A 56419-nucleotide genomic window follows, 5' to 3' on the forward strand; every position below is an offset into this window, starting at 1 on the left:
TCCAACGTCGAGGCCAACCTGCACGCCGACGACGTGCACATCGGACCCTCCGACTACGTCTCCTGGCTCGACGACCGCAAGTGGGCCTTCGTGCGCCTGGAGGGCCGCAACTTCGGCGACGCCCCCGTGTCCCTGGAATACAAGCTCGAGGTCTGGGACTCCCCCAACTCCGCCGGCGTGATCATCGACGCCGTCCGCGCGGCCAAGATCGCCCTGGACCGCGGCATCGGCGGACCCATCCTCTCCGCCTCCTCCTACTTCATGAAATCCCCGCCCGAGCAATACAACGACGACATCGCCAAGGAGAAGGTCGAAGCCTTCATCCGCGGCGACGACGGACCGTTTGAGGACGTGGGGGAACTGAGCACCTGGCACCGGTGGCCGGCCACCGTCTAGGAAAGGCCGGCTGCGCCTACCCGATCGTGGCCAAGGCCCGGGGAACGCTCCGGATGCGGACGGCGGTATTGGCGGAGACCGACTTCACCTCGCCGTCGATCTGGTACGGCATCGGGTCGAGGGTGGTGAATTCGTAGCGGCTGACGCTGGGCTGGTCTCCCAGGCCCTTCGTTGCGGCCCGCGCCGCGAGCAGCAGGATCCGCCACTTGGACATGTGCGGGAAGAGGATGACCTCGAACTTCCCGTCGCGGGGCTGCTCGTCGGCCTCACTGAGCGTGGCGTACTTCGCCATCTCGGGGATGTTCGCGAAGATCAGGCTGTCGAGCTTGCGGCGCTTCCCGCCTTCATGCTTGATTTCAAAGGGCTCGAACTTGGAGAAGGTCCGCACCACGGTGAGCATTTCCTTCATCGAGCCCTTGCTGCCCTTTTCCAGGTCGACCGCGACCACGGGGGTCAGGCCGAAGCCGATGTACGAGTGCGCATAAGCGCCGCCGGATTCTTCCCCGGCACCCGTATCGATCCGCAACAGGTCGATATGGCGTACACGGCCCTCGGCGATGGCCTCCTCCAGGGGCTTGGTGCCCACCGTGCGCCGGTGGTCGTTGGCGTTCCCGGCGGCCATGACGGCGCAGACGGCGTCGCTATTGCCGCTCTGCATGACCCCGTTGACCACCTCGTTGTACCCGCCGTCGCCACTGACCGACACGACCAGGACGCGGCCGCCGCCCGACGCCGCCTCCCGGGCCAAGTCGACGGCGTGCCCCGCATGTTCGGTGGGCTGCAGCCTGATCTCCACCGGATAGGAAAGGAGTTCGGCCAGCCGGCCCTTCAGTTGCTCCGCGAGTTCGGGCGCGTCGCCCGTGCTGTTCGGGTTGAAAATGATGACGATCGATTCGAACCTGCGTGCAGCTTCCATGTCGTGATCCTACGGTCTCTCGGGCGCGGGCGGGTCCACCACGCGTCGGGGCGCAGGGGATTGAGGGAAAGCCCCGGGACGTCGGGCTAGGAGTTTTGGTCGTACTCTTCGCGCAGCCTGCGCCCTTCCTCGATATCCTGCTGCTCCTTGTCGTTTTTCTTGTCGCTGGCCTTGGTGTCGCGGGGAGGCAGCTGCAGGTTTTCCTCGGCCTCGATCCCGCCCTGGAGCTGCCGCCCCCGTTCCATTTCGGCGTCGAACTCGGCGCCGAAGAGGAGCGAGATGTTCGCGATCCAGATCCACAGCAGCAACACGATCATGCCGCCGATGGTTCCGTAGGTCTTGTTGTAGTTACCGAAGTTGGAGACGTAGAAGAAGAACCCCAGGGTGGCCACCGCCAGCACGACGATGGCGATGACGGCCCCGAGGCTTATCCACCTGAATTTCGGCTGCCGCACGTTGGGAGTGGCGTAGTACAGCACGGCGATCAGGAGGATGGCGAGGACCAGCAGGAGGGGCCACTTGGCGATGTTCCACACCACCAAGGCGGTTTCACCCAAGCCCACCACATCTCCGATGGCCTGGGCCAGCGGGCCGGAAACGACCAGCAGGACTGCCATGACCAGCGCAACCAGGAGCAGGGTGATGGTGACCGCGAGCATGATGGGGCGCAGTTTGTAGAAGGGCCTGCCCTCCTCGATCTCGTAGATCCGGTTCATGGCCCGGCCAAACGCTCCCACGTATCCCGAGGCGGACCAGATGGCGCCCGCGAGGCCGATGACGAACGTGAAGCCGGCCGCGGGAGACGAGGCCAGCTGCTGGATCGGCGGCCGCAGCGTCTCGACGACTTCCGTACTGGCGATGCGTTCGATGACCTGCAGCAGGAGCTGCGTGGTCTGCTCGGCCTGGCCAATGATGCCGAGCAAGGACATCAGGGCCAGAAGCGCCGGGAACAGCGAGAGGACGCCAAAGAAGGTCAGCGCGGCCGCCAGGTCCGTGCAGTAGTCGTTGGAGAATTCGCGGAAGGTCCGCCTAAAAATGTACTTCCACGACGGTTTGTCGATCTGGGTGGGCGCCTCGGGTTTCTGGGCGTCGTCGGGTTCGGGGGTGGTTTGTGTGTCTCGGGAAAAAGAATCACTGCTGGGCATCGGAGCCTCCCAGGGTCGCTCTTGATGGTTCGCGGGGCAACCGACGGTCGTCCCGCGCTTGCTGCCACGATTCTCGGCCCAGCCTAGCCGGGCGAGGGGCCCGCGGCGAGCGCCGTCCTGTTCGGCCTTTGCGCGCGTTGGGCAGGCCCGCCCGCGCCCTGCCCAACGCCCGGAGCCGTGCATAGTGTGGATGGGGGTGCAGATCGATGGCGGGGCCGTGAGGAGGCCCGGGAGGAGGAAAGACGTGGTCGAGGACGATGGCCCGCGTGCCCTGCTCGTGGGCATCCTGGCCGATCCGGGGCTGCCCGAGGCGACCGCCAGGTCGATCGCCGGCGGATTGGCCGGCGAATTGCGGCGCCTGGTCGATCCCGACTGCCGCTGGGACGTCGAGGCGGTGCAGGGAGCCCTGCCCCTGACGGAGGAGGGGTACATCCCCTTGCTCGAGCAGGCCGCGAAACTGAGGACGGAGAACCGGTGGGACTACGTGGTGTACCTGACGGATCTGCCCCGCTCGCATAACGGCAAGGTCATGGTCTCCGAGTCCAGCCTGGAAGGGCAGGCGGTCCTGGTTTCCATGCCGGCGCTCGGGGCGTGGCGGGTGGCCGCCGCAACCCAAGAGCTCTTGCTGGCCGCGCTCGGGTCCCTGCACGCGGGCACCAGGCACTCCCCGCCACCGGGCAAGACGCCCCTGCGCGCGCCGAAGGTCCAACACCAGCAAGAGCCGGGGAACGTTTCCTACGTGGTCCTCTCCGGTGGGCTGGGCCGGTTCCGCCTGCTGGCGGGAATGGTCCGCAACAACAGGCCGGGCAGGCTGCTTTCCGCCCTGTCCACGTGCATGGCCACGGCGGCCGCGACCGGCGCCTTCGGCATCTTCTACACCACCATGTGGAACATGGCCGACGTGCTGCCCCTGTGGCGGCTGGCTTTGATCAGCCTCGTGGCGGTCGGCGCGCTCGGTGCGTGGCTCATCGTGCACAACGGATTGTGGAGCCGAAGCCAAGGGCCGGAAGCCTCGGCCCGGGCGAGCCTGGACAACTCCGCCACGGTCGTGACCGTGGTACTAAGCGTTGGGCTGATGTACGTAGTCCTGTTCCTGGTGTTGCTGCTCGGGTCGCTGGCGGTCATCGACGCCGGCTACCTGGAAGCGGAGGTCGGGCACCCGGTGGATCTGCTGCTCTATGCGCGCCTGTCCTGGCTGGCGGCCTCGCTGGGGACCGTGGCAGGGGCCCTGGGCTCCAACTTCGACAGCGACGAAGCCATCCGCGAGGCGACCTACAGCAGGCGGGACCGCCAGCGCCGCCGCTTGAGCGATTCCATGGACGACTGAACCCCGAACGGCTGGACCCGGCGGACGAAACCGGGGAAGGCTGCGCTCCTGGCCGGGGCATTGATTCGCCAATGTCTCTGCTTGCACCGCATGTGCCGCACGTGATCATCTTGAGGGGCGCGCCGGAGTCACGGACTTCGGCAGCGCGTCCGTCCCCGCGGTCCGTAAAGGACGGGGCGGGTTATCTGGGGTTGTAAAAGAGCTATCTCGGGTTGTAATAGAGGAACCAGCTGGACACGGCAAGAGGGGAATCCACCATGACCGACCTGACCGGATCCGAGAATCTGGACGAGCAGCCAGAGGATGCCGCCGAGTCGCCGGACTCCGAGCCAGCTCCCTCGCATGCCCTGGACATCACCTTCGACGAGCAGTTCTACCCGGCCCGGCCGCGGCCCCTTCGGCCAACGGCCCGCCGCAGGGAACACATCGCGGGTCAGCCGCCGTTCCAGGCGGATGGACGCAACAAGGTCTACATCGAATGGCTGCGCAACCAATCGATGCTCGGCGATGCCGATGTCCTGGCCCGCCAACTCTCCGGCCAGGCCAGCATGTGGCAGAACCCGTACGCCTTCCCGAACCCGCGGGCGGCGGTGGAAAAAGCGTCGGTCTGGTTCACCGCCTACCCCTTGTCCTTCATCACGAAGCCCGAACAGTCCTTCCTGGCGGCGCTGGGGGATCGGGGCATGTGGGAAGCGTTCCAGCGCATCGGAATCAAGGCCATCCACACGGGCCCCGTGAAGCGGGCCGGCGGGCTGGACGGATGGAAGCACACGCCCAGCATCGACGGCCACTTCGACCGCATCAGCATGGCAATCGACCCCTCCTTCGGCACCGTCGAGGAGTTCAGGGCGATGTGCGAGGCCGCGCAGGCGCACGGCGGCACCATCATCGACGACATCGTCCCGGGCCACACCGGCAAGGGCGCGGATTTCCGGCTAGCGGAAATGAACTACCGCGACTATCCGGGGATCTACCACATGATCGACATCCCCGAAGCCGACTGGCACCTCCTGCCCGACGTCCCCGAAGGCGAAGACTCGGTCAACATCGACGCCCGGACCGAAAGCGCCTTGCAGGAGGCCGGATACATCATCGGACAGCTGCAGCGGGTCATCTTCTACGAGCCCGGCGTCAAGGAAACCAACTGGAGCGCGACCCGGCCCGTCTATGACACCACCGGCATGCTGCGCAGGTGGGTCTACCTGCACTATTTCAAGTCCGGCCAGCCCTCGATCAACTGGCTCGACCCGACCTTCGCCGGAATACGCCTTGTCATGGGCGACGCCCTGCACTCCCTGGTCGACCTGGGGACCGGTGCCCTCCGACTGGACGCCAATGGTTTCCTGGGCGTGGAGAAGAGCGCCGAGGAAAGCCCCGCGTGGTCCGAAGGCCACCCCCTCTCTGAGGCGGCCAATCAGCTGTTGGGCGGCATGGTCCGAAAGGTCGGCGGCTTCACGTTCCAGGAACTGAATCTGAGCATCGACGACATCAGGGCCACCTCGGAAAGAGGTCCGGACCTGTCCTACGACTTCGTGACCCGGCCCGCCTACCACCATGCGCTGGTGACGGCGGACACCCACTTCCTCCGGCTGACCCTGCGCCTGGCCATGGATGCCGGAGTGGACCAAGCATCGCTCGTCCACGCCCTGCAGAATCACGATGAACTCACCTATGAGCTCGTCCACTTCACGACGAAGCACAGGGACGATGTCTTCGAGCTGGGCGGGCTTTCCATGACCGGGCTGGAGGTCGCGGACAAGATCCAGAACGACCTGAGGAAGGGCATCACCGGGCAGGCGGCGCCTTACAACCTCCTGTTCACCACCAACGGCATCGCCTGCACCACGGCGAGCGTGATCACCGCCGTCCTCGGCATCAAGGACCTGCCGGCGATCACCGCCGAGCAGAAGCGGCAGGTTCGCGACGTCCATCTGCTGCTGGCCATGTACAACGCCCTGCAGCCCGGAGTCTTTGCCCTTTCCGGATGGGATCTCTGCGGAGTGCTGCCGCTTGAACGGGACCAGGTTTCGGAACTGGTCGGGAAGGGCGACACGCGCTGGATCAACCGCGGCCGCCACGACCTTATGGGAAATGCGACCGCGGGAGAGTCGGCGGACGCGGCGCTTCCCAAGGGCCAGAACCTCTATGCAACGCTGCCCGAGCAGCTGATGGACGAGCATTCCTTCGCCTCCCAGCTTGCCCGCATCCTCAAGGTGAGGGAGGATCTGGGCATCGCCAGAAGCGAGCTCATCGACGTCCCTGACGTTTCCCACCGCGGACTGCTTGTTATGGTCCATCGCCTTCCCTCGGGGCAGCTGCAAATCACCGTCCTCAACTTCTCGCCGGAAGACGTCGCCGGCTCCGTCAACTCGCCCCTGATTCCCAACGACGAGGCCATCACGGATGCCTTCAGCGGCGAAAAGATCGGCACCGTTGACGACCTGCACAGCTTTTACATCTCCCTGCCGCCCTTCACCGGAACGGCCCTGCTGGTGGGCTCCGTCGAAGGCGGCTGAGTGGACCGTCCGGCGTGCCGCCCTAGATGAAGCCGAAGACCGGCGGGAAGACCACGACGACGGCGGCGGCCCAGGCGCCGTAGACCGGCAGGTAGCGTGTCTGCCAGCGCTCGACGGCGGCGAAGGGGCGGCGCCCGCGCACGAACCCCACGGTCAGCCAGGCGGCCCGGACGAGGTGCACCAGCAGCAGCAGGTTCAGGCCCAGCGCCGCGATCTTGTTGGGGCTGAAGCCGAACTCGGCGATCCGGGTCAGCATGGCGGTCAGCATCACCGCGTCGACCGCGAGGGCCGCGCCGACGAGGACCAGCTGCAGCACGTCGAACAGCCCGGGAGGCGCGAGCGAGTCGCGGGCTGAAATCGAGTAGAGCAGCAGGCACAGGACCAGCACCAGGATGGCGTCCATGAGGATCAGCAGGCCCCGGTCGACGTCGATCAGGCCGCCCGAGGCCGCCAGCACGGCCAGAAGGGAGACGAGCATCAGGATCGTCAGGGGCGTGAAGACGCGCGTGAGAACGGGGGCGATGTTTTCGACGACGTTCTGCTTGGCCTCGACGAGCCAGGCGGCGACGACGAGCGCCCCGGGGACGGCAAAGGGCAGGATCCAGTCCTCCAGCACCGGTTCCAGGTCGATTCCGACGGCCTGGAGCGCCCCGAACGTCAGCCCGACCAGGACGGCCCCGCCCAGGGCCAGGAGCGTGTAGTAGATCGCGAGCTCGCCGGTGAACCGGACGAAGTCCATGCGGCGGCTGTCGGAGCGCCACCTGCCTCCGGCGTAGGCCACCCCGACCACCAGCCACAGGACAACCGGTGCGTGCAGGGCGGCGAGCAGCTCGGTGGAGCCGCCGGGGACGAACGGGTAGGCGTTGAGCACCACCGCCAGCGCGGCGAAGGGGACGAGCAGCGCAGCCCCCACGCGCGCGGTGAGCCTGCGCTTCCAGGCGAAGTACGCGGCAAGGAACGGGAAAACGAGCAGGCCGGCGTTGCGCGCCAGCGCCCCGTCCCCGCCCATCCAGGCCAGGCCGGCCTTGACCGCCACGCCCGCCCCCACGGCGAGCGCGAGGACCACCGCGAGTTCGCGCCAGGACGGCGCGCCGCCGCCGTCGGGCTCCTCCGGCACGAGCACGAGCTGCTTCCACAGCCGGTCGGAGTGCTCGCGGGCGAACTCGCGCGAGACGGCGTCGAGGTTGCCGATGCGCTTGATTGCGACGAGGAAGGCCTCCTCCTCGTCGAGCCCGGTCGCCCGGCGGTCGGCGATCTGTTCGCGCAGGTGGTCCTCCAGCTCGTCCAAATCGGCGGGGGAGATCGCCTGGTGCCGCTGGAGGTATCCGCGCCACCGGCCGATCTGGGTCTCCAGCTCCGTGGACAGCTCCATCACGCCCACCCCTCGGCCGCGGCGGCAGGGCGGGGCACGGCCTGCCACACCTGCTTCAGCGCATCGGCAACGACGGTCCACTGTTCCTGCCGGTCGGCGAGGGCCTTCCGGCCCGCCGGCGTGATCGCGTAGTGCTTGCGCCGGCGTCCGGCCTCGGACGTGCCCCACGAGGAGGACACGTAGCCGAGCCGCTCCAGCCGGTGCAGCAGCGGGTAGAGCATTCCGTCGGTCCATTGCATGCCGCCGCCGGACAGTTCGCTCACGCGCTTGATGATCGCGTAGCCGTACAGGTCGCCCTCCACCAGGATCCCCAGCACCAGGGGGGTGGCCGAAGCGGCGACCAGGTCCTTGTCGATGCGCATCGCGCCTCCCATACCTAGATCTCCAAGGCATCGAACCATAGCGGTTCTAGGTATGGCAAGACGGCGCGCGGCCAGCCGGGGCCGGAGCGCATTTCGGAAGGGGAGTGGGGCCTACCGGGGAAGCGGGAGTTTGACGGTCCTGCCGCCGTCCACCACCAGCGTTTCGCCGGTCATGAACCGGGACTGGTCGCTGGCGAGGAACACTGCCACGTCCCCGATATCCGCGCCCTGGCCCACGCGGCCGACGGGGTGCAGGCGGTTCAGGGAGCGCCGGGCCTCCCCCGGATCCCCGAAGGATTCCAGGTACGCCTCGCTCAAGTCGGAGGCGATCCATCCCGGAGCGATCGCGTTGCAGCGGATGCCGTCCGCCCCCAGGTCGACCGCCAAGGCGCGGGTCATGCCGTGCAGGCCGGCCTTGGTGGCGCTGTAGGCGGTGTGGTCGGGGTTGGCCCCGATGCCTTCGATGGAACCGATGTTGATGATGCTGGCGCCTGGCCGTTGGCGCAGGTGGGGGAGGGCGGCCTGGCACAGGAAAAGCGGCGCCCGCAGGTTGGTGGCGGTCATCAGGTTCCATTCGGCCTCGGTGATCTCCGAGACGCTGCGTTCGAACATGATGCCCGCGTTGTTCACGAGGATGTCCAGCCCGCCCCAGTGGCGCGCGACCCGCTCAACGATCCGGGCGAAGTTCGAAACGTTCGCCAGGTCGGCGGGCACGCCCATCACGCGGGGGTCCTCCCGCAAATCCTGGTCCACTGCGCTGCGCTGCACGATCGCAACGCGGGCTCCCTCTTCCAGGAAGCGCTCGACGATTCCGCGCCCGATCCCACGCCCGCCGCCGGTAACGAGGGCAATCTTGTTCTCCAGATTCATAAGTCCGCACCGTAGATAAGTCGTATTGGGAAAAGGAACCGCCGGTGGTTCCCCTTTCCCGGGGAACCGCCGGCGGGGCCATGGCTACGCGTTCACGCCTGCCCGCTCGAAGTCGGCCAGGACGCCCCGGGTGGCCGTGGAGAGCAGAGAGTAGTCCGAGGTGATGGGCATGAAGCTGTAGCCCCAGCCGATCGGCCCCAGGGAAAGGTCGATGGAACCGGTGTAGATGCCGGCGGCAACTCCGGCGTCGGCGCACCTTTGGGCGACATCCCGGAGGATCCCGTCCGGATCGCTGACGAGAAGGGCATCGAAGTCGACGCCGAGGCTCAGGGAGAGGTCGTAGGGTCCGATGAAAATGCCATCGGGCTCGGCGGCCAGGATGGCGTCGAGGTTCTCGTAGCCGGTCCGCGTCTCCACCATCAGGATGGCCAGCGGATCGTCCGCCCGCACGCCGGGGACCGTCTTCGCGTACCGGGGGGAGCGCCGGGTGGGCCCGTAGCTGCGGTTGCCGCGGGGTGCGAAGCGGCAGGCCGAAACGAGCCGGGCCGCCGTCTCCCCGTCCTCGACCGTGGGGAAGATGATCCCCTGGGCGCCGGAATCGATCACCCGTCCCGCCCAGCCGGCGTCGTGCCCGGGGACGCGAACGATGGCCGGGACGCCGAAGACGTTGGCCGCGTCAACCATTCCGAGCAGGTCGGACAGTTCGGCCTGCCCGTGCTGTCCGTCGATGCCGATCCAGTCGGGTCCCTCGGCGCAGATGAGCTCAATGGAGGCCGCTTCCGGCAGGCCGATCCATACTCCCCGGCGCCCGCGTTCCACAAGGTCGAGGGACGGCGCCTTGAGCGGGCTGGGCCTGCTCGTCTCTCCATGAATCTTCACGGTTATCTTCCTTTCTTGCGGGATGTAGCCGCCGCCGAACCCCCGAGCATCTTGGCCAGGCGAATCACGACTGGTCAGCTACCCCTCCGAGCGGGGTCCTTGACGATGTGGCGTGTACCACCCTAACCTAGTGACCACTAGATAGATATACCGTTCACCTAGTGAACACGGGGCAAGGAAGTGGCATGACGAAGCAAATGAAGGTGTTCGCGTTCGATTTCAGTGGACCGGCGCACCTTTCCGCCGGCCTGTGGAGGCACGAGAACGACGGCTCGGCGCAGTACAAGGACCTGCGCCGGTGGGTTGAGTACGCGCAGCTGCTGGAGCGTGCGGGCTTCGACGGCATCTTTTTTGCCGACAACGACGGATACCACGACAAGTACCACGGCAGCGTCGACGGAGCCCTGCGCGATGCGGCGCAGATCCCGGCGAACGATCCGGCCTACCTGATTCCCGCCATGGCCGCCGCCACCCGCCACCTCGGCTTCGGCGTCACTTCCTCGACCGCGTACGACCTCCCGTATTCGCTGGCCCGGAAGTTCGCGACCCTTGACCACCTCACCGAGGGCCGCATCGGGTGGAACGTCGTCACCTCCTACTCCGACAGCGCCGCCCGCAACCGGGGGAAGTCGCTGACCGCACACGACGACCGCTACGAGATCGCCGAGGAGTTCATCGACGTCGCCCTCAAGCTTTGGGAAGCCTCTTGGGACGACGACGCCGTCGTCCGCGACAAGGAAACCTGCACCTACGTCGATCCGGCCCGCGTCCACGAGATCCACCACGAGGGCAAGCACTTTTCCGTCCCGGGCATCTTCCTCTGCGAGCCGTCCCCCCAGCGCACCCCGGTGATCTTCCAGGCCGGCGGATCCCCCCGCGGGGTCGAGCTGGCAGCAAAGACCGCCGAGGCGGTTTTCATGAACTCCGCCACCAAGGCCGGGCTCAAGAAGCAGATCGACGCGCTGCGCGCCAAGGCCGTCGAGGTCGGACGCGACCCGTCCCACATCGCCGTGCTGCAGATGATCACGGTCATCAGCGCTCCCACCGACGAGGAGGCGCAGGCGAAGTACCAGGAGTACCTGGGGCACGTGAACTACGACGGCGCCATGGCCCGCTACAGCGGCTGGACCGGCCTCGACATGGCCCAGTTCGACCCCGACCAGCCCTTCGAGGACGTGGAGACCAACGCCGGCCAGACCATGGTCAACTTCTTCACCAAGATCGACCCCCAAAAGCGCTGGACCCCGCGCGACATCGCCGAGTTCAACGGCGTCGGCGGAACCTCGCCGGTGATCGTCGGGGGACCGGAGACCGTGGCCAACGAGCTCGTCTCCTGGATCGAGGAGACCGGCGTCGACGGCTTCAACATCGCGCACGCACTGAAGTTCCGCGACATCGAGGACTTCGCCCGCTACGTCGCTCCCGAGCTGCAGGCCCGTGGTGTCATGCGCAGCAGCTACGAGGGCAACACCTTGCGTGAAAACCTGTTCGGCGCCGGCCAGCCGCGACTGGCCGCCGACCACCCGGGCGCTGCCTACCACCAGTCCCTCGCTTCTCAGGCAAAGTAAGGAAACCCAATGTCCGTCATCGTTACCTCGGATTCCCAGGACATCGATCCGGCGCTGCAGCGCCAGGTCTTTGGTGCCCTGCCCACGGGAGTCACCGCGATCACCGGCCTGACCTCCGAGGGCACCCCGCGTGGCTTCGTGGTCGGAACGTTCCAGTCCCTGTCCCTCGACCCGCCGCTGGTGACCTTCTGCGTCGACAAGTCCTCCAGCACGTGGCCGACGCTGCGTTCCCTCGGCCGGTTCACCGCCAACATCCTCTCCACCGAACAGCTGCCGGTCTGCCGGGCCCTGTCCCGTAAGGGCGACGAGAAGTTCCAGGGAGTGGAGTACGAGGAGAGCCCCATCGGCACGCCCCGCATTGCCGGCGCCACCGCGTGGATCGACTGCGAGGTCCTCTCCGAGGTCGTCGCAGGCGACCACTACATGATCGTGGGCGCCATCGAGGAACTCGTCCCCGGCGAAGGGGAAGCGCTGATGTTCCGCGGCGGCAAGTTCGGTGAGTTCACCCTCTGGCCGACGCCCGCTCCGACCGGAGAGGCCAAGTGAAATGACGAACATGCTTGAGCGCGTCACGGACGCGTGGACCAAGGCCTGGGGCGAGGGCGACACCGCTGCCTTTGAGCAGCTGGTGGCCCCCGACTACGTGCGGGAGTCCAAGTCGGGCCAGGAAGGACTGACCGAGGTCGTGCGGCAGATCGAGGAGTCCCACCGGGCCTTCAGCGACTTCGACGTCCGCGTGCTGCGGGCCATCGAGAATGACGACCTCGTGGCGATCCACTGGGAGAGCACGGGCCGGCACACGGGCGACTTCATGGGGGTTCCCCCCACCGGCCGGGAGGTCACGGTGAGCGGCGCGTCGTTCATCAGCCACCACGACGGCGTCATCACCGCTGAAGCCGTTGTCTGGGACCCCCGCGAAATGCTTTCATCCATCAGCATCTGGCACCTCGGTGACCAGCGCTCCAAGCGCCGAAAGGCCGACTGACATGCCCATCAACATCATTGAAACCGCCTCCCGGATCCTGGACGCGAAGTCGACGCGAAACCCGGTCGACGTCCTGATCAGGGACGAGGACGCCCCCACCGTCGCCGACGCCTTCCGCGTCCAGCAGGAGGTCGTTCGCCGCCAGGTGGCCGCGGGCGACAGCATCGCGGGGTTCAAGCTGGGAAACATCGCCAAGGCGATGCAGGCGAAGTTCGGCGTCGACGAGCCCGATTACGGGTACCTCCTCGCCAGCCAGTTCTATCCCGAGAACCTCCCCATCTCCGCGGACGAGTTCATCGAACCGTACGTGGAACTCGAGCCGGCGTTTGTGCTCAAGCGCGAGGTCGGCGGCCCGCACGTCACGGCCACGGACATCATCGCCGCCACGGACTTCGTGGTGCCGGCGCTGGAGATCATCGACTCCCGCGTGCGCGACTGGAAGATCGGCATCTTCGACACCCTGGCCGACAGCGGATCCACCGGCGGCGTCATCCTCGGCGGCCAGCCGCGGCGTCTGAGCGAGGTGAACCTCTCCGACACTCCCGGGGTCATCACCTTCGACGACGAGGTGGTCGCCGAGGGGAACACCTCGGCCATCTATGGCAGCCCGGTCTCCGCCCTTGCGTGGCTGTGCAGGCGCATCGCCGAATACGACATCACGTTGCCGGCGGGACAGCTCATCCTTCCCGGCAGCTGCCTGGCGGCGGCCAAGATGCTCCCCGGCACGCGCATCACCGGCCGCTTCGAAGGGTGGGGAGAAGTCAGCTTCGACTACAACGCTGGGCACTAGGCTGAGTAGACCACTACTCGAAAGGCCTTGAGCGGAACATGAGCAGCAGGCAGGAACCACCCCAGAAGGGAACAGCAGCCAATCGATCGGTGACGCGAGCGGTCCAGGTACTGCGCGCGCTGGCGGCCTCGGGAACCCCCCTGACGGTCACCGACATCGCCAGGAAGATCGACCTTCCCCGAGCCACGACTTTCCGCCTCCTGATGACCCTGGAGGAGGAAGGGATCGTCGATCGCCAGGACACGCTGTACTCCCTGGGATGGGACCTCGCCCGCATCGCCCAGTCCGTCAACCCGGCGGTCGGCCTGGTCCCGCGCATCAAGGATGAGCTGGATGCGCTTGCCGACGACCTCGGCGAGACCGTGACCTTCAGTCTCAGGCACGGGCTCTACGAATTGGACCTGGTGCTGCAGTCCTCGCCCCGCCTGCTCGGGATGACCATGTCGGAGATGCACGGCATGCGGTGGCCCCACCACGCCTCCGCCACCGGGAAGATCCTGCTCGCCGAGCTCACCCCGGACCAGGTTCGGCTCGCGACCAGGGAACGCCTCGAGGCCCTGACCGAGTTCACGATCACGGACTACGAGGATCTGGCTCGCGAGCTGAAGGCCGTGCGCGAGCGGGGCTGGGCCAGCACGGTGGAGGAGCTTGAGGAAGGCATCCTCGCCTTCGCTGCCCCGGTGCGGGACTCCGTGGGCGCGCTGGTCGGCGCCGTGTCCGTGGTGGGTCCCCGGCGCCGCCTGGAAACCAAAGAACAGCAGGGCGAGCTGCCGGCTCGCCTGATCGCCGCTGCAGAACGAGTGCAGCAACGCATGAACCCTTCGGGCTAGGAGCATCGCCTGGCCCATCCGGTGAGGCTTCCTCGGGGTTCATGTCCGTGAATCATTCTGAAGGGAAAATTACCGAGATGACGACCACTCCCATCGACGTGCAGGAAACGTCGGCCGAGCGCACCGAGGAAATCCTCGCCGCGGCCGCCGCGGCCCATGCCACGTGGTCAAACACCTCGCCGGCAGCTCGCGCCGGCATCCTGGACCGCGTCGCCGACGCGCTGGAAGAAGCGGCGGACCGCCTCGTGGCGGTCGCGGCCGAGGAGACGCACCTGCCCGAGGGGCGGCTGCGCGGCGAACTCAAGCGCACCTCCTTCCAGCTGCGGCTGTTCGGCGACGTCCTGCGCGAGGGCGGATACCTCGACGCGCGCATCGACCACGCCGATCCCGAGTGGCCCATGGGCGCCCCGCGTCCGGACCTCCGCCGGTCCCTGCGGCCGATCGGCCCCGTCGCGGTGTTCGCGGCGAGCAACTTCCCGTTCGCCTTCTCCGTGCTCGGCGGCGACACCGCCTCCGCGCTCGCCGCCGGAAACGCCGTCGTCGTCAAGGCCCACGAGGGGCACCTCCGCCTGTCCGCGCTGACGGCGCAGGTGGCGCAGGAAGCGCTCGAATCCGCGGGAATGGACGCGAACCTGATCAACGTCGTGTTCGGCCGCGCCGCCGGAACGGCGGTCCTGCAGGACGGCAGGATCAAGGCCGCCGGATTCACCGGATCCATTCCGGGTGGCCGGGCACTCATGGACCTGGCGAACAGCCGTCCGGACCCCATCCCGTTCTACGGGGAGCTGGGAAGCAACAACCCGGTGTTTGTCACCCGCGACGCCGCCCAGGCGCGCGGGGAGGAAATCGTCACAGGCTTCCTTGAGTCCATCACCCTCGGCTCGGGACAGTTCTGCACCAAGCCGGGCATGATCTTCGTTCCCCAGGGGTCCGGCATGCTCAAGGCCCTTCAGCACGCAACGCTGCCCTCCGTGGGACCCATGCTGAACGCCAGGATCCAGGCAGGATTCGACCACGTCCTGGGCTCCCTGAGCGCGGCGGACGGGGTTCGCGTCCTCAACACCGTCCCGGCCGAAGCGGGTTCCCCCGCCCCCGTCCTTCTGTCCGCGAGCGTGGAGCAGCTGCTGGCCGACCCGCGGACGCTGGAGGAGGAGTGCTTCGGTCCGGCGGCCTTCGTCATCGAGTACCAGGGCGAAGAGCAGCTCGTCGAGGTGGCGAAGACGTTCGAAGGCCAGCTCACGGCGACCCTGCAGGCCGAGCGGGGAAGCCAGGTGCAGGACCTCGTTGCGGTGCTGGTGGAGAAGGCCGGACGGCTGCTGTGGAACCAGTGGCCCACCGGAGTTTCGGTCACCTTTGCCCAGCAGCACGGCGGGCCGTACCCGGCCACGACGGTGCCCGGATCGACCTCCGTGGGAACGGCCGCAATCGCGCGGTTCCTCCGTCCCGTGGCGTTCCAGAACTTCCCGCAGCATTTGCTCCCCGCCGAGCTGCAGGACGGCAACCCGCTCGATGCTCCGCGCCGGGTCAACGGCGTTCTCGCTCCCTGAGACGAAGCGCCACGAGCATGAGGAAGACCAATGATTGACATCCTTCACGGCATCGTCGAGCACGGCGATGCCCGGGGGCGCGAGCCGGGTTTCCCGACGACGAACCTGCCGATCCGCGGGAAGTTTGGCCTCGACGGAATCTGGACGGCCTGCGCCGGGGTCGAAGGCCTGGGCGGGTATGCGGCGACCGATGCCTGAGGCTTCCCCGGCTGGGCCTTGTGCCGGCATGACTGTCGCAGCGGAACAAAGGCGGCACGTTCCGCCCATCTGGGCCCTGCAACGGGTTTCCACGGCGGTCGATCACGAAGGGGTCGAGGCGAACCCTCGGCACTCGCCACTCATCGCACGCCGCACCGGCCTGAACCCTAGGCTCGTGCGCCAGTGCATCATCCATCTCCAAAACGCGCGTCGCGCGGCTTCGCTCTAGCAAGAACGGACGCCTCGAGCGTCCCGCTGGCGGTGTGCCCCCACCGGCCACGCTTGCCGTGAACAGGAAAGAGGGACAGCGATGTCCGAACAACCCAGAAAAGAACGCCCAGCGCTTCCCAAGACCACCCGCCGCCTGCGGATGGACGACTGCATCATCGTGGACCAGCGGGAACTGCGCAAGGCACAGATCGGTGCTGGTGTCGGCAACTTCATCGAGTGGTACGACATCGGCATCTACGGCTATCTGGCCCTCACCATGACTTCCGTCTTCACGGAAGGCATGGACCAGCGCACGGGCCTGCTGGTCACGCTGCTCGGCTTTGCCGTCTCCTTCATCGTTCGGCCCCTCGGCGGCATGATCCTGGGCCCCCTGGGGGACAGGATCGGCCGCCGCAAGGTGCTCTTCTTCACCATGGCGCTTATGGCCACGGCCACGACCATCATCGGGCTGCTCCCGACGGCCTCCCAGGTGGGCCTGTGGGTGATCGTGCCTTTGTATCTGCTGAAGATGCTCCAGGGGTTCTCCACGGGTGGCGAGTACTCGGGGGCGGCAACGTACGTCGCCGAGTTCTCTCCCGACCGTCATCGAGGGTTCTGGACGGCGCTGCTGAACACCGGTTCGCAGCTGGGATTCGCGGCGGGCGCCGCCGTGGTTGCCGTGACCACCATGGTCACGACCTCCCTGTGGGGCGAGTCGGCGATGCTCGACGGCGGCTGGCGGATCCCGTTCCTGCTGGCCCTTCCGCTGGGCCTCCTCGCGATCTCGCTCCGCAGCCGCATCCCGGAGTCCCCGAGTTTCGAACTGGCGCAGGAGAAGGCGGAGGGCGACGACGTCAATCCCCTCTTCGTCCGGCAAAACCTGCCGAACATCCTCCGGCTGTACTGGCCGCAGATCCTCGTCGGCATCGCGCTGATTGCCGCCGACGGGACGTCGTCCTACACGCTGACCAGCTACATGCCCACCTATCTGGAAACCCAGTTGAGCGTGGCCACGGTGCACACGGCGGTGGCCACGGTCGTGATCCTCCTCCTCCAGGCGCTTCTGGTGCCGCTCGTGGCGCGGTGGTCGGACCGGATCGGACGCCGCCCCATCTACGCCATTGCCGCGGTCGGCAACCTCATCCTGCTTCTGCCGGCCTTCGCGCTGATGCACGTGGGCACCCTGTGGGCGCTGTACCTGGCCCTGTTCATGGTCTCGCTCCCCAGCGCCTTCTTCCTTGCGCTGACGGGTTGTGCCATGTCGGAGCTGTTCCCCACGGCCTCGCGCTACGGCGGCGTCGGCTTCACCCACAACATCGCCATCTCGATCTTCGGTGGAACCACGCCCCTGGTGAGCCAGCTGCTGGTCGAGTACACCGGCAACTCCTATGCGCCGGCCATCTACGTCATGTTCTTCTCCGCGGTGGCCGTCTTCGCCACGATCAAGATGCGCGAATCCGGCGGACGTCCCCTGCTGGGGTCCGTGCCGGTGGTGAGCAGCCGGGAAGAAGCGGCCGAGCTTGTCTACGGCCAAGACACGAATGAGCGCATCGATACATCAACGATGCTCCTGGTGGCCCGACCGTCGGTGGAAGAGGACGCCAAGGTCTGAGGCAGGCCCGCCACCCAATAAAAACTACGCCTCCAGGGACCCGCTTGCGGGGCACTGAGGCAACTGCCGTCGTCGCAGGTGGCCGGAAACCGCCTCCCCCAATGAGCCTGCGACCCGCAGCACGCCACCCGGCGGGCTGCGGGCCGCAGGCGCGGCGCATGAGAGAAGGAGAATTCCCCATGGATCAATTGGCCGAAATCTGCGGCTGGGTTGGAGCAGTGTCGGTACTTGCCGGCTACGCCCTCTTCTCCCTGGGATGGATCCCGAACGGGTACCTCTTCCAAATGGCCAACTGGGTCGGGTCCACCGCCCTGGGCTTCCACGCGTACCACATCGAATCCTGGCCCTCCGTGACCATCAACATCTGCTGGTCGATCATCTCCGCGGTAGCCATGCTCCGCCTGTACCTGCGCCGCCGCTCGGCGGAGACGGAAGACTCGGCTGATTCGAAGGACGTAGCGGGGGAGCCCTCCGCTGAACGCCTTACCCGTTAGCGCGTCCAGGGGTCCTTCCGGACAGACTCGGGGTGGCGGAGGTGTCCGTGGGCCTGCTGGTGCGGTGGCTCCGCAGCACCGCCGGCAGCGCCGCGGCGGCCAGCACGGCGAGCAGGACCAGCGGCACCCATGGGGTGCCGGGCCACCAGTGGTGCCGATCGGTCAGGTCCAGCAGCCAGCCCAGCAGGGCGTTGCCCACCAGCACGGCGATGCCGCCGCAGGTGGCCGCCAATCCGAAGTAGGCGCCCCGCCCCGGGGCCGGCCCTTCAGTCGGGACGAATGCCGGGATCAGGGACAGGATGGTGGGCGTGAGGAGCATGCGGCCCAGGATCAATACCGCCACGGTGACCGCCAGCGGCACCAGTGAAGTGCCCGAAGAACCGGCGTGCACTGAGGTCGTGGCGGCAACGGCAAACGCGGCGGCGAGCAGCACGAAGCCGGCAGACAGGGTACGCCCGGGACCCAGGCGCTGGGCCACCGCCGCGGCCGGCAGTTGCAAGAGCAGGGTCAGGGCCGAAGCCAGCAGGAAGAGGGCGCCCAGCCAGGCGCCGTCCAGGCCCCGCCGGCCCAATTCGACCGGGACCGCGAAGTAGAGCTGGTTGTAGGCCAGCATGTTCACGCCGGCGAGCACGCAGAACATCACGAAGCGCCGGTCACCCAGGCATGCGAGGGCGGGGCGGGCGCCGGTGCGCCCGGGGTTCTCCGCCTCCGCCTGCGGGGCCTTTCCGCGGGCCGCCGCGGCGGGGAGGCGGTACCAGAGCAGGATCGTGACGGCGGTGAAGACCGCGATTCCCGCCGCCAGCGCGGCGTCGAAGCCCCACCCCAGCAGGGCCGAACCCAGCACCGGGCCCAGCACGGCGCCGATCTCTCCGGTGATCGCCAGCCAGACGAACACCGAGCGTTTGCCCTTCTTTCCGCAGGCCGGTTCGCCGTCGTCGACCGGCCGGTCGGCCTGGGAGAGCTGGGACTCCAGGGCGGGCGAGAACAGGGCGCCTCCGGCGCCGGTGAGGACCGCGCCGAGGAGGAACAGGGTGAAGTCGGAGGCCGCCGCCAAGGTGGCGTAGCCGAGGATGCGGACCAGGCACCCGGTGAGGATCGCCCGGCGGGAACCCCACCGGTCGGCCAGCAGGCCGCCGGCCAGGAACATCCCCTGTTGGCTGAAGGTACGTGCCCCGAGCACCAGGCCGATCGCGGCGGCATCCATCCCGTAGTCCGTGCCCATGGCCCCGGCCAGGAAGGGGACCACGGCGTAGAAGCCGAGGTTGAAAACCAGTTGGGCACCCAGGAGGGTGCGCGTTTCAGGCCGGTAGTGGCGGAACGGCATCGATGAGCTCCTGGGTCCCGGAGGCGGACGGATCACTGGCCGGGCGGTGGCCCGCCGTCGCGCCCCGCCGGTGGGGGAGCGATGCTGCCGCCAGTTCCTTGCTGTGCTGGTGCTGCGGATTCGTGAAGAACTCCTCGGTTTCCGCCAGTTCCACCAGCGCGCCTTCAAAGAGGACGGCGACCCGGTGGCTCATGTAGCGGATGACGTTCATGTCGTGGGAGATCATGACCAGGGACATCCGGTGCTCGTTCTGCAGGCGCAGCAGCAGGTCCAGGACCTTGCGTTGGGTGACCGCGTCCAGGGCGGAGGTGGCCTCGTCGCAGATCAGCACCGCGGGTTCCAGCAGGAGCGCGCGGGCAATCGTGAGCCTTTGCAGCTGGCCTCCGGAGCATTGGCCGGGGTACCTGTCCAGCAGCCCCGGGCCCAGTTCCACTTCCTGCAGGACGTGGCGGATGCGGCTTTCGCGGTCCTCCGGCGTGAGATCACGCCGCCGCAGCAGGGGGGCTTCCAGGCTGGTGCGCAGCTTCATGCGCGGGTCGAAGGCGTCGTGCGGCTCCTGGAAGACCAGCTGCACGTCGGTGCCCGCCGTGCCGGCGGAACCGTCCCCCGTGTACCGGGTGACGCTGCCGCTGTCCGGGGACTCGAGGCCGACGGCGAGCCGGGCCAGGGTGCTCTTCCCGGAGCCCGATTGGCCCAGGACGCCGAGGATCTCGCCTTCCCGGACGGTGAGCGAGACCTGCTCCAGGGCCGGACGCCGGCCACGCTTGGCCGGGGCGAAGCGTTTCGTGGCGCCCCCGAAGGCCAGGACGGTGCGCTCCCGGCCGGCGGGGACGGACTTCGGCCCGGGAACCAGGGCGGATGCCGCCAGGAGCTGCCGGGTGCAGTCGCTTTGTGGAGAGCCCAGGACGGTCGCGGCCGGTCCGGACTCCTTGACCTGTCCTGCCTCCATGACCACGACGCGGTCGGCGAACGCGGCGACGGTGGCCAGGTCGTGCGTGATGTAGAGGACGCCCAGTCCGCGTTGCCGCCGCTGCCCGTCGATCAGTTCCAGGATCTGGCGCTCAAGGACCTTGTCGAGGGCCGAGGTCGGCTCGTCGGCCAGCAGCAGCTCGGGCTGGCCGGCCAAGGCGACCGCCAGCATGGCCCGCTGGGCCATGCCCCCGGAGAGCTGGTGGGGGTAGGCCTTGGCGCAGTGGTCCGGGTCCGGGAGGCCGACCTCCGCCAGCAGGTCGACCGCCCGCGCCCTGGCCTCCCTGCCCCGCAGGCCGGCGTGGAGCCTGAGCGGTTCCAGCAGGTGGCTGGCGATGGTCCGCCGGGGGTTGAACATCCGTTTGGGCTGCTGGAAGAGCATGCCGATCCTGCCGCCGCGCACGCGGTTGAGCTCCGCCTCGCCGGCCGTCCTGAGGTCCGTCCCGCCGAGCCGGATCGTCCCGGACCCGAGGCGCAGGTTGGGGGGCAGCAGGCCCAGCACGGACAGCGCCGTCAGCGTCTTGCCGCTTCCGGAGGCGCCGACCAGGGCCACGAATTCGCCCGGGGCGACGGTGAGGTCGACGCCGGCGAGGAGGGGGTGGGAGGCGGCGTCGCCCAAGCCCGCCTTTTTGCGGGCAGGGGCGGCCGAAGGTGACCCTCCGCTGAGATTCAGTTGTTCGATGGCCAGGCCGTCAGGCATTCTGCGCCTCCCGTGCAGGCGCTGCCGGCATCACGGGGCTCCCGGTCCTGCGTGCCAGATGCTGGCCGATGAGGGTGACGCACAGGGCGACGGCGAAGATGGCCAGGCCGGGGGCGAGGATCGTCAGTGGCGAGCGCAGGGCGAAGGGCTGCGCCGCGGCCAGCATGGAGCCCCAGTCCGACTGCGGCGGCTGGACCCCAAGCCCAAGGTAGGAGAGCGCCCCGACGCTGATCAGCAGCTGCCCGAACCGGAGGGTGGCTTGGGCCAGCATCGGCCCGGCGAGGTGCGGCAGGATGTGCCGCAGGACGATGAACCGGGGCGTGCATCCGACCACGCGGGCGGCCTCGATGAATCCGCGGGCCGAGACGTCGTAGGCCATCGCCCGGGCCAACCGGGCGAAGGGCGTCCAGCCGGTCACGGTCAGGGCCAGCAGCAGGGACGGGTAGCCGCTTCCCATCATGGCGACCAGGAACAGGGCCAGCACCATCTCCGGCAGCGCAAGGAAAACGTCGTTGGTCCGGGTGAAAAATTCGTCGAGCCAGCCCCGGCGGCGGGCGCTGGCCACGCCGATCGCGGTTCCGATCACCCCGGTGAGCACCGTGGCCAGGGCCGCGATCGTGAGGGAGAACCGCCCTCCCTCGAGCAGCCGGCTGAGGGTATCCCGGCCCAGGTGGTCGGTGCCCAGCCAGTGGGCTCCGCTGGCCGGGGAGAGCCTGGCGGTAAGGTCCTGCGCGGCGGGGGGATAGGGGGTGATCCAGGGGGAGAGAGCCACGGCGAGCACGATCAGGGCCAGGATCGCTGCCGCAACGAGCACGTGGACCGGCCGGTTACGCATGGTGCCCCCTGAGCCGGGGGTTCAGGACCCTGTGGACCAGGTCGGCCGCCGTCGTCAGCACGACGGCGAGCCCCACCACCACGACGACGCCTCCCTGGGCCAGGGGGATGTCGCTGTTGAGGACCGCGTCGTAGAGCAGCCGGCCCATGCCGGGGATCGCGAAGATGACCTCCACGATGACCGATCCGCCCAGCAGCCCGGCGAACCACACCGCCACCAGGGTCGTCAGGGGCAGCATCCCGTTGGGGAGCACGTGCTTCAGCACCGTTTGCCGGTAGCCCAGCCCGCGGCTGCGGGCCGCAACAACGTGCTCGGCCCCCAGTGCGTCGAGCACCCCCTCGCGCACCGCCGAGGTGAAGTGGCTTATCGGCCGCAGCGCGAGCACGGTGACGGGCAGGACCGCGGAGGCTGGGCCCTCCCACCCCGCGGACGGCAGCACTGACAGTTTCAGGGCGAAGACCAGCACGAGCATCGGCGCGAGCCAATATTCCGGGATCGCGATGAAGGCCTGCGTCACCGTGGTGATGGCGCGGTCGGCAAGGCGTCCCTCCCGCAGGGCGGCGACCGTCCCGAGGACGATGGAGACCAGGGCCGCGGCGGCGAGGGTCGCAACGACCATGCTGAGGGTGATCCACAGGGCGGGCAGTACCTGCTCGACGACGGGGGTGCGGCTGGTGTAGGACAGGCCCATGTCGCCGCTGCCGAAGCGGCCCAGCCACCGCAGGTACTGCATCCACAGCGGATCGCCGATCCCCAACTGGAGCGTCAGGGCCTGCACGGTGGATTCGTCCACGACCTCGCCGGAGACCCGGGAGCGGATGATCTTCCGGGCGGGATCGCCGGGGGTGACGTACGGGATGAGGAAGACCAGGAAAGACGCCAAAAGGACGGAGACCCCCAGGGTCGCCGTCCTCTTGGCAAGAAACCGCATCATGGCCGTCTCTGCCCGCGGGAAGCGCTGGTGCTGCCGTGCATGGTCACGAGCCGGACTTGGTCGTTTCCGCGCGGAGCACGTACCGGGCCAGCGGGTCCTGCACGTGGGATCCCAGATCGGTGCGGACGGCGTCGATGGCCTGTTCGTTGACCAGCCAGATGTTCACGGCCTGGTCCTGGAGGATCTGCCCCGCCTCCGCGTACAGCCGGTACCGCTCCTCGGCGTCGGCGGTCTTGGCCGCCTGGGTGATGAGCTCGTCGTAGTCCTCGTCGCAGAAGTGGCTGAGGTTGTACCCGCCGTCGCAGGTGTAGTCCGCGGTCAGGAAGCCGATGGGGTCGGCGATGTCGATGAGGCGGTTGCGCTGGCTGAGCACCATGTCGTAGTTGCCCGCCAGCAGGTCCGGCTCCACCGCGGCGTACTCCGTGGTCCGGATCTTCACCGGAACGCCCACCGCCTTCAGGTTTTCCTGGATGACGGTGGCGACGTCGGCGAACTCCGCGCGTTCGACGATCGCGACGATCTCCAGGGGGCGCTCGGCGGTGTATCCAGCGGTGGCGAGCAGCTTGCGGGCCGACTCCACGTCCTGCTTCGGGGTCTGCGCGCCCTCGATCGCCCACGGCTCGGACGGGGCGAAGGGACCGCTGGCGGCCACGGCGGCGCCTTCGTAGACGCTGCCGGCCAAGGCATCCAGGTCCAGCGCCGCACGGATGGCCTGGCGGAATTCGACGTCGTCGAACGGCGCCTTGCCGTTGTTCATGTACAGGGTCGCGGTCCGCGGCGAATCGGCCTTGAGGACCTTTACGTTCTTATCGGCCTCAAGCGTGGACAGGCTGGAGACGGGGATGGACAGGGAAACGTCGGCTTCGCCGGTCTGGACCTGCGCGGCGCGGGTGGCGCCGTCCGTGATGAAACGGACCTCGGCCCCGGCAAGCTGCACCTGCCCGCCCCAGTAGTCCTCGTTGCGCTCCAGGGCCAGGGACTGCTTGGGCTTCTCCGAGACGGCGGTGAAGGGTCCCGTGCAGTGCCCGAAGGGATCGACGGTTTTGCCGTCGAAGGCGGCCGCGGCCAGCACGCCGGTGTTGACGCTGGCCAGGCGGTAGGGAACCAGCGGGCTTTCGGTCGGGGTGGTGATCCGGACCGTGTGCTCGTCGATGGCCTTGACGCCGCTGACGACGGTCGGGTTGAAGGCCCGGGCCGGGACCTCCGCCTCAAGCACGTGCTCCAGCGAAGTCACGACCGCGTCGGCGGTCAGGTCGGTGCCGTCCTGGAACGTCACGCCGTCGCGGAGGGTGAAGTCCCACTCGAGGTCGGAGACCTGTTCCCATTCGGTGGCCAGCGAGGGCACGATCTTCCCCGCGGCCTCGTCGTAGCGCGTCAGCGTCTCGAGGCATCCGGACAGGGACAGGATGTAGGCGGCGTCGCTTTCCAGGGCCCAGTCGGCCACCGGGGCGCGGAAGTTGTCCACCACGATCCGCTGGTTGAGGTCGGCCGCCTGCTCGCTTTCTCCTTCCGAGCCGGAGAAGCCGCAGCCCGTCAATGCGAGGAGGGCGACGAATCCCAGGGCCGCCGAGGACCGCAGCAGAGCGCGCACAAAACCACCTAAGTTCGATTTCCGCGGTTGGGGTGTCCGCGACGAGAAGCGAATGGCCACTAAGGCCGCAGGTGAGTTTAGGCAATCCTAAATTCTGTGTCTACTCGTTCGGGAAACGGCGCGTAATGGATCCGAGGGTCCGGGCAGGGCGCTGGCCCTCCGGACCGCGGCATGCCGTCGACACCGGCGAGGCCGGCTTCGACAGCTGCCGCGCGGTGGCCCCCAAGTCAGGCCACCGCGCGGGGTGATCGGTGCCGGCCCGTCAGGCGTTGGCCCCCGCCCGGTCAACTGCCCGGTCGGCGTTTCCGGAGCCGGTCAGGATGGAATCCGACGCCCAGCCCGTTGCGCGGTCGAGCGCCTCGGCCGCGGAGCCGCCGTCGTTTCCGCGCCACGCGACGTGCTGGTCCGGCCGCACCAGGAGGAAGTCCGCCTCCCACGCCGAGGCGAGGGGGGTGCCGCTTCCCGCGCGCACGGCGCGGATCTCCAGCGGGACCCCCCGCGCCGCGGCCATCCTGGCAACGGGTTCGGCGACGGCCGCCGGCGCCTGCTCGTCCGCGGAATCCGCGTCGACGAGGAGGGTGAACCCCTCGCCCAGCGCGTCGTAGAGGGAGCGCCCGTCCGGCAGCCAGGAGTGGGGCAGCAGGCATCCCGGAGCGGCGGAGGGGCGGTAGGCGATGGGGTCCGGCTGCGGAGGAAGGCCGCCGTCGGAGGAGACGATGGGCGAGCCCGCGTAGTTGTAGCCGAGGACCAGGCCGAGCGAGTCGAACTCGCTGCGCTTGACCTGCAGCGCCGTACGCGCTTCCGCCCGGAGGGCGTCCCCTGCCGGCCCGCCTTCTCCGAGCCGTTCGTCCGCGAAGTCGTAGGCCAGGGCCTTGCCGTTGTCCGCGGCGTCCTGGATGGTGCGCTGGGCCACCGGGCGCCGTTCGGCGCCGTAGCTGGCCAGCAGGCCGGGACCGCCCCATCCGTGGATCTCGGCGGCCAGCTTCCAGGCCAGGTTGGCCGCGTCGCCGATGCAAGTGTTGAACCCGTGGCCTCCCCACGGCGGATTGAGGTGGGCCGCGTCGCCGACCAGGAAGATGGTCCCGTCGCCGTAGCGTTCGGCCAGCAGCATCCGGGCCGTCCAGGGATCCTCCGCGATGATGTCGACGTCGATCTCCGCGCCCACCATGGCCCGGATGGAAGCGGCCAGGTCGACGTCCGCTCCCGAGAGGTCGACGCCCTGCAGGATGACCCACCAGGTGCCGTCCAGATTGGCCGGTCCGATCATGCCCGGAGCCTGGGGGTTCATCACCCAGTACTGGACCGCGGGATCCAGCTCGACCAGCTCCGCCAGCTGCGCCGAGCGGAAGAGCACACTGAGGTTGCTCCGTGCCGCGGAACCGCCTTCCAGGGCGATCCCCAGCGACTTCCGCACCACCGAGCTGCCGCCGTCGGCCCCGACGACGTATTCGGCCTCCACCACGCGCCGCGACCCTGCCGAATCCTCGACCTGGACGCGGTGGGGAGCCCTGGCGGCGCCGGTGCCGGTTCCCGGGGCGAGGCCCGTGACGGTGACTCCGGTATGGAGGCTGACCAGGGGGTGCGAGCGGACCGCCTCGCGCAGCACGGTCTCCAGCACGGGCTGGGGGACCTGCTGCCCGCATTCGGGCTGGGCGTCGTAGCGGCCGGCGTCGAGCTGGAACGCGTTCGGGAACCGGGTGATCTCCCGCCCCGTGAGGCCCGAACAGAAGATGACGTCCTGGCTGAACCGGACGGGCAGCGGGGCCGCGGCGCGCAGGGCGTCGGCAAGGCCCAGCCGCCGCAGGTGGGTCATGGTTCGCGCGTTGGTGGTCTTGGCCCGAGGCCGGTGCGGATCGATCGATGCCCGCGGCTCGACCACGACGCTGGGGATGCCCCGGTGGGCCAGGTCCAGTGCCAGGAACAGTCCGCTGGGTCCTCCGCCGGCGATCAGGACGCGCGTGCCGGAGGGCAGGCGGTCAAGGGCTTCGTGCGGGGGGTGGATTGCCATGGGGGAATGCCTTTCTGGGGGTGGATGCCGGGCTAGGCGACGGTCTCGGCGGACGGCGCTGCGGCGGACGGCTGGGCGGCGGAGGCGGGGGTGGCTGACGGCCGCAGCGCGAGCATCAGCGCCCCGCCGATCAGGGCTGGGATGGCGAAGGCGGTGGCGGCGACGGGAACCCCGCCTCCGAAGCTGACCAGGAAGGCGCCGTAGGTTGGGCCTGCGATCGCCCCGATCCGCCCGATGGCCAGGGCCCACCCAAGTCCGGTGGCCCGGACGGCCGCCGGGTAGAACTGGGCGATGTAGTCGTTGATCATGTTCTGCGTTCCCAGGCCGCCGAAGCCGGCCACTGCGGCGAGCACGGCGATCACGGCAGCGGGCGGGTTCAGGGACATCAGGAGCAGCGCCGCCGCGGCGCTCGCGAATCCCGTGATGACCAGCGGCTTCGGTCCGGTCCGCTGGCTGACAGCCGAAGCGAGGACGGTGCCGACGACGGCGCCGAGGGAGTAGCAGAGCAGGAAGGACACCGAGGATCCGACGCCGTAGCCGGCCGTGCGCATGATCTGCGGCAGCCACGTGCTGACTCCGAAGATGGTCAGCAGGCTGAGCAGCGTGATCCCCCACAGCATGAGCGTCGGCCGGCGATAGCCGCCGGAGAGCAGCGTGCGCAGCGGGGATCCGGCGGGACGCTGCCGTACCGTGGATTCGGTGGCGGGAACCAGCCCGTAGGCGGCCTCGACGCGTCCGGCTTCGGCATGGCGGCCGGTAGCGTGCAGGAACGAGGGCGACTCGGGAAGGGCCCGCCACGCGAAGGGGACCAGGAGCAGCCCAGCCGCGCCGATCGCGTAGACAGGACGGAACCCGTGCGACTCCAGCAGCGCCAGGGAGCTGAGGGAAGCCACGACGGTGCCTACGGCCGGGCCGGTGAGCACCGCGCCGAGCGTGATCGACTTCCGTCCCGGGAGGGCGAATTCGTTGGTCAGGGCCACGGCCGTGGGCAGCAGGCCTCCGACTCCGAAGCAGGCCACGAAGCGGAACGCGGCGAAGGTCTCCCAGGACGGCGCCGCGGCGCAGGCGAGCATGGCCACCGAAAAGAGCGCCAGCGCCCCGACGAAGATGCGCCGCCGCCCGAGCTTGTCGGTCAGGGTGCCGACAACCAGCGAACCCAGGAGCATGCCCACGAGCGCCAGGCTCCCCACCATCCCGGCGGAGGCGGGAGTGACGCCGAAGGGTTCGGGCCCGATCAGGCCGGGGAGGGTTGCCCCGTAGACGTACAGGTCGTAGCCGTCGGCGAGGAGGCCGAACCAGCAGATGAGGAAAACCCCGAGGAGCGACTTCCTCTTGAGGGTGGAGCTCATAGTCATTTCCAATCCACGAAAGACGGATGAAGGGGTGGCCCGCGGCGGGGCGTTCGCGTCGCGGGCCACTTGGATCGGCTCCGTTGCGCGTTGGGTTTGAGCTTCTCCGATCGGGACCGGGAGAGGAACCGGCTTTTTCACTCAGTGACATAGCATTTGTGTTGTGGTTCACAACGAAGAGATGCGCGGCGCCGGCGCGGGAACTCCCGCACCGCAGGGCGGGGCCCGGGGCGAACCGGTGCTGCGGCGGGCCCTGAGCCTTCTGGACCAGTTTTCCGACGAGCGGCGCGTGCTGGGGCTCTCCGAGCTCGCCCGCCTCGCCGGGATGCCGCCAGCCACGGCCTTGCGCTTTGTCCGGCACCTGACGGAGTGGGGAGCGCTGGAGCGCCTCGAGGACGGGCGCTACGTGGTGGGCATACGCCTCTGGGAGGTGGCGACGCTTGCTCCCCGCGGACACGGCGTGCGCCAGGTCGCCCTGCCCTATCTGGAGGATCTGTATGAGGTCACCCATCACCACGTGCTGCTGGCCGTCCTCGAGGGGTCCGGCGCGGTCCTGATCGACCGCCTTTCCTCAAGGAATGCCACGGAGGTCGCCTACCGCGTCGGCGGACGGCTGCCGCTTCGAACGACGGCGGTGGGCCAGGTGTTGCTCGCGCACAGCGAGCCCGGGCTGCAGCGCGAGCTCATCGCCCAGCCCGGGGACCGCGAACCGGGCACTCCCGACATGTCCGAGCGGGAACTCCGTTCCGTCCTCGCGTCCGTCAAGGCCGAGGGCGTCGCGGTGGTGCGCCGCGTGCAGCCTTCCCGGACCGTCTCCGTTGCGGCTCCGGTGCACGACGCAAGGGGCTTGGTCGCGGCCGCCATATCGATCGTCGTCCCGGAGGGCGCCAAGCCGGCCCACGAGCTGATTCCCCTGGTGCGCGCCGCCGGGCGGGCCGTCTCGCGCAGCCTGGGCCACCGGCAGCCAACCTCCGCCGTCCGCTCGGCGGGCACCGAACCGGCTGGCATGAAACCCCTGTAGGGCACGCCCGAAGACCGGCCGTGACCGGCAACCACCCTCCGGACGCGACGGACGGCGGCTCGCCACCGAAGGAAGGGCTCCTCCGGCGGCCAGCCGCCGTCGTGCAGGTCAGCTAGCCCCTCGCGGAGAGCTGGGGGCGCCCCTCGGCGGGGCTCGCGGTTCAGGCCAGGGCCTTCTGGCCGCCTTCCGCAGCCGCGCGGCGGGCCTCGTTGCCGACGACCTTGTTGGTCAGCGTGCCGATCTTCTCCACCTCCACCTCCACGACGTCGCCCGGCTGGAGGAGCCACTGGGGGTTGCGGGCGTATCCGACGCCGGACGGCGTTCCCGTCGCGAGCAGGTCGCCCGGGCGGAGGGTGAAGGTCCGCGAGATGTGGGCGAGCGTGTCTCCCACGGTGTAGACCATCTCCGTCGTGTTTCCGTCCTGCACGGTCTCGCCGTTGACCCGCGTGAGAACCCGCAGCCCGTCGCGGAGGTCGCCGACCTCGGCGGCCGGGACCAGCGGACCCAGGGGGCCCGACTTGTCGCCGTTCTTGCCCAGGATCCACTGGGAGGTGAGCTTCTGGGCCTTGCGGGCCGTGAGGTCGTTGAACGTCGAGTAGCCCACGACGGCGGCCAGGGCCTCCTCGGGCGTGGCGTCGACGAGCGTTTCGCCAACCCACGCAACGATCTCGCCCTCCCAGTCGAGCCCGTCCTCGCCGGCCGGGACGGGGACTTCCGCCCCGTCGACCGTCAGGGACTGCGTCCAGCGGGCGAAGAGGGTGGGGTGTTCGGGCAGCTGCTGGTCGCTGTAGGAGCCCTCGGCCACGTGCTTGAGGTAGTTCAGGCCGATGCAGATCACGCGCGCGCCCGGCAGTACCGGCGGGACGAACTCCACGTCCGCCGCCGGGACCGTCCGGCTGGGGGTGCCTCCGGCGAGGTGGCTGGCGGGTGCGGCCCAGAACTCCTCCAGGCCGGCCAGGATGCCGACCTCCGTGCCGTCCCCGGAAAGGACGCCGACCTCTACGCTGCCGCCTCCGCGGCGGATTCCCACGATTTTCATGTGCTTCCCTCCGGGCCGGAAAACCCGGCTCCATAAAACCTCTAAAACATTCGCACCTTTTGTGCTTGAATAGGAGCATGACACAGATCACTGGCCCGGTACAGCCCACGCCCCGGGATTCGGGGACGGCCGCGGTTCCGTTGACTGAGGCCATGGTCCTGAACCTGGCCGCGCCGCGCTCGCGGGCCGAACAGCTGGCCGCGGCGCTGGATGAGCGGATCAGGTCCCAAGGCCTGCAGCCGGGCGACTGCGTGGGCACGTTGCAGGGGCTCCGTGAGGAGACCGGCTACGCCCGCGCCACCGTGAGCGAGGCGGTGCGGCTGCTGCGGGAGCGCGGGATCCTGGAGATCCGTCCGGGCCGCACCGGAGGACTGTTCCTGGCCCAGCCCACGCCCGTCGTGCGGCTGCGCCACACCTTGCTCACGGTCAGCGAGCAGCCCTCCGCCGTCCTGGACGCCATCGAGCTGCGGGACCACCTTGAGGAGCTCATCGACGTGGGAGCCGCCCGCTGCCGCACGGCTGCGGACATCGCGGAGCTGCACCGGCTGCTGCGGGAGATGCAGGCGGCCGGGGACTGGAACGCCTTCATGCGCGCCAACTGGGCGCTGCACTCCCGCATCGCCGAGATCGCCCCCAACGCCATGGCCCGGGCCGTCTACGTCGGAACGCTCGGACATCTGTCCTCCACCGGGTCCTCGCGTTTTGATGCGGACGGCCCGGACGCAGCCGCCTACCGGGCCGAACGGCACCGCGTGCACGCGGCACTGGTCGAGGCGATTTCCGCCGGAGACGTCCCGGCCGTCCGCGACGCCGTGGCCCAACACAACGCCACCCACTGATCCACCCCGCTGCCAGTCCAACCCAGCCACCAGGCCAACCAACAAGGGAGTTGCCAACCATGACCACTGCCGAATTCCGCAACTATCTCTTTCCCGAGGGCCACCCGCGCATCGAGGAGGTGCGCGGCCTTGACCCGTACGCCTACCGGGAGGCGGCGCGGACGGAGGGGACCTTCACCGGCGGCCTCGTGGAGGGGTGGACGCCGCTGTACCTGAACGAGTTCCGGGGCGTGACCGAGGACGGAAACCTGCGCGAGGGCCTGTTTCCGCTGGAGCCGGCCCGGCCGGGGGAGGAGGCTCCGGTGGCCGCGATGGTCGAGGCCGCCGAGGCGCTGCTGGCGGCGGTCTCGGAGGCGGACCGGCAGAAGCTGGCCCACCCGGTGGACGCGGTTCAGTGGCAGACCTGGGCCAACCCGGAGTTCATGCAGTTCGACACCGGCCTGCGCCTGGAGTTCCAGCCCCAGGACGTCCGGGAGAAGGCGCTGGCCCTGATGGAGGCCTCGCTGAGCCCGGAAGGCTACCGGCTGGCCCACGACATGATGCTCATCAACGGCTTCCTCGGGGCGGTCGTGGGGCTGGAGAACGTGCTCAACGAGTTCAGCTACAACTTTGCCCTCTACGGCACCCCCCACCCCACCGCCCCCTGGGGGTGGCAGCTCTACGGCCACCACTGCGCCGTGAACTGCCTGGTGGTGGAGGGCCGCATGGCGCTCGGGCCCGTGTTCTTCGGGGCCGAACCCAACGAGATCGACGAGGGCCCGCACTCCGGCACCGCCGCCTTCGGCGAGCGCATCCGCCTGGGCACCGGCCTCATGGCCGCGCTGCCCGAGGAGCAGCGCACGGCCGCGACCGTCTATGAGCAGATGGTCGATCCGGCGATGCCCGAGGGCCGCGTGCACCCGGGCGACGAACGCCACCTTGCCGGCGCCTTCCAGGACAACCGGGTGATCCCGTTCGAAGGAATCCGGCTGGCGGACATGCCGCAGGAAGCGCAGCGGCTGGCACTGGCGATCGTCGAACAGTTCGTGCTTCCCCTGCCCGAAGGGCCCCGTGCGGCCCGCATGCGCGAGGTGGAGGCGCACCTGGGGGAGACGTGGTTCAGCTGGATCGGCGGCCATGAACCCGGCGACGTCTTCTACTACAGGGTCCAGTCCCCGGTGGTCATCGCCGAACTGGACCACCACTGCGGGGTGTTCCTGGACTACGACACCCCCAAGCACTTCCACGTCCACACCGTCCTGCGCACCCCGCACGGGAACGACTACGGCCGCGCCTGGGTGCGCCAGTGGCAGGCTGCCGGGCAGGAACAAGACCGGTGAGCCGCGAAGCCGAGGCCCGGCACCGCGTCGCCAACCTGCTTCACGAGTACGTAGAGATCGCCGACCGCAAGGACGTCGACGCCGTGGTGGAAATGCTCGGCCGCGCCGAGGTCCTCTTCCCCGCCAGCGGGTCCCACGACCCTTCAAGCGCCCGGCAGCTCTTCACCGAGCTGTGGAGTGGATCCGTCCCACACCGGCACGACGTCAGCAACCTCATTGTCCGGCCGGGAGGGGATTCGGGTTCAGCGTGGCATGCGACCGCGCACTACACGCGCTGGGTTCTCGCCGACGAAGGCCCATTCGTGCATACGCTGGGTCGCTACGAGCTGCTCGTGGATCCCCAGGAATGGTCGATCGGCAAACTGATAGTGAGCCGGGTGTGGACGGCCGCGGGTTGAACAGCGGCGCATATGTCCCGAGGATAATCCGGTGACCACGCTCTCACGCGCCAGCCTCATCCTGGACGCCCTCGCCGAAAGTCGAGGGCGTCTGACGTTGTCGGAACTGGCCACGCGTACTGGGCTTCCCCGGTCCAGCGTCCATCGGACAATCCAGGACCTCGAGTCCGAGCTCTACGTCGTGCGCACATCCGACAGGCCCGGTTACACTCTCGGACCCGGCGTCCTGAAGTTCGGATTGGCGGGCCACCTCCAGCTGCTCAGCGCGAACCGCAGCAAGCTCGTCTCCTTGGCCAGGGAGACCAACGAGAATGCCGAGTTGGCCATCTTCAACGGCCGGGAGGCAGTCATCGTCGACCAGGTGGCTTCGCCGGAGCGGCTGATTGGCGTAACGAAGGTCGGCCGGAGCTTCTCCCTGCACGCAAGCTGCATCGGCAAGGCGCTTCTCGCGTCCCTTCCCCCTGTCCGGGCGGAGGAACTCCTCCCGGACGCGCTGGAGCGCTTCACCGATACAACGGTCGTCGACCGTGGCGACCTTCTTGCCGAGCTCGACGTGATTCGACGCGTGGGAATCGCTGTCGACATTGAAGAGCACGACGTCGGCATCTGCGCGGTAGCCACCGCGATGGTCGGTCCCACGGGGGCTCTCCAAGCCATCGCCGTCGTCATGCCGACCAGGCGCTTCGCCGCCAAGGGCGCCGCGGCCCTGTGGGGACTGAAGGATCTCAACCCTTCGATCGATGCGACGGCGGCCAAGGCGCATCTGGACGAGAAAAGGCGGGCCGGACTCGGCTGAGTCCGGTCCGCCGCTCCGCGTTGCGGGCGCCGCTACCAGGGCCGCGGGACGTCGACCTTGTCTCGGTTCTCCGCCTGGTACAGCGGGGGCAGGATCCGGGAAAGGAAGGTGAACTCGTCATACGCGTGCTGCAGCAGGTTCGGTCCGAGCCGCGCATCGACCTCCGCCGCGACCTGCTCAGGGCCCAGCCCCAGCGAGGGAAGGTCGTAGCCCATCAGGAAGTGGCTTCTCAGTGCAAGGCCCCATTCGGTGTCGCGGCCAATGTGCAGCAATCGCCCACCCACCAGTGAACCGTCCGCGTGGCGGGGCTCGTCGTGCCCCATGCCCGCATGGCCAGTGACCGCTGCCGACACCGCGCCGCCGTCGCGGGCGGCGATGTAGGCCCCCTCGTCGAAGAACCTCGTCGGGTCGTGGAATTCAATAAGGAGCTCCTGCTCCGGGAGGTTCGTGAGCTTTTCCGTGACCACGTGCGTGGATCCCGCCGCCTGTCCGGGAGTGCCCCCCTTCCAAGAGCTCGACCCATGGTCGAGCGGGTGCCACCAGCGATACTCGCGGTCCCCGGGCCGGCTTCCAAACCACCATTCAAACATCTGACCGGTGCAGCCGTGCATATCCGTTCGCACGGCCACGTGCAGCACGCCGTTCTCCAGTCGCCGGTATCCGGATTCCATCTCCATGGGACGGGGGTCGAGAAGACGGTCGAAGTCGAACAATGCTTCCTCCAGGTATCCCTGCACGGGCGACTGCCGCGCAGCGGCGGGGTTGTTGACCAGTGTCATGCCGGAACCTCCGAAGTGAGAAGCGGCTCGCCGTGGCGGCCCTGAGGATGCCTAAACGATGCATGCGTGGTCTTGCGGTCGGCGATGAGGAGCGCGACCACCGAGACGAGGCACACGCCTGCAGCGACGGCGAACGTGGCGAAGATTCCGGTGGAGCCGCCCGCGGCGATCGCCGCCCCGCCCAAAGTCGGACCAAGGAAGGCGCCGACGAAGGAGGTGCCGTTGGACCAGCCCAACGCGGTGGCGCGTGCTGGCAGCGGGTACATGTCGGAGGTCGCAGTGTGCACGAGGTTCATGGTCGAATGCCCCCCGATCCCCATCAGCGAGATGCTGACCACGGCTGCGGGGACCGAGGCGGGCAGGACGAGCATCCCGACCATTCCCGCGACGGTGCAAGTGGCGGTGATAGCCGCCGCCGACGAGGCGCCCCGCCGGTCCGCCATCCACGCCGTGGCGAAGGACCCGAGGACCGCCGCCCCCGTAAGAACGAAGCTGAACAGCAGCGCGGCCTGGAGTGCGAAGCCCTCGCCGATCATGGACTCCACGACCCAGACATTCAGCCCCTGCCAGGCGACCATGTTCGCGATCGCGCACAGGGCCACGATGACTGCGACGGCAGTGCCACGACCGGTGAACACTGCGGCGAGCTTGTGGCGGGACGACCAAGTGCGTTGGGCCGCCTCAGGCTCGCTGTTCGTAGGGATCTTCATCCACGACACCGCCACGAGAATCGCCAGCGTGACTCCCGTCCCGATAAAGAGCATGGCCCTCCAGCCCAGTGCGGGAAGGACCGGAACCGCCACTAATGCCGCGACCACTCCGCCGAGCGGGATGCCTGCCATGGTGATCGTCACGACCAACGATGCCCGGCGGGGCGGCGCGCTGTTGCGCGCCACGGTCATCGATGTTGTCAGGGCCGCCCCGCCGCCGATTCCCGTGAGGAAACGGGCGATGCCGAGCATCGACCCGTCGACCGCTGCTCCGCTGAGCGTGGAGCCCAGGGCGAACACCGCAATGGCCACGATGAGCACCGGCTTGCGGCCCAGGCGCTCCCCGAACAGCGGTGCGGCGAGGGCTCCCAGAATCGCTCCGATATAGACAATGCCGCCGATCAGCCCGATGGCTTGATCGGAAATTCCCAGGGCCGGATCGCGCAGCAGAAGCGGAACCACCTGTCCGAAGACGATGAGGTTGTACCCCTCGATGATGGTGATGACCATGCAGAGGGCGATGACGCTTGAGGACGAGGGGTCGCGGGCTCCTGCGCCCACGGACACGGACGATGGTGCATGCATAGGTGCTCCTTGGATCGGGCCGCACACCTCGGGCGGCTTTCACCCCAAAGAGTGCGAAAGCACTGTGATACACACAACACGCCTGTCCCGGCTTCCGGGACAGGTGGTGACGCGCATCACGTGCCGTCCCGGAAGCCGGGACGCTGCGGGACGGGGGTCATCAGCGGCTCCCTACAGTTGGGGCATTCCCGCCCCGCGTGGGCCCGAAACGGAAGGCCAACCATGAACACCACTCCCGAGGTCCCGGAGATCCTCACGGCCGACGTGACGATCGTGGGCTTTGGCCCCGTAGGCAAGCTGCTGGCGATTCAGCTGGCTCGCCGCGGCCACCGGGTCGTCGTGGTCGACCGGAAGCAAGCCGGCTACCCGTTGCCGCGCGCGGTCACGCACTGCTCGGACTTTGCCCGCATCCTGCAGTCCGTCGGACTGGCCCCGGACACCATTCCCGAAGTGACCCAGCCCTACGACGACATGTACGTGTGGCGCAATGGAATCGGGCAGACCCTGGTGGAGGTCGACTGGAGCGGCGTGGGCGAGTCCGGGTGGTACAACACCTACTTCTTCAACCAGCCTGACCTTGAGGACCGCCTGGATGCCCTCGTCGCCGAATTGCCCTCGGTCACCGTCCTGCGCGGCTGGGAGGCCGGCGACCTTTCCCAGGACGCCGTAGCCGCTCGGGCCGTGCTGCGCCGGTCCGAGGACGGGCGGCAGTGCACCGTCATCTCCAACTGGCTGGTCGGAGCGGATGGGGCCAACAGCGGGGTGCGCCGCTGGGCAGGGATCGACTGGCACGACGACGGATTCTTTTATGACTGGCTGGTCGTCGACGTCAAGCCCGGTCCTGAATTGGATTTCCCCCATGTGGCTTCCCAGCTGTGCGACACGGCCCGGCCGGCCACCATGGTGCCCGGGGGACCCGGGCGGCGCCGGTGGGAGTTCATGCGCCTTCCCGGAGAGACCAAGGAAGAACTCAACCGCGCGGAGAAAGCCTGGGAGCTGCTGGCGCCCTACGGCGTCACTCCGAACAACGCTGAGCTCGAGCGCCACTCCGTCTACACCTTCCAGGCCTGCTGGGCCACCCGATGGCGCCATGGCAGAGTGCTGTTGGCGGGGGACGCTGCCCACCTGATGCCTCCCTTTGCCGGCCAGGGCCTCGGCGCGGGAATGCGGGATGCCGTGAACCTCGCTTGGAAGCTCTCAGCCGTCCTTGACGGGCTAGCTGACGAGCGGCTCCTGGACACGTACGGCCCGGAACGCTCGCAGCACGCCGTCGCCTTCGTGAAGTTCTCCATGGCCCTCGGGGAGGTCATCTGCCTGACCGACCCGGCAGAAGCCGCCGAACGCGACCACCGGATGATTCGCGAGTGGGCCGACACGCGGACAGCGCCGGCTCCACCCCGGCCGGGGCTCGGTCCCGGCCTGCACATCGGCCAGCACGGCGGAGAGCTGGCGATCCAAGGGCGGGTCGCCCTTCCAGGTGGACGTACTTCCCTGCTGGATGATGTTCTTGGTGGCCCCGGCGCCCTCCTGGCCCGTCATGCAGAAATGCTTCACGGCATTTCCCCCGCGGAGCGCAGGATTCTGGCACGCGTGGGCATCCGCCTCGTGGCATTGGGCGACTCCGATGGAGCGGATCGTGACGGTATCACGATTGTCGAAGACATCGACGGTACCTACCATCGATGGTTGGACTCCCTTGAGCTTGAGGACTCGAAAACCAGCGTCGCGCTGATCCGGCCCGACTTCCACCTCTATGGCGCCGGAGGAAGCGCAGAGGCGCCGAGCCTGGTGGAAAGCCTGCTCGCCAGCCTGCACGGCGGGCACCCCACATATGGCCGCGACAGTCACGCCGCCAGGCAATCCGTCCCGCTCTAGACCCCGGGCAGAGCGACCGTCGGTCCGTATTGGTCTGATCCCGTCCCAAACCTGAAGCCGGAGAGCCTGGCGAGGACTTCCGGTTAGCGGGCGATCATGCCAGCGGTCAGGTCAATGTCGGCGCCGCAGAGCCCGCCCATGCCGAGCATGGCCACGACGGCGGCACCGACCTCCTCCTCGGTGACCATGCGCCGCGTGGCTGCCCGCGAGACGTACTCCTCCTCGGCCTGTTCGACGGGGATGCCCCGGCGGGCTGCCTCCAGGGCGAAGTTCCGGCTCATCCGTGGTCCGGCGATCGGGCCGGGGGACAGGGAGTTTACGGCGACGCCGTGGGGCGCGACCTCGACCGCGAGCGTGGCGGTCAGGCCAAGCACCGCCGCCTTGGACGCGCCGTACGGGGTGCGGCCCGAGAGCGGGCGCTTCGCTGCGACCGAGGCGATGTTGATGATGTCTCCGGCGCCGCGCGCGATCATCGGCGGGAGGAACGCCCGGCACATGAGGAAGGTCCCCCGCACGTTCACGGCGAAGACGTCATCCCACTCCTGGGGGTCGATGTCCGTCAGGGGCGCCACCGGCCCGGCCACGCCGGCGTTGTTGACCAGGATGGAGATGGACCGTTCAGCCAGCGCATCGCGCGCGTCGTCGACGGACTTCGGATCGGACGTGTCGCAGATGATTGTGAAGGCTTCGCCGCCCAGGTCCGCGATCTCGGCGGCAACCGCCTCCAGCTTTTCGGGCTGCCGTCCCAGCAGGCCAACGGCTACGCCCTCACTCGCCAAGGCGAGGGAAATCGCGCGGCCGAGGCCGTTCCCGGCGCCGGTGACAACCGCACTCCGTCCGGAGAGTACGCCGCTCATGCCTGGACCGGCCCGAGTGGAGGCTGTGGGGTGAACATTCTGTTTCTCCTGGTAACGGTTGTCCCGAAGCTCCCAGTCTCTTTGTATACGTATACATTGTCAAGGGCCCCTGTTCGACGCCGCCCGCCGGTCCGTCAGCGGGCCGAAACAGCGCCGGCGTCGAACCCCTTTTCCTCCATCCCCTTCTCTCCCAGCCACCCTGCGGCCCCGGCCGCGAATTCGGCCGGCGCCAGGGCCGAGGCCCCGGCCGGGACCGCGCCGAGGAAGGGCACCGGCAGCCCGCGCAGGTGCTCCCGGTTGGACAGCTCCACCTGGTCCGGGTCCTCGGGCCAGGATCCGATGACCAGCCCGGCCACGTGCAGGCCCCGGCGGCCGAGCGCCTCCAGGGTCAGCTGGGTGTGGTTGAGGGTGCCGAGCCCGCTGCGGCAGACCACCACGGTTCCGGCCCGCTCCGGGAAGGCGGCCGCGAGGTCGGCGAGGGTGTGCCCGGCACCGTCCAGCTCCACCAGCAGCCCGCCGGCGCCTTCGACCAGCACGTGCCGGTGGTCCCTGGCCAGTCCCTCGATGCGCGCGACATGCTCGGCCAGGGGCGGCAGCGCGGCGCCCTCCAAGGCGGCGGCCGGCGGCGGGGCCATCGGGGCCTTCAGCCGGACGCCTTCGAAGACCTCCGGGACGCCGGCCAGCCGCCGCACCTCGTCCATGTCGCCCGGCTCGTCCCCGAGCACGCCGGTCTGCGTGGGCTTGTACACCGCCACGGCGCCTGCGGTGGGCTCGTGCGGGCCGGAATCACCCGGCCCGTGCGGGCCGGACCGGGACAGGAGGGCGGCGAGCGCCGCCGTCGTGATGGTCTTGCCGACGCCGGTGTCCGTCCCGGTGACGAACAGCAGCGGCGGCAGGGCGGAAGGGCGCGCGGTCATAGTTCCTCCATGGTCAGAGTGCCTCCACGGTTACGGTCAGCGGAGCCTGGAAGGAAAGCAGCCGCAGCCAGTCCGGCTCCGGCCCGCACAGGCGCACGCCAGGCAGCGCGCGGGCGGTTTCCTCCACGGCCAGGACGGTCTCCAGCTCGGCGAGCTTCGCGCCGAGGCAGCGGTGCAGCCCGTGCCCGAAGGCCAGCGAGTAGGCGGTGGGGGCGGCGTCCGGATCATGGTGGCCGGCCAGCTCCAGCAGGATCTCGGACCCCGCGGGCAGTTCGGTGCCGCCCAGGACCGTGTCCGCCGGGCAGGCCCGGCGCCAGGTGTGCACCGACGGTTCCACGGCCAGGACTGTACGGACCAGCTCCCGGGCGGAGCCGCCGCCGGCCAACCGCGCCCAGTGCGCCGGATCCTGCAGCGCCCGGTAGAGGGCGGTGCCGATCAGCAGGGCGGTGGTCTCCTGCCCGGCGATCAGCAGGAAGTAGCCCAGCGAGCAGACCTCGGCGGTGGACAGCCCGGCCGCGGACAGGGCGCCGAAGAGCGAGCCGCCGCCGCGGCTGGCGATGACCTCCGCCCGCAGCCACGTGTAGAACTCGGCCGCGGTCCGCGCCAGCTCCAGCTGGCGGTCCTCGTCCGGCCAGCCCCAGAACAGCTCCAGCGAATCCTGGCTCCAGCGCTTGAGCACGGCCGGATCCGGCAACGGGAAGCCGGTGAGCTCCTGCATGATCACCGGCGGGATGTGCGCGGCAATCGTCGCGGCCAGGTCCACCGGGCCGCCGGGCTGGTCCACCGGCCCGCCAGCCAGGGCGGCCGCCGCCGCCTCGGCACGGGCCCGGGTCAGCTCCCGCACCCGCGGACCGATGCCGGCGACCTTGGCCGGGGTGAAGAACCCGGCCACCACCGAACGCACCAGACGGTGCCGTTCCCCGGTGGCGGAGGCCAGCACGGGAGGCAGGGCGAAGCGCGCCCGGCTGAGGATCCGCAGCGCCGCCGGGCTCAGCGGCACCACCGACGTCAGGGCGTTGGTGGGCAGGAAGTCGTCGATCCGGCGCAGGACCTCGCGGACCTGCTCCGGGTCCTGGACCACGTGGTAGCTCATGCGGGAACCTCCGTCAGGGACAGCAGGGTGCGGATCAGGGCGGCGGCGGCGCGGAGCTGTTCCGGGGACAGGTCTGCCCGGGCGGTGAGGCGCAGCCGCGAGATCCCGTCCGGCACGCTCGGGGGGCGGAAGCAGCCCACCAGCACGCCCGCCTCCTCCAGTCGCGCGGCCAGGCCGGCGGCGCGGGTGGCCGGGCCGACGGGCACGGACTGGACGGCGCCGGCGGCCTGTTCCAGGCCCAGGGCCCCGGCGATCAGTGCCGCGTTGCGGGCCACGGATTCCACCCGCCCGGGCTCGGCGGCGATGATCCGGCAGGCCTCCGCGGCCGCGGCGGCGGCGCAGGGGGCCAGGGCGGTGTCGAAGATGAAGCTCCGGGCGGTGTTGACCAGGTGCTCGCGCAGCGCGGCGGACCCGAGCACGGCCCCGCCCTGGGCCCCGAGGGCCTTGGAGAGGGTGGTGGTCAGCACCACGTGCTCGGCCCCGGCCAGCCCGGCCGCGTGCACCGCCCCGCGTCCGCCGCCGGCCACGCCGATTCCGTGCGCCTCGTCGACCACCAGCAGCGCGTCGTACTCGGCGCACAGTTCCGCGGTGGCGGCCACATCCGCGGCGTCCCCGAGCACCGAGTAGATGGATTCGATCACGACGACGGCGCGCGGCTGGCTGCGCTGCGCCAGCAGCCGGGCCAGCGCCTCCAGGTCCCCGTGGGGGAACACCTCCAGGGGGGAGCGGGAGAGCCGGGCGCCGTCGATCAGGGAGGCGTGGGCGTGTTCGTCCCGGACGATCAGCGTCCCGGGTCCGCCGAGCGCGGTGAGGATGCCCAGGTTCGCGGTGTAGCCGCTGGAGAACGCGAGCGCCGCGGGCTGGCCGGTCAGGGCGGCAAGTTCGGCCTCCAGTTCGGCGTGGACCGGGTGCGTGCCGGTGACCACCCGGGAGGAGCGGGCGCCGGTGCCGTAGCGGGCAACGGCGGCAATCCCGGCCGCCTGCAGCCGCGGATCCGCGGCGAGGCCGAGGTAGTCGTTGGAGGCCAGGTCCAAAAGAGGGGAGTCCAACACGGCCGTATCCAGGACGGCGGCGCCGTTGCGGGAAGCATCGGTGCGGGATGCATCTAGGTGGGATACATCTGGGCGCGGCACGGTGCTCCGGACCAGGCCGCGGCGGCTGCGGACCCGCGCCTGGGCGCCGAGCCAGTCCTGCATGGAGCCCATCAGCCGTGCACCGCCCCGACGGCGGCGACGATGCCGCTTCCGATCGCGGCCACGTCCGCGGCGGAGCAGACGTACGGCGGCATGGCGTAGACGAGGTTACGGAACGGGCGCACCCACACGCCGTGTTCGAGCGCGGCGCGGGTGAGGGCCTGGACGTCCACCGGCCGGTCCAGTTCGACGACGCCGACGGCGCCGAGGACGCGCACGTCACGGACCGATCCCAGGCCGGCGGCCGGGGCCAGCGACGCCTGCAGGGCCCCTTCGATGCTGCGGACCTGGTCCCTCCACCGGGCGGAAGCCAGCAGGTCCAGCGAGGCGGACGCCACCGCGCAGGCCAGCGGGTTGGCCATGAAGGTGGGCCCGTGCAGCAGGGCCCGGAACTCCGAGGCGGTGATCGCCGCGGCGACGCCGGAGGAGCACAGCAGCGCCGCCAGCGTCAGGTAGCCGCCGGTCAGCGCCTTGCCCACGCACATCACGTCAGGCACCACGCCCGCCCACTCGCCGGCGAAGAGCCTGCCGGTGCGGCCGAAGCCGGTGGCGATCTCGTCGAAGATGAGCAGCAGCCCGTGCTCGTCAGCGACCCGGCGCAGCGCCCGCAGGCACTCGGGCGCGTAGGCGTGCATGCCGCCGGCCCCCTGCAGCACCGGCTCCACGATAATGCCTGCCAGCTCCTGCCCGTCACGTTCGACGGCGGCCTCCAGTTCCGCCACCCACGCGGCGACCTCGGCCGCGTCCGAGGCCAGCACGCCGTCGGGGGACAGGCCGCCATTCAGCCGCGCGGCCGGCGGTCGGGGCAGGAAACGCTGGGCGGGCAGGGAGGGGAAGGCCGCGTGCATGCCGTCCACCGGATCGCACACGCTCATCGCGCCGAACGTGTCCCCGTGGTAGCCCCCGCGCAGGGCCAGGAACGCGTGCCTGTCCGGCCGGCCGGTGGCCGCCTGGTACTGGATGGCCAGCTTCAGGGCCACCTCCACGGAGACGGAACCGGAGTCGGCGAGGAACACGTGCCGCAGCGGCTCCGGGGCCAGCTCCACCAGCTGCTCGGCCAGCCGGACGGCGGGTTCGTGCGTGAGGCCGCCGAACATGACGTGGCTGAAGCGCCCGGCCTGGTCCCGCACCGCGGCGTCCAGCACGGGGTGCCGGTAGCCGTGGATGGCGGACCACCAGGAGCTCATCGCGTCCACGGCCTCGAAGCGCTCGCCGTCGGACGACTCCAGACGCAGCCGCACGCCCTCCGCGGCGGTGACCGCGTACGGGGCGGGCCCGTCCAGCGGGGCGTACGGATGCCAGAGCAGGCCGCGGTCGCGGGCGATCAGCGTGGGGCCGGCCGGCGCGGAACCGGCCGCTTGCGGACTGCTCGCTCCCGCGTTAACCAGCGCGGCGCTCGCCAGTCCGGCCCCTACCAGCCCCGTCATGCCCAGCCCCGTGCCGCCCAGCAGCGCGGACTCAGGCATTGGGTGCCAGCGCGGTGCCGGCGCCGCGGCGGCGAATGGCCAATTCGACGGGGGAGGCGGGTTCGACGGCGGAGGCGGGCTCGACGGCGGAGGACCCGCCGTCGTCGGCCGAGCAGCACGCATCCGCCGCGCACGCGTGGGCGGCCACTGTGTCCGCGCCCACCGCATCCGCGGCGACCGGAGCAGCGCCGGCCGGGGCCAGGACCGTGAACCCGGCGTCGGAGATCATGTCCAGGTCGGCCTTCGTGGCCTGCCCCTCGCTGGTCAGGTAGTCGCCGAGGAAGAGCGAGTTGGCCACGTGCAGGGCCAGCGGCTGCAGCGAGCGCAGGTGCATCTCCCGCCCGCCGGCCATGCGCAGCTCGGTGTCCGGGCAGGCGAAGCGGACCAGAGCCAGGATCCGCAGGCAGTGCGCCGGGGTCAGCAGCCAGGTGCCCTCCAGCGGGGTGCCGTCGAAGGGCATCAGGAAGTTCACCGGAATCGAGTCGCTGCCCAGGTCCCGCAGGGCGAAGACCGCGTCGATCAGCTCCTCGTCCGTCTCTCCCATGCCCACGATCAGGCCCGAGCAGGGGGAGAGCCCGGCGTCCTTGGCCGCGGTCACCGTGCGCACGCGGTCCGCGTACTCGTGGGTGGTGCAGATGTCCGCGTAGTTGGACTCGCTGGTGTTCAGGTTGTGGTTGTAGGCGTCCACGCCGGCCGCCTTGAGCTTGTCGGCCTGGCCCTCCTTGAGGATTCCCAGGCAGGCGCAGACCTCCACGTGGGGGTGCTCCTCCTTGAGCCCGGCCACCATGGTGGCCACCCGGTCCACGTCGCGGTTGGTGGGGCCCTTGCCGCTGGCCACCAGGCAGACCCGGGACGCGCCGGCGCGGATGCCGCTGGCCGCCTGCTCGGCCGCCTCGTGGGGCTTGAGCCAGGTGTACTTGAGGATTTCAGCTGCCGATCCCAGCCGCTGCGAGCAGTAGGTGCAGTCCTCCGGGCACAGGCCGGACTTGAGGTTGACAAGGTAGTTCGCCTTGACGGTGTTGCCGAAGTGGGCGCGGCGCAGGCGGGCGGCCGCGGCCACCAGGTCCATCAGCGCGCCGTCGTCGGAGCCGAGGATCGCGCGGGCGTCCTCGCGGGTCAGGGTGCCGCCGGAGAGTTGCCGTTCGGCCAGGACATCAAAGGAATTGAACACCGTTCAATGATTGGGTGCGCGGCGGGAAGATGTCAAAGGTTTTCTTGGGAACGGATTCCGGAACGACGGCGGCGACGGGCTTTGCCGCGTGCCGTCGGGAGCCCTCGAGAGGAGCCAGCGCGGACCGGTGGCCGGCGCTGCCGCTCCTGCGCCAACCTGCCCCTGACCTGATCTTTTAGTTACAGGCGGAGTTCCATGAAGACGCTGTTCGGATCCAAAACGTAGCCGGCAAAGGGCGGGCACTCGGTGAACCCGTGGCGGGCGTACAGGCGCCGGGCGGGAGCGAAATACTCCTGGGTACCCGTCTCGAGATAGAGGCGTCCCCAGCCCCGGCTTCGGGCCTCGTCCAGGATGTGCCCGAGCATCAGGGTGGCGATGCCGCGCCCCCGCGCGCCTTCCGTGGTGCGCATGGACTTGATTTCGCCGTGCTGTTTTCCCCCGTGCTGCGCCGAGCCCGGCGGGGCGGCGAGGAGTTTGAGAGCCCCGCACCCCAGGAGCCCGCCTTCCTCGCGGGCCGTCCAGAACGTGATTTCCGGCCCGGAAAGCGCCGAATGGTCCAGCACGTGCACGCTTTCGGCAGGGGAGGTGGCGAACATGTCCGCCAGGTGCTCGCTCAGGAGCCGGTGGACATCCGCCCGCGCGGGGTCGTCTTGGTCAATGCGAATCACGGACCCAATTTATCGGCCCATCCAGCGACTGTGCCGCAGGGGCGGTTTGGCTGCGGTTGCCGGGGCCATGCGGGGTCCACTCATCGGTGGATCCTGCCTGTCGCTTTCGGGTACCCGGTCGCGGGCTTGTAGCTGACGGGGCGGTTTTCTTCAATGGTTTCGGCGCCGCCGCTGTCATATGCGCGCTTATTCGTAACCGGCACGCCGTTGATGACCTTCTCCATGTTGCGTGCGTCACACTAGCTTGCTTCCGCGGTCCGCGTCCGGCCAGCCTTGGCACACCCATCTATTTCACAGCGCTTATCGGCGCGTGCCCCAATGAAGGAGCACCACCCATGACCGATGTTCTTTGGTTTTCCGACCTCGCCCTGACCGACCTTGACCAGGTCGGTGGCAAAAACGCCTCACTAGGGGAGATGGTCCGCAACCTCGCCTCGGCAGGAGTCAGGGTCCCGGACGGTTTTGCCACGACGGCCGATGCCTACCGGCGTTTCCTGGGCGAGTCCGGCCTCGACGAGCGGATTGCCGCGATCCTTGAGGGCCTGGACAGCGACGACGTGACCGCCCTGGCCCTGGCCGGGACGCAGATCCGCGACCTGATCCGCGACACCCCGTTCCCGGCCGGTTTCGAGGAGCAGGTCCGCACCGCCTACGGCCGCCTGGCCGACGGCCACGGCGGGGACGTGTCCTGGGCGGTGCGCTCCAGCGCCACGGCCGAGGACCTGCCGGATGCCTCCTTCGCCGGCCAGCAGGAAACCTTCCTGAACATCAGGGGCGTGGAGAATGTCCTGCACGCCATCAAGGACGTCTTTGCCTCCCTCTACAACGATCGGGCCATCGCCTACCGGGTCCATCACGGTTTCACGCACTCCGAAGTGGCCCTGTCCGCCGGCATCCAGCGCATGGTCCGCTCGGACATCGGGGCCTCCGGCGTGATGTTCACAATGGACACCGAATCCGGTTTCACCGACGCGGTCTTCATCACCTCCTCTTACGGACTGGGCGAGGCAGTGGTCCAGGGCGCGGTGAACCCGGATGAGTTCTACGTGCACAAGCCCGCCCTGGCCGCCGGCCGCCCGGCGGTGCTCAAGCGGGGCCTGGGCGAAAAGGCCGTGCAGATGACCTACACCGACTCCCGCGAGGTCGGCAAGACCATCGATTTCGTGCCCGTGCCGGTCCGCCAGCGCCGCCGCTTCAGCCTGACCGACGCCGAGGTCGAGCAGCTGGCCCGGCACGCGGTGGCCATCGAGGCCCACTACGGCCGTCCCATGGACATCGAGTGGGGCAAGGACGGGGTGGACGGTGAACTGTACATCCTGCAGGCCCGCCCGGAGACCGTCGAATCCCGCAGGAACACCGGTGTGATCTCCCGCTACACGCTCAACGAGCGCTCCGCGGTCCTGGCCGAGGGCCGGGCCATCGGCCAGCGCATCGGCGCCGGCCAGGTGCGCGTGCTGGCCTCGATCGACCAGATGGCCTCGTTCCAGGCCGGCGACGTCCTGGTGGCGAACATGACCGACCCGGACTGGGAACCGATCATGAAGAAGGCTGCCGCCATCGTCACCGACCGCGGCGGGCGCACCTGCCACGCGGCCATCATTGCCCGGGAACTGGGCATCCCGGCGGTGGTCGGTACCGGAAACGCGTCCCAGGTCCTGGCCGATGGCGCTCCGGTGACCGTCTCGTGCGCCGAGGGCGAGGCAGGCCTGGTGTACGAGGGGCTGCTGGACTACACGCTGCAGGAAACCGCCCTGGACACGATGCCGGAGGCCCCGGTCAAAATCATGATGAACGTCGGCACCCCCGAGCAGGCCTTCGGCTTTTCCCGGCTCCCGCACCACGGCGTCGGGCTGGCCCGCCTGGAATTCATCATCAACCGCCAGATCGGCATCCACCCCAATGCCCTGCTGGCCCTGGCCGGCGAGATCGAACGGCCGGCCGCGCTCTCGGACTACAGCGTGGAGCAGATCCGGGAAAAGATCGCCGCCTACGACGGCCCGCGCGACTACTACGTGAAGCGCCTGGCCGAGGGCATCTCCACCATCGCCGCCGCCTTTGCCCCGGAGCCGGTCATCATCCGGCTTTCGGACTTCAAGTCCAACGAGTACGCCAACCTGCTCGGCGGCTCCGCCTTCGAGCCGTCCGAAGAGAACCCGATGATCGGCTACCGCGGCGCCTCACGGTATCTTTCGGACTCGTTCCGCCAGGCGTTCGAGCTCGAGTGCGAGGCCCTGAAGTTCGTCCGCAACGAGATGGGCCTGTCCAACATCAAGCTCATGGTCCCGTTCGTGCGCACCCTTGAGGAGGCACGCGGCGTGACCGAGCTGCTCGCCGCCAACGGCCTGCGCCGCGGCGAGGACGGACTGGAAATCGTCATGATGTGCGAACTGCCGGCCAACGCCCTGCTGGCCGACGAGTTCCTGGAGTACTTCGACGGCTTCTCCATCGGCTCCAACGACCTGACCCAGCTCACCCTCGGCCTGGACCGGGACTCTGCCCTGGTCGCCGGCGGATTCGACGAACGCAACCCGGCGGTCACCAAGCTGCTGGAAATGGCCATTGCCGCCTGCCGCGCCCGCGGCAAGTACGTCGGCATCTGCGGCCAAGGCCCCAGCGACCACCCGGACTTCGCCGAGTGGCTGCTGGAGCAGGGCATCAGCTCCATCTCGCTCAACCCCGATGCCGTGACCGACACCTGGCTGCGCCTGGCCCGGTCCGGCATCCGCTCCGCGGTCTGAGCGTGCACGCGCCAGCAGTGTCGGGAAGGATCCTGCCGCAGTGAACACGGCACCTGACCGGGACGCCACGGGGGCGGAGCATGTGCCCGCCCCCGTGGTGTTCTTCCTCTCCGACAGCACCGGCATCACGGCCGAGACCCTGGGCAACACCCTGTTGACCCAGTTTCCCGGGCAGCGGCTGGAGCGGCGCACCATCCCCTTCATCACCACGGTGGAGCAGGCGCGGGAGGTCGTCGCCGTCATCGACCGCCTCGCCGCGGCAGGCCCGCGACCGATCGTCTTCTCCACCGCCGTCAACCAGGACATCCGCACGATCCTCGCGCAGAGCGGCGGGCACTTCGTGGACCTGTTCGGCGCCCACATCGGCGTGCTGGAGCAGGCCCTGCACGCCTCCGCCAGCGGAGAGCCGGGCAAGGCGCACGGCGTCGGCGACGCCATCCGCTACCAGTCCCGCATGACCGCCGTCGAATACGCCATCGAACACGACGACGGGCAGTCCATCCGCGCTTTGGAGCGCGCGGATCTGATCCTCATCGCCCCCTCGCGGTGCGGCAAGACCCCGACGGCCATGTACCTGGCCCTGCAGCACGGGATCCTGGCCGCCAACTTCCCCCTGATCGAGGAGGACTTTGCCCGCGGTGAACTTCCGCGGCCGCTGCAGCCCTTTGTGCGCAAGTGCTTCGGGCTGATCTCCCTGCCGGCCAGGCTGAGCCAGGTACGCCATGAACGCCGCCCCGGCACCACCTACGCCTCGATGGCCCAATGCAGTTACGAACTGCGCAACGCCGAGGAGATGTACAGACTCAACCAGGTGCCGTACGTGAACTCCGCGTCCATGTCGGTTGAGGAAATCTCCGCCACCATTCTCCAACGGATGCGGTTGTAGGCATTTATGCCTGACGCCCACCGTCCGGACTTCCAGCGAACGCGTGCCGCACCGGCTTTCCCTCGACCGGGGACCTAGGCGGTCCCACCGCCCCCTCCGCGGTTACCTTCCCTCAGTGGCTACTTTCCCTCAGTGGCCTGGCGCAGCAGTTCCGTGAGCCGCAGCGGCATGACCTCCTGCAGGGCGATCGAGGTGTTGGTGCGCAGCACGCCGGGAATCTCCAGCATCAGGTTCGTGATGCGGTGCAGGTCGGCGGTGTCCCGGGCCACCACCCGAAGGAGGAAATCCACATCCCCGGTGGTCGAGTGGATCTCAATGATCTCCGGGATCTTCCGCAGTTCCGCCAGGGCCGCGTCGCCGGCCCCTTGACGGATGGCAAGCTCCACGAACGCCGTGAGGTCGTAGCCCAGCGCCCGCGGATCCACCCGCCGGCTGAAGGGCTGGAGGGCGCCGCCTTCCGTGAGGCGCCGCAGCCGCGCATGCACGGTGTTCCGGGCGACCCCCAGGGTCTGGGACAGGGCGAGGATGGTCGCCGACGGGTCCCGGTCCAGAGCCAGGAGTATTCGCGCGTCCAAGGCGTCAAGACGGTACACATTGAGCAGGATGCCATGAAAACGGGGCGCCGTTGAGCATCCATCGCATTTCGGCGGAAGTGTGTTGCGCGTCTCATCCTTCCGGGCCGAGTATCGAGACCGCGCGTCACACCGTGGTGACAGCGTCCCGGCAGGCCTTGGAACCCGAGGCGCGGGGCCTCGAGTTCCCAGGAAGGACCCCCATGACCATCAGCTCCACCTCCGCCCGCACCACGGAGCCTGGCGAACCGGCCCTGCGGGACGTGGTGTCCCAACTGCCCGGCTACGTGGCCGGCCGCCGGTCCTCCAGCGACCTGACGGCTGCCCTGGCCTCCAACGAGAGCCACGAGGGGCCGTTGCCCTCGGTGCTGGAGACGGTCCTTCAGGGTGCGGGCCGCATCAACCGCTACCCGGACATGGCGGCGACGGAACTGCGGGAGCGGATCGCCGCCTTCGTGGAGGCCGACGCCGACGAGGTGGCGGTGGGCCCGGGCAGCGTGGGGGTGCTGCAGCAGATCCTTGCCGCCACCTGCGGACCGGGCGACGAGGTGGTGTTCGCCTGGCGCTCCTTCGAGGCGTACCCCATCCTGGTCTCCCTCACCGGCGCGGCCCCCGTTCCGGTCCCGCTGGGTGCGGACGAGGGGCACGACCTGGAGGCGATGCTGGACGCGGTCACGGAGCGGACGCGCGTGGTGGTGGTCTGCTCGCCGAACAACCCGACCGGCGTGGCCGTGGACCACGACGCGCTGGCCCGGTTCGTGGCGGCGGTTCCTCCCCACGTGCTGGTGCTGATCGACGAGGCGTACGTCGAATTCGTCGACGAGGCCGACCGGCTGGACGCCCTGGGGCTCTTCCGGGCGCACCGGAACGTGTGCGTGCTGCGCACCTTCTCCAAGGCCTACGGGCTGGCCGGACTGCGCGTGGGCTACGCGGTGGCGCACCGGGGACTCGCCGAGGGCCTGCGCCGCGTCGCCCTGCCGTTCGGCGTCAACTCCCTGGCGCAGCGGGCGGCGATCGCGTCCCTGGACGCCGCGGAGGAGGTCCGCGAACGTGCCGCCGCGGTGGCGCGGGAACGCCGCCGCGTCACGGACGCGCTGCGGCAGGCCGGGTGGGACGTTCCGCAGAGCCAGGCGAACTTCGTGTGGCTGCGGGCCGGGGACGGCTTGCGGTCCGCGCTCAACGACGCCTTCGACCGGGCCGACGTGCTGGTGCGCGCCTACGCCGGGGACGGCGTCCGGATCACCCTCGCGGATCCGGAAACCAATGACCGGGTCCTGGCCGTCCTGCGCGACCGCTCGGCCTTCCCGTCCGCATGACGCTCCTGCCTGGACCGCACCGCACCCCCGAAGCCCTCCCCGAAAGGACCCCCGTGGCCCACGCAACCGTGCCCGACGCAACTGTGCCCGTCGCAACTGTGCCCGTCGCAACCGTGCCCCAGACCGTCTCCACCGCCGTGGCGGAGGTGATCGCCGAACGCGCGGAGCACCTGTTCGGCCTGATGGGTAACGGCAACGCCCACGTCATCAGCCACCTCACGCGGGCCGGGTTCCCCTTCACCTCGGCCCGGCACGAGGCCGCCACGGTGGCCATGGCCGACGCCTGGCACCGCGCGACCGGGAAGGTCGGCGTGGCCACGACCACCTACGGCGCCGGGTTCACGAACACCTACACGGCGCTCGCCGAGGCCAGGCTGGCCCGGATCCCGCTGGTGCTGGTGGTCGGGGACGCGCCCACCGGCGGGCCGCGCGCCTTCGACATCGACCAGCCCGCCGCCGCGGCGGCCGTTGGCGTCATGACGCTGGTGGCCGGTCCGGAGAATGCGACGGCGGTGGCCCACCGCGCCTTCGACCTGGCCCTCCACACCGTCCAGCCGGTGGTGCTGGCCATCCCGTACGACCACACCACCGCGCCCCTGAGCGGGGACGCCGCGGCCGCGGAACTGCCCCCGCTGCCGCCCAAGCCGGCCCGCTCCGTCCGGCCGGAGGAACTCGGCCGCATCGCTTCCATCCTGCGCGCCGCCGAAAGGCCCCTGGTCCTGGCCGGCCGCGGGGTGCTGCTGGGCCATGCCGAAGCGGCGCTCAAGGACGTGGGGGACCGGCTCGGGGCCCTGTTCATGACCTCGGTCATGGCGGCGAACGTCGTCGATTCCCCCTGGAACCTGGGCATCGCCGGCGGCTTCACCCGAGACCACCGCCTCGAACTGGCCCGGCAGGCCGACGTCGTGCTGGTGGCGGGGGCTTCGCTGAACGCCTTCCAGTCCCGCTACGGGACCCTCTTTGCGTCGGGCACACGCGTGATCCGCGTCGACAACGAACCGGATTCGGGACACCCCCAGGTCACCGACTACGTCCGCGCCGACCTGGCCCCGTTCCTGCGGGACCTCGCTGCCCTCCTCCCCGCCGGGGACGGGGCCGGAACCTGGCGGGCCGCCGCGCCGGAGGTCGCCTCCGCGTCCTTCCGGGGTCCGGACCCGATCGAGGATCCTGCCGAGTTCGGCGAGGACGGGCGGCTCAACCCGCGCGCGGTGGTCGCGGCCCTCGAGCACATCCTGCCGGCCCAGCGCTCGGTGGTGATGGACGGGGGCCACTTCATCGGCTGGGCCCCGATGTACCTCTCGGTTCCGGACCCGCAGGCCATGGTCCTGGTGGGCACCGCCTTCCAGAGCATCGGGCTGGGCTTCGGCTCCGCGGCCGGCGTGTCCGCGGCCCGCCCGGAGCGCACCACCGTGTTCTTCTCCGGCGACGGCGGAGGCCTGATGGGGCTGGCCGACTTCGAGACGTTCCTGCGCACCACCCGGCACGGGGTGGTTGTGGTGCTCAACGACTCCGCCTACGGCGCCGAGCTGCACCAGTACGCCTCGAAGGGGCTCCACGAGCAGGCCATGCTCATCGACGAGGTCGACTTCGCCGCCGTCGGACGGGCCCTGGGCGCCGAAGGCATCAAGGCCACCCGCCTGGCCGACCTCGCCGTGCTCGAGGCCTGGCTGGCGACCCACAACACCGGCGTATTCGTCCTCGACGTCGCCATCTCCCAAAAGGTCGTCGCCGAATTCATGTCCGCCTCCCTCGCCGCCGGAAAGCGGCTTTAGCGCGCGGGGCAGGCCCTTTCGTGTCGACTTCGTCGCCACGTAGGGACCCGACTGCCCCGCGCTTGGCAACCCGTCCGGGGCAGCCGTCCCCGCGGAACGCAAGGCCAGTGCATGGAAAGGAAAGACTCATGCCTACCGATAACGAACTAACGACCCTGGATCGTAGCCCCGGGGCGTCCCGCGGACCGGCGGCCGGCGTCCTCGAAGCCGACCCCACCGCCATCGCACCCACCGCCACCGGCGGCCCGGAGGGCAGCACGGCCCACATGAAGCCGCGCCACCTGGTGATGATGGCGCTGGGCTCGGCGATCGGCACCGGCCTGTTCGTGGGCTCCGGCACCGCGATCTCGCTGGCCGGCCCCGCCGTCCTGGTGTCCTTCCTAGTGGCCTGCGTGATCCTGGTGCTGGTCATGCGCGCCATGGGGGAGATGGCCGCGGCCGACCCCGCCCGCGGCGCGTTCTCCGTCTACGCGGAAAAGGCCATGGGGCGCACCGCCGGGCAAACCCTGGGCTGGCTCTGGTGGGCCCAGCTGGTCATCGTCATCGCCGCCGAGGCCACCGCCGCCGCCCAGATCCTCAACGAACTGTGGCCGGCCCTGCCCCAGTGGGCGCTGGCGCTGGTCTTTATGGTCGCGTTCACCGCCCTGAACCTCTTCAGCGCCAAGATCTTCGGTGAATCGGAGTTCTGGTTCGCCATGCTGAAGGTCGGCGCCGTCATCGTTTTCCTCCTCGTGGGAGCCGCCCTCATGCTCGGCCTGCTGCCCGCGGCGTCCCCGGGGCTGACCAACCTCACCGGGCACGGCGGCTTCATGCCCAACGGGATCACCGGAGTCGCCGCGGCCCTGCTGGTGGTGGTCTTCGCCTTCGGCGGGACCGAACTGGTGACCGTGGCCGCCGCCGAAACCCGCGACCCCCAGCGCACCATCGTCCGAGCCATCCGCACCATCGTGGTGCGCCTGCTGGTCTTCTACGTCGGTTCCGTGGCCCTGATGGTCCTCATCCTGCCGTGGAACGACCAGACGCTCTCCGCCAGTCCCTTCGTTGCCGTACTCACCGTGGCCGGGCTTCCCGGCGCGGAGGCGGTCCTGGCCGTCGTGATCGTCCTGGCCCTGCTGTCGGCGCTCAACGCCAACCTCTACGGCGCCTCACGCATGCTCTTTTCGCTCTCCGCCCGCGGCTCCGCGCCGGCCCGCTTCGCCCGGACGGGCCAGGGTGGCGTGCCGCGTGCCGCCGTCGTCGCCTCGGTGGTGTTCGGCTTCGTGACCGTCGGGCTGAACTACCTGTGGCCCGAGGCCCTGCTGGGCTTCCTACTCAACACCATCGGCTCCACGGTGCTGGTGGTGTGGACGCTGTCCCTGATCTCCCAGATCATCCTGCGCCGCCGTGCCGACCGCGCCGGCGAGAAGCTGCCGTTCCGGATGTGGTGCTTCCCGTACCTCTCCTACCTGGCGCTGGCGCTGATCGGCATGATCGTCCTGCTCGGCCTCGCCGACCCCGTGGTCAGGACCCAGTTCGGCCTGACCGCCGGGCTGATCGCGCTGATCGCCGTGCTGTGCAAGGTGCTCGGGAAGCCCAGGAAGGTCGAGGCCTAAACGCCGAGGTCTAGGGGCGGGGGTCCAGGGGTGCGAAGGCGCGGACCGGCAGCCGTTCGGGGCTGCCGGTCCGCTGTCACCTAAACCGGCGCATCGACGATCTTCCAATAGGAGTCTTTGCGAACGATCTTTTCGCCCCGAAACTCCCACAGGTCGCATCCGCGCACGCGCACCTCTTTTCCATCGGGGGTCGTGCCGTACATCAATTGCGGCCTTCGGGCCCCATCTTCAGGGCGATTCCGACGAGACGGCCTCAATCCTGCGGCGGGAACTGGGCGGGGACCGGTTCGAGGAAATCCGCGTCGCCACGGCCCAGCCGTCCGAGGCCAAGGCCATCGATATCGTTTTGGCCGCGGCCCGCACGGCGGATGTCACACCAAGGGCCACCAGGCCGCCCCGCCCCAAAGCAAAGGTCGTCCTCGAGGGCGCGCAGCGGTCCGCCGCAAGCCACGCAACCGCAGGGAGCCCCGAACTCACCAAGCGGGAATACCAAATTGCGGCTCTCGTCGCCGAGGGCCGCAGAAACAAGGAGATTGCGGCGTCCCTCGTTGTGTCCCCCCGGACCGTGGACGGCCACGTCGAGAGCATCCTGGTAAAGCTGGGGTTCACTTCGCGCACGCAGATCGCTGCATGGTTCATCGGCCGGGCCAACCAGCCAGGAACGGCCAATTCCTCATAGGAAAGCACGGCATAGGAAAGCACGGCTCGGCGCCGCGGCGGGGCTCTCCGTTTCCGCAGCGAAGCGTTGAGAGTCCCGCGCCCGCACCGGGCATCGCGGAGGGAGCCCTAGAATGAGGCCATGGCCTTGCGGAAGTTGGAACCCGGCGCCCTGGTGGGGGAGCAGGTCTTTGATGCCATCCACGGGGCCATCATGAGCGGGGACCTGCCCGCCGGGCACCGGCTGCGGATCCGCGACCTCGCCGCTGAACTTGGCACCAGCGTCATGCCGGTGCGCGAGGCCATTCGAAGGCTCGAGGAAAACGGACTGGCCGAGGCCATCCCCTACAAGGGCGCCGTCGTCAAGGGCTTCACGCTCGAGGAACTGCTCCACGTCTACGCCGTCCGGCGGCTGCTGGAGGTCGAGGCGACCCGTCTTGGCGCCGCCGCGGTGACGGCGCCGATGCTAGATGACATGCGTTTCGAGTACCGCTCCATGAGGGAGGCCCTCGCGGAGGGCAGGATCGCCGATTACCTGGACCACGACGAGCGCCTGCTCGCCCTCCTGTACGCGGCCTCGGGGAACCCGGTCCTCGTGGAGATGATCCGCACTCTGTGGCGCCGGTGCCGTTCGTACAAGATCGTGGGGGCGCAGAGGGCGGTGGAGTCCGGCGAATCCGCGCTGCTGTGGACCTACCAGGAGAAGCTCCTCGAAGCGGCCTCGGCCCACGACCCTGACGCCGCGGCCCGGATCAGCGACGATTCCGTCGCGGCGGCCACGGAACGGATCCGAGCCACCCTCGTGGGCTCGTTCCACGTGTCCTAGCCGGGCAAGGACCGGCGCCAGACTCCATGTCTCTGATGTGTAGTTGCACGCCGGAGGTTGGATGCCCGGCTTGACCCCCTCGGACCGGGCGCGACTCGCTTTATGTCCGACCCGCCCTGGGCAGGATCGCCTAGTGCTGTGTCCGTGAAGGTTCCCAGGGTGTGAGACCGGTGCCACGCTGGTGGCATGGCCGAACGCCATGCCCTCACCTTGTGTTTCACTCCGACCTACGCCCCGTGGGCCAATCCCATCGCGGCCCACTTATTGGGTGCTGCGCCGGTTCACCCTGGCCCACCCGGCCGCCCCTCCCGCGTGACGTCCTGGCGTTGCCCCCAAGTGTTAAATTCTCGTTTCCCCTCTTGTGTGATTTGTGATCACATCCTACGCTGGAGTGAGACGCAAACCACACGGGGTTCCCCGGCCAAGGCGCTTCTCCGTTCGGTCGGGGGACCCCGCACCACCAAGTGGGACGGCGGCGGCCTTGGCAAAGCCGCCCCTGTCCAAACAAGCCACACCCCTCTCCCCAACGGCCTGCGAAACGCCGCCGGGGCAGATCCACCGAAAGGGAAAGCCATGAAGGATGTAGTCATCGTTGGAGGCGGGCTCGCGGGCCTGTCGGCCGCCTGGCGCCTGCGCCATTGGGACACGATGGTCCTCGAGTCCGAACACCGCGTGGGAGGCCGCATCCGCTCGGAGCGCCGGGGTGCCTACTGGCTGAACTGGGGAGGGCACGTTTTCGCGGGGGCCGGATCGTCCACCGATTCCTTGCTCAACGAGGTCGGCGTGACGGCCGTGCAGATCCCCGGATCCCTCCAGGCCCTGTCCATGAACGGCAAGTTCATTCGCAAGGGACACATCGCCACGTATCCGTTCCGCATCCCGATGTCCCTCCAGTCCCGCATCGATACCCTGCGGGCCGGCATGAAGGTCGTTAGTGGCGTCGCCAAGTACACGGGCGTGGTGCGAAAGCGAGCAGGGGAATCCGGTGCGATGCGCCAGCAGCGCATCTACGACTTCGAGAACGACACCTCGTTCCTGGACTTCATCGGAAACCTGTCCGAGGACGCGGCCGCCCTGTTCAAGACCACCGTCACGCGCTCGGCCGGCGACATGGACCAGATCTCCGCCGGCGCCGGAATTGGGTACTTCAGCCTGGTGCTGGGCATCGGCCAGGGGCTCAGTCAGGGCATCGTCGGGGGCCCGTCCACTCTGACCGAATCGATCGCGGTCGCGCTGGGCGACCGCATCCGGCTCGGCGCGACCGTGCGGGAAGTCGTCCACAAGAAGGACTCCGTCGTCGTCCGGTACACCCAGGGCGGTGCCGAGCATGAAGTGGAGGCCCGCGCCGTCGTCCTTGCGACCACCGCCGACGTGTCCCACCGCATTGGCGTGGACCTTCCGGAGGACCTGCGCGATGCACTCAGCCAGATCAAGTACGGCCCGCACGTCAGCACGGCCTTCCTGACCAACGAGACGTCGGCACGGCCCTGGGATGACATCTACGCCATCGCGGCGCCGAAGCGCTCGTTCGCGATCGCCCTGAACCAGGCGAGCATCGTTCGTGGTTCCGAGACCGTGCGGAAGCCCGGCGGCAGCTTCATGACGTT

At 69.2% G+C, this 56419-nt stretch carries 51 protein-coding genes and 1 pseudogene (1 of these 52 cut by a window edge); 26 read left to right on the forward strand and 26 right to left on the reverse strand.

Annotated features, from left to right (window positions below; genetic code table 11):
- Window positions 1-396, forward strand: a pseudogene (locus ABD912_RS17775) (hypothetical protein); the annotation flags it as partial.
- A gap of 16 nt (window positions 397-412) precedes the next feature.
- Here the strand turns inward: ABD912_RS17775 and ABD912_RS17780 are convergent.
- Both ABD912_RS17780 and ABD912_RS17785 read right to left on the reverse strand, forming a co-directional pair.
- Window positions 413-1312, reverse strand: a complete 900-nt coding sequence (locus ABD912_RS17780) for a diacylglycerol/lipid kinase family protein (protein ID WP_345152924.1) — start codon at window positions 1310-1312, stop codon at window positions 413-415.
- 86 nt (window positions 1313-1398) lie between these two features.
- Entirely contained in the window at window positions 1399-2457 is a 1059-nt protein-coding gene (locus tag ABD912_RS17785; protein ID WP_345152927.1) for a YihY/virulence factor BrkB family protein, read from the reverse strand.
- Between the two features lie 244 nt (window positions 2458-2701).
- On the opposite strand from ABD912_RS17785, the gene ABD912_RS17790 reads away from it, so the two are divergent.
- Together ABD912_RS17790 and treS are read left to right on the forward strand one after the other, a co-directional pair.
- Window positions 2702-3784 (forward strand): hypothetical protein, encoded by a 1083-nt coding sequence (locus ABD912_RS17790; RefSeq protein WP_345152930.1) that lies wholly within the window; start codon window positions 2702-2704, stop codon window positions 3782-3784.
- Window positions 3785-4041: 257 nt separating this feature from the next.
- The gene (treS, locus tag ABD912_RS17795) at window positions 4042-6300 is read left to right on the forward strand and encodes a maltose alpha-D-glucosyltransferase (protein ID WP_345152933.1); all 2259 of its coding nucleotides are present in this window, start codon (window positions 4042-4044) and stop codon (window positions 6298-6300) included.
- Window positions 6301-6322: 22 nt separating this feature from the next.
- Here the strand turns inward: treS and ABD912_RS17800 are convergent, their stop codons facing one another.
- The 4 genes from ABD912_RS17800 to ABD912_RS17815 form a co-directional block, all read right to left on the reverse strand.
- Entirely contained in the window at window positions 6323-7672 is a 1350-nt protein-coding gene (locus ABD912_RS17800) for a permease prefix domain 1-containing protein (protein WP_345152935.1), read from the reverse strand.
- Window positions 7672-8034, reverse strand: a complete 363-nt coding sequence (locus tag ABD912_RS17805; protein WP_345152938.1) for a PadR family transcriptional regulator — start codon at window positions 8032-8034, stop codon at window positions 7672-7674. The genes ABD912_RS17800 and ABD912_RS17805 overlap by 1 nt, the downstream gene beginning before the upstream one ends.
- A 111-nt stretch (window positions 8035-8145) precedes the next feature.
- Window positions 8146-8904, reverse strand: a complete 759-nt coding sequence (locus tag ABD912_RS17810; RefSeq protein ID WP_345152940.1) for an SDR family NAD(P)-dependent oxidoreductase — start codon at window positions 8902-8904, stop codon at window positions 8146-8148.
- 84 nt (window positions 8905-8988) lie between these two features.
- Complete coding sequence (locus ABD912_RS17815; protein WP_345152942.1) at window positions 8989-9783, reverse strand: HpcH/HpaI aldolase family protein; 795 nt, start codon at window positions 9781-9783, stop codon at window positions 8989-8991.
- 185 nt (window positions 9784-9968) lie between these two features.
- Between ABD912_RS17815 and ABD912_RS17820 the strand changes: the two genes are divergently transcribed.
- From ABD912_RS17820 to ABD912_RS17860, 9 genes are all read left to right on the forward strand, one after another.
- On the forward strand, window positions 9969-11351 hold the full coding sequence (locus tag ABD912_RS17820; RefSeq protein WP_345152945.1) for an LLM class flavin-dependent oxidoreductase: 1383 nt from the start codon (window positions 9969-9971) through the stop codon (window positions 11349-11351).
- Window positions 11352-11360: 9 nt separating this feature from the next.
- A complete protein-coding gene (locus ABD912_RS17825) occupies window positions 11361-11897 on the forward strand; it encodes a flavin reductase family protein (protein WP_345152947.1) in 537 nt (178 codons plus the stop codon).
- Between the two features lies 1 nt (window position 11898).
- Window positions 11899-12336, forward strand: a complete 438-nt coding sequence (locus tag ABD912_RS17830; RefSeq protein WP_345152948.1) for an ester cyclase — start codon at window positions 11899-11901, stop codon at window positions 12334-12336.
- Between the two features lies 1 nt (window position 12337).
- Entirely contained in the window at window positions 12338-13126 is a 789-nt protein-coding gene (locus ABD912_RS17835; RefSeq protein ID WP_345152949.1) for a 2-keto-4-pentenoate hydratase, read from the forward strand.
- A gap of 89 nt (window positions 13127-13215) precedes the next feature.
- Window positions 13216-13956 (forward strand): IclR family transcriptional regulator, encoded by a 741-nt coding sequence (locus ABD912_RS17840; RefSeq protein ID WP_345152950.1) that lies wholly within the window; start codon window positions 13216-13218, stop codon window positions 13954-13956.
- Window positions 13957-14033: 77 nt separating this feature from the next.
- Window positions 14034-15503, forward strand: coding sequence for an aldehyde dehydrogenase (NADP(+)) (locus ABD912_RS17845; protein WP_345152952.1), 1470 nt, complete (start codon window positions 14034-14036; stop codon window positions 15501-15503).
- 30 nt (window positions 15504-15533) lie between these two features.
- The gene (locus ABD912_RS17850) at window positions 15534-15701 is read left to right on the forward strand and encodes a riboflavin kinase (RefSeq protein WP_345152953.1); all 168 of its coding nucleotides are present in this window, start codon (window positions 15534-15536) and stop codon (window positions 15699-15701) included.
- A 310-nt stretch (window positions 15702-16011) separates the two neighbouring features.
- Complete coding sequence (locus ABD912_RS17855) at window positions 16012-17523, forward strand: MFS transporter (protein ID WP_345152954.1); 1512 nt, start codon at window positions 16012-16014, stop codon at window positions 17521-17523.
- A 179-nt stretch (window positions 17524-17702) separates the two neighbouring features.
- Window positions 17703-18017 (forward strand): CBU_0592 family membrane protein, encoded by a 315-nt coding sequence (locus ABD912_RS17860; protein ID WP_345152955.1) that lies wholly within the window; start codon window positions 17703-17705, stop codon window positions 18015-18017.
- Here ABD912_RS17860 and ABD912_RS17865 read toward each other — a convergent pair.
- From ABD912_RS17865 to ABD912_RS17895, 7 genes are all read right to left on the reverse strand, one after another.
- Window positions 18007-19341, reverse strand: coding sequence for an MFS transporter (locus ABD912_RS17865; RefSeq protein ID WP_345152957.1), 1335 nt, complete (start codon window positions 19339-19341; stop codon window positions 18007-18009). The genes ABD912_RS17860 and ABD912_RS17865 overlap by 11 nt on opposite strands.
- Entirely contained in the window at window positions 19316-21010 is a 1695-nt protein-coding gene (gene nikE, locus ABD912_RS17870; protein ID WP_345152958.1) for an ABC transporter ATP-binding protein, read from the reverse strand. The genes ABD912_RS17865 and nikE overlap by 26 nt, the downstream gene beginning before the upstream one ends.
- Window positions 21003-21845 carry an ABC transporter permease gene (locus ABD912_RS17875; protein WP_345152959.1) on the reverse strand — a complete coding sequence of 281 codons (843 nt, stop codon included), beginning with the start codon at window positions 21843-21845 and terminating at the stop codon, window positions 21003-21005. The genes nikE and ABD912_RS17875 overlap by 8 nt, the downstream gene beginning before the upstream one ends.
- The gene (locus ABD912_RS17880) at window positions 21838-22779 is read right to left on the reverse strand and encodes an ABC transporter permease (RefSeq protein WP_345152960.1); all 942 of its coding nucleotides are present in this window, start codon (window positions 22777-22779) and stop codon (window positions 21838-21840) included. Before ABD912_RS17880 ends, ABD912_RS17875 begins: the two co-directional genes overlap by 8 nt.
- A 43-nt stretch (window positions 22780-22822) precedes the next feature.
- Window positions 22823-24370, reverse strand: a complete 1548-nt coding sequence (locus ABD912_RS17885) for an ABC transporter substrate-binding protein (protein WP_345152961.1) — start codon at window positions 24368-24370, stop codon at window positions 22823-22825.
- 262 nt (window positions 24371-24632) lie between these two features.
- Window positions 24633-26378 (reverse strand): FAD-dependent monooxygenase, encoded by a 1746-nt coding sequence (locus ABD912_RS17890; protein ID WP_345152962.1) that lies wholly within the window; start codon window positions 26376-26378, stop codon window positions 24633-24635.
- 32 nt (window positions 26379-26410) lie between these two features.
- Window positions 26411-27733, reverse strand: coding sequence for an MFS transporter (locus ABD912_RS17895; protein ID WP_345152963.1), 1323 nt, complete (start codon window positions 27731-27733; stop codon window positions 26411-26413).
- Between the two features lie 175 nt (window positions 27734-27908).
- Between ABD912_RS17895 and ABD912_RS17900 the strand changes: the two genes are divergently transcribed.
- Entirely contained in the window at window positions 27909-28748 is an 840-nt protein-coding gene (locus tag ABD912_RS17900) for an IclR family transcriptional regulator (protein WP_345153183.1), read from the forward strand.
- 160 nt (window positions 28749-28908) lie between these two features.
- On the opposite strand, the gene ABD912_RS17905 is transcribed toward ABD912_RS17900, so the two are convergent.
- Window positions 28909-29787 carry a fumarylacetoacetate hydrolase family protein gene (locus tag ABD912_RS17905; protein ID WP_345152964.1) on the reverse strand — a complete coding sequence of 293 codons (879 nt, stop codon included), beginning with the start codon at window positions 29785-29787 and terminating at the stop codon, window positions 28909-28911.
- 77 nt (window positions 29788-29864) lie between these two features.
- On the opposite strand from ABD912_RS17905, the gene ABD912_RS17910 reads away from it, so the two are divergent.
- The 4 genes from ABD912_RS17910 to ABD912_RS17925 are packed head-to-tail and all read left to right on the forward strand — an operon-like array spanning window position 29865 to window position 33139.
- Window positions 29865-30626 carry a FadR/GntR family transcriptional regulator gene (locus ABD912_RS17910; RefSeq protein ID WP_345152966.1) on the forward strand — a complete coding sequence of 254 codons (762 nt, stop codon included), beginning with the start codon at window positions 29865-29867 and terminating at the stop codon, window positions 30624-30626.
- A 59-nt stretch (window positions 30627-30685) separates the two neighbouring features.
- Window positions 30686-31945 carry a DUF3500 domain-containing protein gene (locus tag ABD912_RS17915; protein WP_345152968.1) on the forward strand — a complete coding sequence of 420 codons (1260 nt, stop codon included), beginning with the start codon at window positions 30686-30688 and terminating at the stop codon, window positions 31943-31945.
- Window positions 31942-32343, forward strand: a complete 402-nt coding sequence (locus tag ABD912_RS17920; RefSeq protein WP_345152970.1) for a nuclear transport factor 2 family protein — start codon at window positions 31942-31944, stop codon at window positions 32341-32343. Before ABD912_RS17915 ends, ABD912_RS17920 begins: the two co-directional genes overlap by 4 nt.
- A 31-nt stretch (window positions 32344-32374) precedes the next feature.
- Window positions 32375-33139 carry an IclR family transcriptional regulator gene (locus ABD912_RS17925; protein ID WP_345152971.1) on the forward strand — a complete coding sequence of 255 codons (765 nt, stop codon included), beginning with the start codon at window positions 32375-32377 and terminating at the stop codon, window positions 33137-33139.
- Between the two features lie 32 nt (window positions 33140-33171).
- Here ABD912_RS17925 and ABD912_RS17930 read toward each other — a convergent pair whose 3' ends face one another.
- Window positions 33172-33918, reverse strand: coding sequence for a DAPG hydrolase family protein (locus ABD912_RS17930; protein WP_345152972.1), 747 nt, complete (start codon window positions 33916-33918; stop codon window positions 33172-33174).
- Window positions 33915-35213: an MFS transporter gene (locus tag ABD912_RS17935; protein WP_345152973.1), complete on the reverse strand. Its 1299-nt coding sequence runs from the start codon at window positions 35211-35213 to the stop codon at window positions 33915-33917. The genes ABD912_RS17930 and ABD912_RS17935 overlap by 4 nt, the downstream gene beginning before the upstream one ends.
- 222 nt (window positions 35214-35435) lie before the next feature.
- On the opposite strand from ABD912_RS17935, the gene mhpA reads away from it, so the two are divergent.
- On the forward strand, window positions 35436-37088 hold the full coding sequence (mhpA, locus tag ABD912_RS17940; protein ID WP_345152975.1) for a bifunctional 3-(3-hydroxy-phenyl)propionate/3-hydroxycinnamic acid hydroxylase MhpA: 1653 nt from the start codon (window positions 35436-35438) through the stop codon (window positions 37086-37088).
- Between the two features lie 83 nt (window positions 37089-37171).
- On the opposite strand, the gene ABD912_RS17945 is transcribed toward mhpA, so the two are convergent.
- The 8 genes from ABD912_RS17945 to ABD912_RS17980 all read right to left on the reverse strand — a co-directional run bounded on the left by ABD912_RS17945 (window position 37172) and on the right by ABD912_RS17980 (window position 44677).
- Window positions 37172-37945: an SDR family NAD(P)-dependent oxidoreductase gene (locus ABD912_RS17945; RefSeq protein WP_345152976.1), complete on the reverse strand. Its 774-nt coding sequence runs from the start codon at window positions 37943-37945 to the stop codon at window positions 37172-37174.
- Between the two features lie 134 nt (window positions 37946-38079).
- Window positions 38080-38862, reverse strand: coding sequence for a dethiobiotin synthase (gene bioD / locus ABD912_RS17950; protein WP_345152977.1), 783 nt, complete (start codon window positions 38860-38862; stop codon window positions 38080-38082).
- 13 nt (window positions 38863-38875) lie between these two features.
- Complete coding sequence (locus ABD912_RS17955; RefSeq protein WP_345152978.1) at window positions 38876-39955, reverse strand: cytochrome P450; 1080 nt, start codon at window positions 39953-39955, stop codon at window positions 38876-38878.
- Window positions 39952-41151 (reverse strand): 8-amino-7-oxononanoate synthase, encoded by a 1200-nt coding sequence (locus ABD912_RS17960; protein WP_425548107.1) that lies wholly within the window; start codon window positions 41149-41151, stop codon window positions 39952-39954. The genes ABD912_RS17955 and ABD912_RS17960 overlap by 4 nt, the downstream gene beginning before the upstream one ends.
- An 8-nt stretch (window positions 41152-41159) precedes the next feature.
- On the reverse strand, window positions 41160-42614 hold the full coding sequence (locus ABD912_RS17965) for an adenosylmethionine--8-amino-7-oxononanoate transaminase (RefSeq protein WP_345152981.1): 1455 nt from the start codon (window positions 42612-42614) through the stop codon (window positions 41160-41162).
- Complete coding sequence (bioB, locus tag ABD912_RS17970; RefSeq protein WP_345152982.1) at window positions 42607-43785, reverse strand: biotin synthase BioB; 1179 nt, start codon at window positions 43783-43785, stop codon at window positions 42607-42609. The genes ABD912_RS17965 and bioB overlap by 8 nt, the downstream gene beginning before the upstream one ends.
- Window positions 43786-43964: 179 nt before the next feature.
- Window positions 43965-44453: a GNAT family N-acetyltransferase gene (locus ABD912_RS17975; RefSeq protein WP_345152983.1), complete on the reverse strand. Its 489-nt coding sequence runs from the start codon at window positions 44451-44453 to the stop codon at window positions 43965-43967.
- A gap of 80 nt (window positions 44454-44533) precedes the next feature.
- Window positions 44534-44677 (reverse strand): hypothetical protein, encoded by a 144-nt coding sequence (locus ABD912_RS17980; RefSeq protein WP_345152984.1) that lies wholly within the window; start codon window positions 44675-44677, stop codon window positions 44534-44536.
- A 111-nt stretch (window positions 44678-44788) separates the two neighbouring features.
- Between ABD912_RS17980 and ppsA the strand changes: the two genes are divergently transcribed.
- Both ppsA and ABD912_RS17990 read left to right on the forward strand, forming a co-directional pair.
- Entirely contained in the window at window positions 44789-47191 is a 2403-nt protein-coding gene (gene ppsA, locus ABD912_RS17985; RefSeq protein ID WP_345152985.1) for a phosphoenolpyruvate synthase, read from the forward strand.
- Window positions 47192-47231: 40 nt separating this feature from the next.
- Window positions 47232-48077 (forward strand): pyruvate, water dikinase regulatory protein, encoded by an 846-nt coding sequence (locus ABD912_RS17990; RefSeq protein ID WP_345152986.1) that lies wholly within the window; start codon window positions 47232-47234, stop codon window positions 48075-48077.
- Between the two features lie 119 nt (window positions 48078-48196).
- Here the strand turns inward: ABD912_RS17990 and ABD912_RS17995 are convergent, their stop codons facing one another.
- Complete coding sequence (locus ABD912_RS17995; RefSeq protein WP_425548103.1) at window positions 48197-48670, reverse strand: Lrp/AsnC family transcriptional regulator; 474 nt, start codon at window positions 48668-48670, stop codon at window positions 48197-48199.
- Window positions 48671-48852: 182 nt separating this feature from the next.
- Here ABD912_RS17995 and ABD912_RS18000 point away from each other — a divergent pair, with 182 nt between their 5' ends.
- From ABD912_RS18000 to ABD912_RS18010, 3 genes are all read left to right on the forward strand, one after another.
- The gene (locus tag ABD912_RS18000; protein ID WP_345152988.1) at window positions 48853-49965 is read left to right on the forward strand and encodes a histidinol-phosphate transaminase; all 1113 of its coding nucleotides are present in this window, start codon (window positions 48853-48855) and stop codon (window positions 49963-49965) included.
- A gap of 53 nt (window positions 49966-50018) precedes the next feature.
- Window positions 50019-51737, forward strand: coding sequence for a thiamine pyrophosphate-binding protein (locus ABD912_RS18005; RefSeq protein WP_345152991.1), 1719 nt, complete (start codon window positions 50019-50021; stop codon window positions 51735-51737).
- Window positions 51738-51865: 128 nt separating this feature from the next.
- Complete coding sequence (locus ABD912_RS18010; protein ID WP_345152993.1) at window positions 51866-53329, forward strand: amino acid permease; 1464 nt, start codon at window positions 51866-51868, stop codon at window positions 53327-53329.
- Window positions 53330-53409: 80 nt separating this feature from the next.
- On the opposite strand, the gene ABD912_RS18015 is transcribed toward ABD912_RS18010, so the two are convergent.
- Window positions 53410-53532 carry a nuclear transport factor 2 family protein gene (locus ABD912_RS18015; RefSeq protein WP_345152994.1) on the reverse strand — a complete coding sequence of 41 codons (123 nt, stop codon included), beginning with the start codon at window positions 53530-53532 and terminating at the stop codon, window positions 53410-53412.
- Between the two features lie 143 nt (window positions 53533-53675).
- Here ABD912_RS18015 and ABD912_RS18020 point away from each other — a divergent pair, with 143 nt between their 5' ends.
- The 3 genes from ABD912_RS18020 to ABD912_RS18030 all read left to right on the forward strand — a co-directional run.
- On the forward strand, window positions 53676-54008 hold the full coding sequence (locus ABD912_RS18020) for a response regulator transcription factor (RefSeq protein ID WP_345152996.1): 333 nt from the start codon (window positions 53676-53678) through the stop codon (window positions 54006-54008).
- Between the two features lie 120 nt (window positions 54009-54128).
- The gene (locus ABD912_RS18025; RefSeq protein ID WP_345152998.1) at window positions 54129-54812 is read left to right on the forward strand and encodes a GntR family transcriptional regulator; all 684 of its coding nucleotides are present in this window, start codon (window positions 54129-54131) and stop codon (window positions 54810-54812) included.
- Window positions 54813-55385: 573 nt separating this feature from the next.
- Window positions 55386-56419, forward strand: partial view of a protoporphyrinogen/coproporphyrinogen oxidase gene (locus ABD912_RS18030; RefSeq protein WP_345152999.1) — the 5' portion only. It continues 352 nt past the right edge of the window; 1034 of the gene's 1386 nt are visible here — the first part of the coding sequence; it begins with the start codon at window positions 55386-55388; its stop codon lies off the right edge, out of view.

This window comes from Arthrobacter ginkgonis (assembly GCF_039540195.1).
Lineage (GTDB): Bacteria > Actinomycetota > Actinomycetes > Actinomycetales > Micrococcaceae > Zafaria > Zafaria ginkgonis.

Excerpts from the sequence above, each read along its gene's own strand:
- ABD912_RS17855 (WP_345152954.1), top strand. The coding sequence starts at position 16,012 with ATGTCCGAACAACCCAGAAAAGAACGCCCAGCGCTTCCCAAGACCACC.
- ABD912_RS17910 (WP_345152966.1), top strand. The coding sequence starts at position 29,865 with ATGACACAGATCACTGGCCCGGTACAGCCCACGCCCCGGGATTCGGGG.
- ABD912_RS17960 (WP_425548107.1), bottom strand. The coding sequence starts at position 41,151 with ATGCAGGACTGGCTCGGCGCCCAGGCGCGGGTCCGCAGCCGCCGCGGC.
- ABD912_RS17850 (WP_345152953.1), top strand. The coding sequence starts at position 15,534 with ATGATTGACATCCTTCACGGCATCGTCGAGCACGGCGATGCCCGGGGG.
- ABD912_RS17930 (WP_345152972.1), bottom strand. The coding sequence starts at position 33,918 with ATGACACTGGTCAACAACCCCGCCGCTGCGCGGCAGTCGCCCGTGCAG.
- ABD912_RS17780 (WP_345152924.1), bottom strand. The coding sequence starts at position 1,312 with ATGGAAGCTGCACGCAGGTTCGAATCGATCGTCATCATTTTCAACCCG.
- ABD912_RS17895 (WP_345152963.1), bottom strand. The coding sequence starts at position 27,733 with ATGACTATGAGCTCCACCCTCAAGAGGAAGTCGCTCCTCGGGGTTTTC.
- ABD912_RS17875 (WP_345152959.1), bottom strand. The coding sequence starts at position 21,845 with ATGCGTAACCGGCCGGTCCACGTGCTCGTTGCGGCAGCGATCCTGGCC.
- ABD912_RS17890 (WP_345152962.1), bottom strand. The coding sequence starts at position 26,378 with ATGGCAATCCACCCCCCGCACGAAGCCCTTGACCGCCTGCCCTCCGGC.
- ABD912_RS17900 (WP_345153183.1), top strand. The coding sequence starts at position 27,909 with ATGCGCGGCGCCGGCGCGGGAACTCCCGCACCGCAGGGCGGGGCCCGG.
- ppsA (WP_345152985.1), top strand. The coding sequence starts at position 44,789 with ATGACCGATGTTCTTTGGTTTTCCGACCTCGCCCTGACCGACCTTGAC.
- ABD912_RS17825 (WP_345152947.1), top strand. The coding sequence starts at position 11,361 with ATGTCCGTCATCGTTACCTCGGATTCCCAGGACATCGATCCGGCGCTG.
- ABD912_RS17860 (WP_345152955.1), top strand. The coding sequence starts at position 17,703 with ATGGATCAATTGGCCGAAATCTGCGGCTGGGTTGGAGCAGTGTCGGTA.
- ABD912_RS18000 (WP_345152988.1), top strand. The coding sequence starts at position 48,853 with ATGACCATCAGCTCCACCTCCGCCCGCACCACGGAGCCTGGCGAACCG.
- ABD912_RS17965 (WP_345152981.1), bottom strand. The coding sequence starts at position 42,614 with ATGCCTGAGTCCGCGCTGCTGGGCGGCACGGGGCTGGGCATGACGGGG.
- ABD912_RS17805 (WP_345152938.1), bottom strand. The coding sequence starts at position 8,034 with ATGCGCATCGACAAGGACCTGGTCGCCGCTTCGGCCACCCCCCTGGTG.
- ABD912_RS17810 (WP_345152940.1), bottom strand. The coding sequence starts at position 8,904 with ATGAATCTGGAGAACAAGATTGCCCTCGTTACCGGCGGCGGGCGTGGG.
- ABD912_RS18025 (WP_345152998.1), top strand. The coding sequence starts at position 54,129 with ATGGCCTTGCGGAAGTTGGAACCCGGCGCCCTGGTGGGGGAGCAGGTC.
- ABD912_RS17915 (WP_345152968.1), top strand. The coding sequence starts at position 30,686 with ATGACCACTGCCGAATTCCGCAACTATCTCTTTCCCGAGGGCCACCCG.
- ABD912_RS17945 (WP_345152976.1), bottom strand. The coding sequence starts at position 37,945 with ATGAGCGGCGTACTCTCCGGACGGAGTGCGGTTGTCACCGGCGCCGGG.
- ABD912_RS17785 (WP_345152927.1), bottom strand. The coding sequence starts at position 2,457 with ATGCCCAGCAGTGATTCTTTTTCCCGAGACACACAAACCACCCCCGAA.
- ABD912_RS18015 (WP_345152994.1), bottom strand. The coding sequence starts at position 53,532 with ATGTACGGCACGACCCCCGATGGAAAAGAGGTGCGCGTGCGCGGATGC.
- ABD912_RS17800 (WP_345152935.1), bottom strand. The coding sequence starts at position 7,672 with ATGGAGCTGTCCACGGAGCTGGAGACCCAGATCGGCCGGTGGCGCGGA.
- ABD912_RS17955 (WP_345152978.1), bottom strand. The coding sequence starts at position 39,955 with ATGAGCTACCACGTGGTCCAGGACCCGGAGCAGGTCCGCGAGGTCCTG.
- ABD912_RS17880 (WP_345152960.1), bottom strand. The coding sequence starts at position 22,779 with ATGATGCGGTTTCTTGCCAAGAGGACGGCGACCCTGGGGGTCTCCGTC.
- ABD912_RS17905 (WP_345152964.1), bottom strand. The coding sequence starts at position 29,787 with ATGAAAATCGTGGGAATCCGCCGCGGAGGCGGCAGCGTAGAGGTCGGC.
- bioD (WP_345152977.1), bottom strand. The coding sequence starts at position 38,862 with ATGACCGCGCGCCCTTCCGCCCTGCCGCCGCTGCTGTTCGTCACCGGG.
- ABD912_RS17845 (WP_345152952.1), top strand. The coding sequence starts at position 14,034 with ATGACGACCACTCCCATCGACGTGCAGGAAACGTCGGCCGAGCGCACC.
- ABD912_RS17820 (WP_345152945.1), top strand. The coding sequence starts at position 9,969 with ATGACGAAGCAAATGAAGGTGTTCGCGTTCGATTTCAGTGGACCGGCG.
- ABD912_RS17935 (WP_345152973.1), bottom strand. The coding sequence starts at position 35,213 with ATGCATGCACCATCGTCCGTGTCCGTGGGCGCAGGAGCCCGCGACCCC.
- ABD912_RS18010 (WP_345152993.1), top strand. The coding sequence starts at position 51,866 with ATGCCTACCGATAACGAACTAACGACCCTGGATCGTAGCCCCGGGGCG.
- treS (WP_345152933.1), top strand. The coding sequence starts at position 4,042 with ATGACCGACCTGACCGGATCCGAGAATCTGGACGAGCAGCCAGAGGAT.
- mhpA (WP_345152975.1), top strand. The coding sequence starts at position 35,436 with ATGAACACCACTCCCGAGGTCCCGGAGATCCTCACGGCCGACGTGACG.
- ABD912_RS17980 (WP_345152984.1), bottom strand. The coding sequence starts at position 44,677 with ATGGAGAAGGTCATCAACGGCGTGCCGGTTACGAATAAGCGCGCATAT.
- ABD912_RS17865 (WP_345152957.1), bottom strand. The coding sequence starts at position 19,341 with ATGCCGTTCCGCCACTACCGGCCTGAAACGCGCACCCTCCTGGGTGCC.
- nikE (WP_345152958.1), bottom strand. The coding sequence starts at position 21,010 with ATGCCTGACGGCCTGGCCATCGAACAACTGAATCTCAGCGGAGGGTCA.
- ABD912_RS17835 (WP_345152949.1), top strand. The coding sequence starts at position 12,338 with ATGCCCATCAACATCATTGAAACCGCCTCCCGGATCCTGGACGCGAAG.
- ABD912_RS17830 (WP_345152948.1), top strand. The coding sequence starts at position 11,899 with ATGACGAACATGCTTGAGCGCGTCACGGACGCGTGGACCAAGGCCTGG.